General features: G+C 68.4%; 49 protein-coding genes and 4 tRNA genes (1 of these 53 running past the window's edge). 24 read left to right on the forward strand and 29 right to left on the reverse strand.

The genetic code is table 11. The annotated features are described in order from the left end of the window. The 6 genes from AC5P9C_RS18230 to AC5P9C_RS18255 all read right to left on the reverse strand — a co-directional run. Positions 1–147: GTP-binding protein (locus AC5P9C_RS18230; RefSeq protein WP_230078978.1), on the reverse strand; the 147-nt coding region annotated here is incomplete at its 3' end. 41 nt (positions 148–188) lie between these two features. Next, positions 189–264: transfer RNA gene (locus AC5P9C_RS18235), tRNA-Thr, on the reverse strand. Positions 265–313: 49 nt separating this feature from the next. Next, a tRNA-Gly gene (locus tag AC5P9C_RS18240) sits at positions 314–387 on the reverse strand. A 24-nt stretch (positions 388–411) separates the two neighbouring features. Beyond that, positions 412–497: transfer RNA gene (locus tag AC5P9C_RS18245), tRNA-Tyr, on the reverse strand. 137 nt (positions 498–634) lie between these two features. Then, positions 635–1651, reverse strand: coding sequence for an isoaspartyl peptidase/L-asparaginase family protein (locus AC5P9C_RS18250; protein ID WP_495205236.1), 1017 nt, complete (start codon positions 1649–1651; stop codon positions 635–637). Between the two features lie 105 nt (positions 1652–1756). Then, positions 1757–2776, reverse strand: a complete 1020-nt coding sequence (locus AC5P9C_RS18255) for a cyanophycinase (protein ID WP_343543325.1) — start codon at positions 2774–2776, stop codon at positions 1757–1759. Positions 2777–2946: 170 nt separating this feature from the next. Here AC5P9C_RS18255 and AC5P9C_RS18260 point away from each other — a divergent pair, with 170 nt between their 5' ends. The 6 genes from AC5P9C_RS18260 (at position 2947) to AC5P9C_RS18285 (ending at position 17362) form a co-directional block, all read left to right on the forward strand. Continuing rightward, the gene (locus AC5P9C_RS18260) at positions 2947–5685 is read left to right on the forward strand and encodes a TonB-dependent receptor plug domain-containing protein (RefSeq protein WP_414615225.1); all 2739 of its coding nucleotides are present in this window, start codon (positions 2947–2949) and stop codon (positions 5683–5685) included. A 163-nt stretch (positions 5686–5848) separates the two neighbouring features. Next, positions 5849–8620, forward strand: coding sequence for a response regulator (locus AC5P9C_RS18265; protein ID WP_414615226.1), 2772 nt, complete (start codon positions 5849–5851; stop codon positions 8618–8620). Continuing rightward, entirely contained in the window at positions 8617–9810 is a 1194-nt protein-coding gene (locus tag AC5P9C_RS18270) for an EAL domain-containing response regulator (RefSeq protein ID WP_049464669.1), read from the forward strand. The genes AC5P9C_RS18265 and AC5P9C_RS18270 overlap by 4 nt, the downstream gene beginning before the upstream one ends. Before the next feature lie 152 nt (positions 9811–9962). Continuing rightward, the gene (locus AC5P9C_RS18275; RefSeq protein ID WP_414615227.1) at positions 9963–13193 is read left to right on the forward strand and encodes a hybrid sensor histidine kinase/response regulator; all 3231 of its coding nucleotides are present in this window, start codon (positions 9963–9965) and stop codon (positions 13191–13193) included. Then, on the forward strand, positions 13190–13831 hold the full coding sequence (locus AC5P9C_RS18280) for a response regulator (protein ID WP_130768565.1): 642 nt from the start codon (positions 13190–13192) through the stop codon (positions 13829–13831). The genes AC5P9C_RS18275 and AC5P9C_RS18280 overlap by 4 nt, the downstream gene beginning before the upstream one ends. A 261-nt stretch (positions 13832–14092) precedes the next feature. Continuing rightward, positions 14093–17362, forward strand: coding sequence for an autotransporter family protein (locus AC5P9C_RS18285; protein WP_414615228.1), 3270 nt, complete (start codon positions 14093–14095; stop codon positions 17360–17362). Between the two features lie 502 nt (positions 17363–17864). Here AC5P9C_RS18285 and ychF read toward each other — a convergent pair. From ychF to AC5P9C_RS18325, 8 genes are all read right to left on the reverse strand, one after another. After that, complete coding sequence (gene ychF, locus AC5P9C_RS18290; RefSeq protein WP_049464661.1) at positions 17865–18956, reverse strand: redox-regulated ATPase YchF; 1092 nt, start codon at positions 18954–18956, stop codon at positions 17865–17867. A 387-nt stretch (positions 18957–19343) separates the two neighbouring features. Further along, entirely contained in the window at positions 19344–19922 is a 579-nt protein-coding gene (gene pth / locus AC5P9C_RS18295; RefSeq protein ID WP_049468722.1) for an aminoacyl-tRNA hydrolase, read from the reverse strand. A gap of 48 nt (positions 19923–19970) precedes the next feature. Beyond that, on the reverse strand, positions 19971–20588 hold the full coding sequence (locus AC5P9C_RS18300) for a 50S ribosomal protein L25/general stress protein Ctc (RefSeq protein WP_005408191.1): 618 nt from the start codon (positions 20586–20588) through the stop codon (positions 19971–19973). A gap of 109 nt (positions 20589–20697) precedes the next feature. Continuing rightward, on the reverse strand, positions 20698–21657 hold the full coding sequence (locus AC5P9C_RS18305) for a ribose-phosphate diphosphokinase (protein ID WP_005415400.1): 960 nt from the start codon (positions 21655–21657) through the stop codon (positions 20698–20700). Positions 21658–21797: 140 nt separating this feature from the next. Then, positions 21798–21874 (reverse strand) — tRNA-Gln (locus AC5P9C_RS18310). Positions 21875–21885: 11 nt separating this feature from the next. Further along, positions 21886–22755, reverse strand: a complete 870-nt coding sequence (ispE, locus tag AC5P9C_RS18315; protein WP_049468720.1) for a 4-(cytidine 5'-diphospho)-2-C-methyl-D-erythritol kinase — start codon at positions 22753–22755, stop codon at positions 21886–21888. Next, entirely contained in the window at positions 22752–23411 is a 660-nt protein-coding gene (lolB, locus tag AC5P9C_RS18320) for a lipoprotein insertase outer membrane protein LolB (protein WP_057493424.1), read from the reverse strand. The genes ispE and lolB overlap by 4 nt, the downstream gene beginning before the upstream one ends. Continuing rightward, the gene (locus tag AC5P9C_RS18325; RefSeq protein ID WP_180995919.1) at positions 23408–25093 is read right to left on the reverse strand and encodes a tetratricopeptide repeat protein; all 1686 of its coding nucleotides are present in this window, start codon (positions 25091–25093) and stop codon (positions 23408–23410) included. The genes lolB and AC5P9C_RS18325 overlap by 4 nt, the downstream gene beginning before the upstream one ends. A gap of 63 nt (positions 25094–25156) precedes the next feature. Here AC5P9C_RS18325 and hemA point away from each other — a divergent pair, with 63 nt between their 5' ends. The 4 genes from hemA to ppk2 are packed head-to-tail and all read left to right on the forward strand — an operon-like array spanning position 25157 to position 30041. Beyond that, on the forward strand, positions 25157–26440 hold the full coding sequence (hemA, locus tag AC5P9C_RS18330) for a glutamyl-tRNA reductase (protein WP_049468712.1): 1284 nt from the start codon (positions 25157–25159) through the stop codon (positions 26438–26440). Next, positions 26418–27500: a peptide chain release factor 1 gene (gene prfA / locus AC5P9C_RS18335; RefSeq protein WP_049468710.1), complete on the forward strand. Its 1083-nt coding sequence runs from the start codon at positions 26418–26420 to the stop codon at positions 27498–27500. The genes hemA and prfA overlap by 23 nt, the downstream gene beginning before the upstream one ends. Before the next feature lie 5 nt (positions 27501–27505). Next, a complete protein-coding gene (locus AC5P9C_RS18340; RefSeq protein WP_343540734.1) occupies positions 27506–29212 on the forward strand; it encodes an O-linked N-acetylglucosamine transferase, SPINDLY family protein in 1707 nt (568 codons plus the stop codon). Positions 29213–29258: 46 nt separating this feature from the next. Next, positions 29259–30041: a polyphosphate kinase 2 gene (gene ppk2 / locus AC5P9C_RS18345; protein WP_005408184.1), complete on the forward strand. Its 783-nt coding sequence runs from the start codon at positions 29259–29261 to the stop codon at positions 30039–30041. Positions 30042–30663: 622 nt separating this feature from the next. On the opposite strand, the gene AC5P9C_RS18350 is transcribed toward ppk2, so the two are convergent. Then, complete coding sequence (locus tag AC5P9C_RS18350; RefSeq protein ID WP_312580312.1) at positions 30664–31239, reverse strand: TlpA family protein disulfide reductase; 576 nt, start codon at positions 31237–31239, stop codon at positions 30664–30666. After that, complete coding sequence (locus tag AC5P9C_RS18355) at positions 31236–32510, reverse strand: YihY family inner membrane protein (protein ID WP_049465777.1); 1275 nt, start codon at positions 32508–32510, stop codon at positions 31236–31238. The genes AC5P9C_RS18350 and AC5P9C_RS18355 overlap by 4 nt, the downstream gene beginning before the upstream one ends. A gap of 77 nt (positions 32511–32587) precedes the next feature. Between AC5P9C_RS18355 and wrbA the strand changes: the two genes are divergently transcribed. The 3 genes from wrbA to AC5P9C_RS18370 all read left to right on the forward strand — a co-directional run bounded on the left by wrbA (position 32588) and on the right by AC5P9C_RS18370 (position 34078). Further along, complete coding sequence (wrbA, locus tag AC5P9C_RS18360; RefSeq protein ID WP_049465775.1) at positions 32588–33181, forward strand: NAD(P)H:quinone oxidoreductase; 594 nt, start codon at positions 32588–32590, stop codon at positions 33179–33181. Beyond that, a complete protein-coding gene (locus AC5P9C_RS18365) occupies positions 33178–33513 on the forward strand; it encodes a DUF2069 domain-containing protein (RefSeq protein WP_343540732.1) in 336 nt (111 codons plus the stop codon). The genes wrbA and AC5P9C_RS18365 overlap by 4 nt, the downstream gene beginning before the upstream one ends. 79 nt (positions 33514–33592) lie before the next feature. Next, a complete protein-coding gene (locus tag AC5P9C_RS18370; protein WP_010481766.1) occupies positions 33593–34078 on the forward strand; it encodes an asparaginase domain-containing protein in 486 nt (161 codons plus the stop codon). Between the two features lie 88 nt (positions 34079–34166). Here the strand turns inward: AC5P9C_RS18370 and AC5P9C_RS18375 are convergent, their stop codons facing one another. The 6 genes from AC5P9C_RS18375 to sufT form a co-directional block, all read right to left on the reverse strand. Continuing rightward, positions 34167–35909 (reverse strand): S8 family peptidase, encoded by a 1743-nt coding sequence (locus tag AC5P9C_RS18375; RefSeq protein ID WP_049465771.1) that lies wholly within the window; start codon positions 35907–35909, stop codon positions 34167–34169. A 376-nt stretch (positions 35910–36285) separates the two neighbouring features. Next, positions 36286–37308, reverse strand: coding sequence for a M23 family metallopeptidase (locus AC5P9C_RS18380; protein WP_343540729.1), 1023 nt, complete (start codon positions 37306–37308; stop codon positions 36286–36288). Between the two features lies 1 nt (position 37309). Continuing rightward, complete coding sequence (locus AC5P9C_RS18385) at positions 37310–37645, reverse strand: transcriptional regulator (protein ID WP_049465767.1); 336 nt, start codon at positions 37643–37645, stop codon at positions 37310–37312. Then, positions 37642–38298, reverse strand: a complete 657-nt coding sequence (locus tag AC5P9C_RS18390; protein ID WP_074725613.1) for a hypothetical protein — start codon at positions 38296–38298, stop codon at positions 37642–37644. The genes AC5P9C_RS18385 and AC5P9C_RS18390 overlap by 4 nt, the downstream gene beginning before the upstream one ends. A gap of 174 nt (positions 38299–38472) precedes the next feature. Further along, positions 38473–39567 carry a branched-chain amino acid aminotransferase gene (locus AC5P9C_RS18395; RefSeq protein WP_049465764.1) on the reverse strand — a complete coding sequence of 365 codons (1095 nt, stop codon included), beginning with the start codon at positions 39565–39567 and terminating at the stop codon, positions 38473–38475. Between the two features lie 59 nt (positions 39568–39626). Next, positions 39627–40178 carry a putative Fe-S cluster assembly protein SufT gene (gene sufT, locus AC5P9C_RS18400; RefSeq protein ID WP_005415385.1) on the reverse strand — a complete coding sequence of 184 codons (552 nt, stop codon included), beginning with the start codon at positions 40176–40178 and terminating at the stop codon, positions 39627–39629. A 122-nt stretch (positions 40179–40300) separates the two neighbouring features. On the opposite strand from sufT, the gene AC5P9C_RS18405 reads away from it, so the two are divergent. Continuing rightward, on the forward strand, positions 40301–40720 hold the full coding sequence (locus tag AC5P9C_RS18405) for a hypothetical protein (protein ID WP_074725612.1): 420 nt from the start codon (positions 40301–40303) through the stop codon (positions 40718–40720). 260 nt (positions 40721–40980) lie between these two features. Here the strand turns inward: AC5P9C_RS18405 and AC5P9C_RS18410 are convergent, their stop codons facing one another. Both AC5P9C_RS18410 and AC5P9C_RS18415 read right to left on the reverse strand, forming a co-directional pair. Further along, positions 40981–42441 carry an NAD(P)(+) transhydrogenase (Re/Si-specific) subunit beta gene (locus AC5P9C_RS18410; protein WP_343540726.1) on the reverse strand — a complete coding sequence of 487 codons (1461 nt, stop codon included), beginning with the start codon at positions 42439–42441 and terminating at the stop codon, positions 40981–40983. Further along, the gene (locus AC5P9C_RS18415; protein WP_049465758.1) at positions 42438–42758 is read right to left on the reverse strand and encodes an NAD(P) transhydrogenase subunit alpha part 2; all 321 of its coding nucleotides are present in this window, start codon (positions 42756–42758) and stop codon (positions 42438–42440) included. The genes AC5P9C_RS18410 and AC5P9C_RS18415 overlap by 4 nt, the downstream gene beginning before the upstream one ends. Before the next feature lie 97 nt (positions 42759–42855). Between AC5P9C_RS18415 and AC5P9C_RS18420 the strand changes: the two genes are divergently transcribed. Genes AC5P9C_RS18420 through AC5P9C_RS18430 form a run of 3 tightly spaced genes read left to right on the forward strand, consistent with a single transcriptional unit; the run spans position 42856 to position 44228 of the window. Further along, positions 42856–43440 (forward strand): RNA polymerase sigma factor, encoded by a 585-nt coding sequence (locus AC5P9C_RS18420; RefSeq protein ID WP_495205237.1) that lies wholly within the window; start codon positions 42856–42858, stop codon positions 43438–43440. After that, complete coding sequence (locus tag AC5P9C_RS18425; protein WP_049465754.1) at positions 43437–43763, forward strand: hypothetical protein; 327 nt, start codon at positions 43437–43439, stop codon at positions 43761–43763. Before AC5P9C_RS18420 ends, AC5P9C_RS18425 begins: the two co-directional genes overlap by 4 nt. A 3-nt stretch (positions 43764–43766) precedes the next feature. After that, the gene (locus AC5P9C_RS18430; RefSeq protein ID WP_057493434.1) at positions 43767–44228 is read left to right on the forward strand and encodes a DUF3106 domain-containing protein; all 462 of its coding nucleotides are present in this window, start codon (positions 43767–43769) and stop codon (positions 44226–44228) included. Positions 44229–44348: 120 nt separating this feature from the next. Here the strand turns inward: AC5P9C_RS18430 and AC5P9C_RS18435 are convergent, their stop codons facing one another. Together AC5P9C_RS18435 and pacR are read right to left on the reverse strand one after the other, a co-directional pair. After that, positions 44349–45428: an NAD(P) transhydrogenase subunit alpha gene (locus AC5P9C_RS18435; protein WP_057493435.1), complete on the reverse strand. Its 1080-nt coding sequence runs from the start codon at positions 45426–45428 to the stop codon at positions 44349–44351. A 52-nt stretch (positions 45429–45480) separates the two neighbouring features. Further along, positions 45481–47802 carry a PacR family protein gene (pacR, locus tag AC5P9C_RS18440; protein ID WP_049465748.1) on the reverse strand — a complete coding sequence of 774 codons (2322 nt, stop codon included), beginning with the start codon at positions 47800–47802 and terminating at the stop codon, positions 45481–45483. Between the two features lie 331 nt (positions 47803–48133). Between pacR and AC5P9C_RS18445 the strand changes: the two genes are divergently transcribed. Genes AC5P9C_RS18445 through AC5P9C_RS18460 form a run of 4 tightly spaced genes read left to right on the forward strand, consistent with a single transcriptional unit; the run spans position 48134 to position 51003 of the window. Next, entirely contained in the window at positions 48134–48715 is a 582-nt protein-coding gene (locus tag AC5P9C_RS18445; protein ID WP_053505770.1) for a nitroreductase family protein, read from the forward strand. Continuing rightward, positions 48712–49662 carry a 5'-3' exonuclease gene (locus AC5P9C_RS18450; RefSeq protein WP_053462228.1) on the forward strand — a complete coding sequence of 317 codons (951 nt, stop codon included), beginning with the start codon at positions 48712–48714 and terminating at the stop codon, positions 49660–49662. The genes AC5P9C_RS18445 and AC5P9C_RS18450 overlap by 4 nt, the downstream gene beginning before the upstream one ends. After that, the gene (locus AC5P9C_RS18455; RefSeq protein WP_049465743.1) at positions 49659–50213 is read left to right on the forward strand and encodes an NUDIX hydrolase; all 555 of its coding nucleotides are present in this window, start codon (positions 49659–49661) and stop codon (positions 50211–50213) included. Before AC5P9C_RS18450 ends, AC5P9C_RS18455 begins: the two co-directional genes overlap by 4 nt. Continuing rightward, positions 50206–51003 (forward strand): N-formylglutamate amidohydrolase, encoded by a 798-nt coding sequence (locus AC5P9C_RS18460; RefSeq protein WP_103282767.1) that lies wholly within the window; start codon positions 50206–50208, stop codon positions 51001–51003. Before AC5P9C_RS18455 ends, AC5P9C_RS18460 begins: the two co-directional genes overlap by 8 nt. Before the next feature lie 65 nt (positions 51004–51068). On the opposite strand, the gene AC5P9C_RS18465 is transcribed toward AC5P9C_RS18460, so the two are convergent. Next, positions 51069–52478 carry an MFS transporter gene (locus tag AC5P9C_RS18465; protein ID WP_414615284.1) on the reverse strand — a complete coding sequence of 470 codons (1410 nt, stop codon included), beginning with the start codon at positions 52476–52478 and terminating at the stop codon, positions 51069–51071. A gap of 105 nt (positions 52479–52583) precedes the next feature. Between AC5P9C_RS18465 and AC5P9C_RS18470 the strand changes: the two genes are divergently transcribed. Continuing rightward, complete coding sequence (locus AC5P9C_RS18470; protein WP_150827652.1) at positions 52584–53468, forward strand: LysR family transcriptional regulator; 885 nt, start codon at positions 52584–52586, stop codon at positions 53466–53468. 585 nt (positions 53469–54053) lie between these two features. Here the strand turns inward: AC5P9C_RS18470 and pip are convergent. Both pip and prmC read right to left on the reverse strand, forming a co-directional pair. Beyond that, a complete protein-coding gene (pip, locus tag AC5P9C_RS18475; RefSeq protein ID WP_053462225.1) occupies positions 54054–54995 on the reverse strand; it encodes a prolyl aminopeptidase in 942 nt (313 codons plus the stop codon). A gap of 48 nt (positions 54996–55043) precedes the next feature. After that, positions 55044–55901: a peptide chain release factor N(5)-glutamine methyltransferase gene (gene prmC / locus AC5P9C_RS18480; protein WP_057493438.1), complete on the reverse strand. Its 858-nt coding sequence runs from the start codon at positions 55899–55901 to the stop codon at positions 55044–55046. Between the two features lie 322 nt (positions 55902–56223). On the opposite strand from prmC, the gene ahpC reads away from it, so the two are divergent. Both ahpC and ahpF read left to right on the forward strand, forming a co-directional pair. Next, positions 56224–56787 carry an alkyl hydroperoxide reductase subunit C gene (gene ahpC, locus AC5P9C_RS18485; RefSeq protein WP_005408159.1) on the forward strand — a complete coding sequence of 188 codons (564 nt, stop codon included), beginning with the start codon at positions 56224–56226 and terminating at the stop codon, positions 56785–56787. Positions 56788–57010: 223 nt separating this feature from the next. Next, positions 57011–57056 carry the 5' end (the start) of an alkyl hydroperoxide reductase subunit F gene (ahpF, locus tag AC5P9C_RS18490; protein WP_049466519.1) on the forward strand. It continues 1547 nt past the right edge of the window, so the window shows 46 of its 1593 coding nt (coding positions 1–46); it begins with the start codon at positions 57011–57013; its stop codon lies off the right edge, out of view.

Here is a 57056-nt window from a genome sequence, read left to right on the forward strand (position 1 = left end):
CGAGGAGTAATCCTTGAACTCGCCACCGAAGCGCTCGGCACCGATCTTGGTCAGTGCGGCGGTCAGCGTGGTCTTGCCGTGGTCGACGTGACCGATGGTGCCGACGTTGACGTGCGGCTTGGTGCGCTCGAACTTACCCTTGGCCATGGCTGCTTATCTCGAATTCGTCTGAGAGGTGATGCTTAAGATGGTGCTCACGAAAGGAATCGAACCTTCGACCTCTTCCTTACCAAGGAAGTGCTCTACCGACTGAGCTACGTGAGCCGAGTTTTGCATTATGACATGAACTCGATACTATTCAAAGTTCATTCAATGGAGCGGGAGACGGGAATCGAACCCGCACCATCAGCTTGGAAGGCTGAGGTTCTACCATTGAACTACTCCCGCGCCGGGAATGTCACAACGTGAAACTGGTGGAGGGAGGTGGATTCGAACCACCGAAGGCGTAAGCCAGCAGATTTACAGTCTGCCCCCGTTGGCCGCTTGGGTATCCCTCCTTACCACCCCGTCCCGTTGCCGCCGAAGCGTTGCGGTGTGTGGTGGTGAGCCGCTTATTCTGCTGATGGGACGAGGGGCTGTCAACGCTTTTTTCCATCTTTTTCACACGTCGTCGCAAACCCATTGATACGCAAGGTTATTGCCCGGGAGCCGGCAGTGCCTCGCTGGCGAAAATTGCGACATGGGGAACGCCGTCGGCGCCGATCCAGCCCCGATACATGCCCTGGGTGTTGAACGGCGCGGCCATTTTTCCATCGGCGCCGAGCACGATCGCGCCGCCGTCGCCGCCCAACTGCGGAATCGCCTGGTTGATGACGCCCTTGCCGGCCTGCTCCGGCGTCTGCCCCTGGTAGCGCATGCGCGCGCAGATCTCGTGCGCGGCCGCGGTGCGGATGTAGTACTCGCCCCAGCCGGTGCCCGACACCGCACAGCGCGCGTCGGCCCAGGTACCGGCGCCGATGATCGGCGAGTCACCCACGCGACCGTAGCGCTTGTTGGTCATGCCGCCGGTGGACGTGCCGGCGGCCAGGTGCCCCTGCGCGTCCAGCGCGACCGCGCCCACGGTGCCGAAGTGCCTTGCGGTCTCCAGGTCGGCATGGGCCTGGCCGCTGGCCTCTTCCTTCAGTGCGCGCTGCAGCTGCTGCCAGCGCTTCTCCGTGCGGAAGTAGGAGGGATCCACCAGGGCAATGCCCTGCTCGGCCGCGAAGGTTTCGGCGCCCTGCCCGACCATCATCACGTGCCTGGACTTCTGCATCACGGTCTGTGCCAGCAGGATCGGGTTGCGCACCCGCTGCACGCCGGCCACCGCGCCTGCGGCCTGGGTGGCGCCGTCCATCACGGCGGCGTCCAGCTCGTTGTGGCCGTCATGGGTGAAGACCGCGCCCTTGCCGGCGTTGAAGGTCGGATCGTCCTCCAGCACGGTGATTGCCGCAGTGACCGCGGCCAGCGCCGGGCGACCGGCCGCCAGTTCGGCATGCCCCTTCAGCAGCGCAGCGCGCAACGCATCACGCGCAGCCTTCTCTTCGGCCGGCGACAGGTCCCTGCGCTCGACGCCGGCGCCGCCGTGGATGACCAGCAGCGGCGAGACCGCTGGGGCGGCCTGGGCCAGCAACGGCAGGGACAGCAGCGCACACAGGGCCAGACGCAGTTTCATCGGGTACATCTCCAGCAGGACGAGGGAATGGATTGCAGGGTAGCGCCGGCCGCTGGCCGGCACGGGGCGCATCGGGGAAGGTGTGTTGCCGGCCAGCGGCCGGCCCTACCGAAGCGTGAACTCAATCTCGCCGTCGCTGATGTCGGCCACGGCCTGGTAATCGGCATCGGCCTGGACGTCGTCCAGCCGCATGCGGCTGCCACTGGCGACCACCGTTACCGGCACGGCATGGAAGCGCAGGGGTTCGCCCTCGACCAGACGATCGGCACCGCGGCCGGGGCTGACCACCCAGACCCGGCCCTGGCCGTCGGCGCTGTAGACCTGTGCCTGGCCATCGGGCTCCACGCACAGGGCGGTGTCCTCGTCGACGCCGATGCCGACGATGCCGGGGTCGCCGCTCTCCAGCGCGGCACGGGCCACGAACACGATGAGGCGTCCGAGCCGGTCGCGTTTGTCGAAATGGGTGTCGGTGACCACGCGCTGCAGGTAGGGCATCTGCAGGAAGCCGCTGTCGAGGGTCACCGCGCGGCCCATCGGGTCGGCCAGGGCGCCGGCGGAGGTGATGCTGCCGCCGTCCATCGCGCCGTAGGCATAGCCCCCCAGGATGGCGAGCCCGGCGCTGGTACCGGCGATCGGCTTGCCGGCGCGCACATGCGCGTTGAGCGCGCGGTTGAGCGCGGTGCCCTTCCAGAAGCGGATGTAGCGCGACTGGTCGCCGCCGGCAATGAAGATCGCATCGGCTGCAGCCACCACCCGCAGCACCGCCGGATCGTCGGCGCCGCGACGGCTGTCGAAGACCAGGGTCTGCACGGCGGTGGTGCCGCCGATCTGGTGATAGAGACGGTCCTGCAGCTCGTCCTTGCCGGAGGCCCGCAGGATCAGCACGCGGCCATGGCCGGCCTGCTTCAGCCACCACTGGAAGGCCTCGGGCACCCATTCGCCACCGCCCATCAGCATCATCGCCGGTACGCGCGGACCGGGTCTCGGCGCCTCCAGGTCACCCACTTCGTAGTAGGCGAAGCCCGGTCCCTGCAGGTCCTGGGCAGGGCTCGCGGACGGCCAGGCCAGGACCAGCGACAGCAGCCAGAGGAAGGCACCGCGCCGGAGACTGCAGAGGGGTCGCATCTTGATCTCCCTGAACAAAATCGACTTGCAAGCGTTTTCACTCTTTGCCAGATAGACACCCGGTAGTCAAGGACATGAAAAAGGCGTTAAATGCGCGCGCCCATTCCAGAAATATGAATGGGGGACAGGGCCCCTCCTCTGCGGGCCGGCATCATTTTTGAGAATTCCTCATGCGTAGACAGGCGATGGCGTGGTCGATCCAGCTGGCGTTGATGGGCGTGGCTGCTTCCGCGGCGGCCCAGGCACCGGCTTCCTCTTCGGTTCAACAACTGGACGCGGTGCAGGTCACCGGCTCGCGCATTCCGCGCGCCCAGGTGGAAGGCCCGGCCCCGATCACGGTGATCAACGCCGAGCAGATCCGCTCCAGCGGTTTCACCAGCGTGCCGGACGTGCTGCGTGCAATGACCCAGAACGGCGGTGAGACGCAGAGCCCGCAGTCCTCCAGTGGCGCCGACTTCTCGCCGGGCGCGCAGCAGGTGGACCTGCGCGGCCTGGGCCCGAACCATACGCTGGTGCTGGTCAATGGCCGCCGCATCGCCGACTTCCCGATGCCGTTCAAGGGCCGCAGCAACTTCACCGATGTCTCCAACATCCCGCTGGGAATGATCGAGCGCATCGAAGTGCTGACCGGCAGCGCGTCGGCCATCTACGGTTCGGACGCGATCGCCGGCGTGGTCAACTTCATCCTGAAGAAAAAGGCCGACGGCACCACCATCGACATGCGCATGGGCACCACCACCGAAGGCGGCGGTGAGTCGTTCGACATGAGCCTGGCCAGCGGTTTCAGCCGTGGCAATTTCAACGCCGTCTACAGCGTCGAACTGCAGTCGCAGACCCCGCTGTGGGCCTATGAGCGTGACATCCAGGACTCGACCCAGGATGGCCCCACCGAGGGCTCGCGCATCGCGCGCCGTGCCTACCTGCGCACCGACTACAACGATGACTACCTGGACCCGGGCGCGGCCACCTGCGAAGCGCTGTCCGGCCAGAACCAGGGCAGCACCTATCGCGCCTATCGCCCGAGGTACGGCTACTACTGTGGCAGTGACAGCTCGATCGGCTATGGCACCATCCTCAGCAAGCGCCGCGGTGCCAACGGCTACGCGTCGCTGAGGTACGACTTCGACAATGGCCAGCAGTGGTTCGCCGACGTGCAGCTGGGCTACCACACGATGTCGCTGATGCGCGACGTCACCAAGTGGGGCCGCATGGACGCCAACGGCGACGAGTCGGGGTATTTCAACAACGAAGCGACCGGCGAGATCGAGTTCTGGCAGCGCCAGTTCTCGCCCGAGGAAATGGGTGGCCTGCGCAATGCCATGGTGCGCAGCACGCAGAAGACCTTCAGCGTGACCACCGGCTTCAAGGGCAACCTGGCCGGCAACTGGGATTACGAAGCGGCATTGAGCCATTCGCAGTACCAGTCGCGGATCAGCTGGGCACAGATCATTGCCGCCAAGGCCAATGACCTGTTCCTCGGCCCGCAGCTGGGCGTGGATGACGACGGTTTCCCGATCTACAACGCCGACCCGTCGCGCCTGTACCGGCCACTGACCCGCGCCGAGTACGACGCGATCGCCGCGCGTACCACCTACACCCCGAAGTCGCGCACGGAGACCGCCGCCTTCACCCTGACCAATTCGGCCCTGTTCGCCCTGCCCGGTGGCGACGCCGGGTTTGCCGCGACCGTGGAAGTGGGCCAGCAGGCCTACTCGCTGAATCCCGATCCGCTGGCGACCGAGTACTACTACTACAGCTGGAAGGATTCGGACGGCAACGGTTCGCGCAACCGCTGGGCGACCGCTGCGGAGCTGCGCATGCCGCTGCACGAGACCGTCAACCTGAGCGTGGCCGGCCGCTACGACCAGTACCGCTATTCCGGTCACACCATCGGCAAGGCCACCTGGAGCGGCGGCCTGGAATGGCGCCCGATCGACACGCTGCTGGTGCGCGGTTCGTATGGCACCGCGTTCCGTGCGCCTGACCTGCACTATGTATTCGCCGGCCCGGGCAACGACGAGACCAGCGCCGAAGACCTGTACAGCTGCCGCGCCGACGGTGCCAGCGACTGTGCCGACTACGAGCGCAACCTGATCCGCAGCCGCACCGGCAACCGCCAGCTCAACCCGGAAACCAGCACCTCGTGGAGCGCCGGCGTGGTCTGGTCGCCGGCAATCGGCCTGGACCTGTCGGTGGACTGGTTCGACATCGACATGCGCAACCAGGTGCAGGACATGGATGTGCGCACGATCCTGGCCAACGAAGCGAACTGCCGCCTGGGCAGCGCCGACGTCACCTCGCCGACCTGCGTGGACGCGCTGGCCCGCATCACCCGCAGCAACGACGGGCGCCTGTATGGCGTGCGCGTGGAGCCGATCAACGTCGCCCGCGAGTCCACCTCCGGCATCGACGTCGGCCTGCGCTACCGCTTGCAGACAGGGATCGGCGATTTCATCTTCAACGGCACCCACACCTGGGTGAAGAAGCATGACTTCCAGCGCTACCCGGGCGACCGCAGCGAAGACCAGTTCGCAGTCAACAGCGGCTTCGACATCCCACGCACCAAGACCGGCCTGAGCGTGACCTGGGAAAAGGATGCGTGGTCGGCGACGGTGTACGGTTCGCGCCTGGGCAAGCTGCCGACCTCGGACAGCTACGATCAGGTGTTCGACTGGGACAGCGGTGACAGCCCGTACGTGAAGGCAACCTACCGCTACAACGCATCGCTGCAGTACCGCGTCGACGACCATTCGCGCCTGTCGCTGTCGGTGGTCAATGTGTTCAACAAGATGCCGCCGAAGGACCGTACCTACACTGCATACCCGTACTACGACGTGTCCTGGTTCGACAGCGTGGGGCGCACGATCAACCTGCAGTACACCCACAAGTTCGGTGGCAGCGCTCTGTAAGCGCCCGGCCAGCGCAGACACAGAAGACCCCCGCTCCGGCGGGGGTTCTTTTTTTCCGCCACCTGAACGGCACCTGCGCGTGTGCTTCAGCCCTGCCCGGCCGCAGGGGATTTTAGGAAACGGCTGATTCCGCGCCTTCCGCGCCGCTCCCTAGCATCGTTGCATGTTCCGCTTTCCCCGCCCTTCGCTGCAGCAGACCGTGCCATCGGCCACCGCGTCGGTGCTGTTGCGCTGCCTGACCGTGTGCGTCTTCCTCTGCCTGGCTGCGGCGGCCGGCTTCTACCTGCTCACGGCGTTCACCGAGGACATCTCGACCCATCGCCGCGAGATGAATGCCGCCGCCTACAAGGCCCAGATCTATTTCGACCAGCGCGAAGCCCTGCTGCGGTACCTGGGCGATTCGGTGCTGGCCGGCCGCCCGGATGCGCCCACTGCGGACAGCGAAGGCATGCGCCAGGTGGCGCTGGATGGCCCCGGCGGCCAGCCGGGCCAGCGACTGTTGTTGTCGGCACGCGCCGAGCACACGCTGCAGGCGCTGCAGACGCACCTGCTGCTGGTCGATGCGCGAGGTGCACATTGGCTGGCCGGCGACGCGGTCGACGTCGACCTGGCGCGCCTGCCATCGCTGCGTGCACTGCAGGCGCGCAACGGCAGCCTGGAGGGCGCGGACCCGGTGTACTGGCTGCGCCCGGGTGAGCGTGGCGTTGCACTGGCAAAGCCGGTGCAGGCCGGTCCGCAGCCGGCGCAGTGGCTGGTACTGCTGCTTGATGACGATGCAGCGGCGGGGATGATCGATGGCCAGGGCATCGGCGGTTACGCGCTGCTGGACCGTGCTGGACAGCCCGCACTGTCCAGCCAGGCGCCGCGGCTGGACCGCGCGGGCTGGACGACCCTTCAACAGCGCCAGAACGACAGCTTCGGCACGTTGTGGAGCGGCGGACTGCCGCGTGGCGTAGCGCTGGTCAAGGGCGTCGGCAGCGATGGCTGGCGGCTGGTCTACCACCTGCCGCCGCCACTGCTGCTGGGTGACCTGGCCGCGCCTCTGCTGGTCTGCCTCCTGTTGCTGCTGCTGGCCGGCGTCGCGCTGCACCTGCTGCAGCATCGCGTGGACCGCCAGTTGATCCAGCCGGCCCTGCAGCAGCACCGCCGGTTGCTGGAGAACCTGGATTTCAGTTCGACGGTGATCGACATGGCACCGGTCGGCATCTGCGTCCTGCGCCGCGACGACCGCGCGCTGCTGCTGTCCAACCAGCTGCTGCGCGACTGGCTGGGCGAAGAAGGCGAGCACAGCGACTGGCAGGCTCCGTGGCGCGGGCACGCCGGCGAACGCGGGCGTGGGCTGGAGTTCACCACCCGCGACGGGCGCCAGCTGCAGGTGCTGCACGCGGCCTGCCGCTACCAGGGCGACGACGTGCTGCTGTGCGTCTTCCATGATATTTCCCGGCACCGCCAGGCCCAGGCCGCGTTGTCGTCGGCGCGCCAGGCCGCCGATGCGGCCAACCAGGCCAAGAGCGCGTTCCTAGCCACCATGAGCCATGAGATCCGCACCCCGCTGTACGGCGTGCTGGGCACGCTGGAACTGCTGGGGCATACCGAACTGGATGCCCGGCAGTCGCAGTACCTGCGCACCATCGAGAGCTCTTCATCGGTCCTGCTGCAGTTGATCAGCGACGTGCTGGATGTTTCCAAGATCGAATCAGGACAGCTCAGCCTGGAACCGGCGGCGTTCTCGCCGCGCGAACTGACCGAGAGCGTGCTGCGCAGCTTCGCCGCGTCGGCCACCTGCAAGGGCCTGCAGGTCCTGGTCTGCACCGATCCGCGCCTGCCGACGCGGGTGCTCGGTGATGCCGACCGCATCCGCCAGGTGCTGGCCAACCTGCTCAGCAACGCGATCAAGTTCACCGAGCATGGCCGGGTGGTACTGCGCGTGCGCCAGGTCCAGCGCGAAGGCGATTCGAGCGTGCTGGCCTGGCAGGTCACCGACACCGGCGTCGGCATCCCCGCTGAGGAGCAGGCACGCCTGTTCGAACCGTTCCGGCAGGTGCGCGGTGCGGCCAGCGCGCAGGGCACCGGGCTGGGCCTGTCCATCAGCGACCGCCTGGTGCGCCTGATGAGCGGCGAACTGCAGGTGGTGAGCGAGCCGGGCCTGGGCAGCAGCTTCAGCGTCCGCCTGCCGCTGCCGGTCCTGGCCGCCGCCGAAGACGGCCCCGCGCTGCTGCCGGAGCCGCCGATCCTGGTGCGCGGCCGCAACCGCGAGCTGGTCGACAGTGCCTGTGGATGGCTTCGTCGCTGGGGCGCCAACGCACAGCCCCTGCAGGGCGACCCGGCGTTGCTGGACCATGATGGCGCGATCCTGCTCGATGGCGAAGCCGGGATGCCGCTGGCGTGGACAGGACCGCGCGTGGTGGCGTCGATCGAGGGCGGTGACCAGCCGATCGTCGCGGCCGATGGCAGCCTGGTGGTGACCCTGCACGGCATGGCCGCGATCGGCAATGCGCTGGCCAACGTGCAGCGGCAACGTGCGGCGCAGCCGGAGCCCGCCCGCCTGGCGCCACCGATGCCGCTGGGCCTGCGCGTGCTGGCCGTCGAGGACAATCCGATCAACCGGGTGATCCTGGCCGAGCAGCTGCGCACCCTGGGCTGCGAGGTGGAGCTGGCCCAGGACGGCGTGGAAGCCCTGCAGCGGTGCCGCGATCAGTGCTTCGACCTCGTGGTGACCGACATCAACATGCCGCGCATGGACGGCCACGCACTGGCCCGCCAGCTGCGCGATGACGGCAGCCTGGTGCCGGTGATCGGCGCCACCGCCAATGCCACCGCCGAGGAACGCGAGCGCTGCCTGGCCAGTGGCATGCAGGGCTACCTGAGCAAACCCATCGACATCGCCCGCCTGCGCAAGGCACTCACCGCCCTGCGCCAAGGAGACCCCGCATGACCCAGCGTGTCCTGATCCTGGAAGACCAGGCCTTCCAGCGTGGCTTCCTGGCCAACCTGTTCGGCAGCCGCGCCGACGTCCAGGTCGATGCCTGCGAAGACGTCGAGGCGGCCATCGCGCTGTGTGCGTGCCAGCCCTACGACCTGGTGGTCAGTGACCTGCTGATGCCCGGGCAGGACGGCATCCAGTTCATCCAGGCCCTGGCGGCCCAGCCGCGTCCGCCGCGCCTTGCGGTGGTCAGTGCGGCGCCGCGGCGGATGATGACCTCGGCACGGCTCATGGCCGAATCGCTGGGGCTGGATGTGATCGGCCTGCTGCCCAAGCCGGTGGCGGCGGCCGACGTGGACGCCCTGTTCGAGGCCCTGGCGCAGGCGCGTCCGGCCGCCGGCGAGGTTCCCGCGCGCGCACCGGCAGCGCCCGAACCGGACGCATCCCAACTGCGCCAGGCCATGGCCGACGGCAGCCTGACGGCCTGGTTCCAGCCGAAGAAATCGCTGCAGTCCGGACGGGTGGTGGCGGCCGAAGCCCTGGTGCGCTGGCGCCATCCGCAGCTGGGCACGCTGGCCGCTGGCAGCTTCCTGCCGGCGATCTGCCGCCACGGGCTGGAGGGCGAGCTGCTGCGGATGATGCTCAAGGCCAGCATCAGCGCACAGGCACGCTGGCGCAAACAGGGCTTCCGGGTACCGGTATCGATCAACCTGCCGCCTCATCTGCTGGAACAGTCGGACCTGCCCGATGAACTGCTGGCGCTGACCCTGGCCCACGGCGGCAGCCCCGGTGAGTTGTGCTTCGAGCTGATGGAGAACAGCACCACGCGGCACGTCAGTGATTTCTATGCCGGGGCCTGCCGGCTGCGCATGAAAGGCTTCGGCCTGGCCCAGGATGATTTCGGGCAGGGCCTGAGCTCGGTCCACAATCTGGTCAATACCCCCTTCACCGAGGTCAAGATCGACCGCGCGCTGGTCAGCGGCTGCGCCCGTGATCCTGCCCTGCACCTGACCCTGTCGACGGTGATCGCACTGGCCAACCAACTGGGCCTGACCATCGTGGCCGAAGGCGTGGAAAGTGATGCGGACCTGGCCGCACTGCGTCAGCTCGGATGCAGCCAGGTGCAGGGCTTCCTGATCTCGCAGGCGCTGCCGTCGGACGAGTTCACCCGCCTGCTGGACGAGGAAGCGCCCTGTGGATGACCGCCTGCGGGCCGCGCTGCGCTGACGCCGGCTCCGCGGCGGCTTCACGAAACCATCAAGCGGCATTGATGATCCTGTCTGCGCTGCGGCGGGGGGACCTGTGCCGCTGCTGCTACCGGTGCCGCTGTGCGCCCCCTGCTCCGAGACCTGCCATGCCGGCCGAGGCCGCTCCCGTCCGCCGACTCGCCCGCCGCTCGCTGCGCGTCCATGCCGTGCTGATCGGCGTGGTGGCACTGGCGACCCTGCAGGCCGGACTGCTGCTGTCGGCCGGTTCGCAGCTGCTGAACGAAGAGCGCAGCAAGATCGAGTTCCACTTCCGCCGCCTGGACGGCACGCTGCGCGAGCAGGAGCGCTTCCTGCGCCAATGGCGGCTGCATGACGTCGGCATGCAGGGGCCACCGCTTGCCGATGCCAGCGGCGAACTGCAACACGGCCCGCTGTTCGCGCACTTTGCGATGGTCGGAAGCGAGGGCGCCAGCCCTTCGCCGCCGTCCGAACTGGGCAACCGTTTCCTGCGCTTCTATGGCACGTTCTGGTCGGCCTCGCGCTACCCACCGCCGCAATGCCTGCTGGTCAACGGCCAGGGCACGCGCGGGTTGCTGGCACCGGTGCAGGTCGGCCGTCATGACGCCGGCCAGAACAGCCCGCATCACCTGCGCCCGGCGATCGCCGACATCCACCGGGCGCTGGCCACGCGGCCCGCGCTGCGGCGTGGCGGCATCGCCTGGGTGAGCGTGCCGTGGCGCGACCGCCAGACCCGCCTGCTGGCCATCGCGCACGCCCCACAGGATGCGCGGCTGTGGGGGGAGGATGGCCGGGATTCACAGGCCGCGCTGGCGTGCCTGCTGGATCCGGCGCGTGTTGATGACTACCGCCAGGTGCTGGGTGTCCCGGTGTTCCAGCGGCTGTCGCTGTTCGATCCTGAGGGCCAGCGCCTGCTGGGCGATGCCGCAGACGCCAGCGACACCGGCACCGCCACGCGGGCCGGCCTGGACGGCCTGCAGTTCCGCATGCGCAGCGAGCGCGGCTGGCAGGCGGTCTACCACGTCAGCTGGCGCCAGGTATTCCAGCACCCGCAAGGGCCGTTGCTCGGCGCGACGGTGGCGGCCCTGCTGCTGGCGCTGGGTGGCACGCTGCTGCTGCGCGCGTACCGGCGTTCGGTCATCGAGCCGCTGCGCAGCCACCACGCGCGCCTGCTGGAAAGCGAGGCCTTCAGCCGCACCATCCTGGACAACGCACCGATCGGGCTGTGCCTGCTGCGGCGCGACGATGGCACGGTATTGCTGGACAACGCCCTCGCCCGCCGCTGGCTGGGCGAGGACCATCACGCAGGCGGCTGGCATGGCCCCTGGCGGCAAAGCGTGCTGGCCGCTGGCGGCACCACCCTCGGCGACGGACTGGCCTACACCACGCCTGAAGATCGCCACCTGCTGGTGACGGCGACACCGGCGCGCTATCGCGGCGAGCCGGCGGTGTTGTGCCTGTTCATCGATCTCAGCAGCCAGCACGAGGCCGAACAGGTACTGCAGCAGGCGCGTCGCGCTGCCGACCAGGCCAACCGCGCCAAGAGCCAGTTCCTGGCCACCATGAGCCACGAGATCCGCACGCCGCTGTACGGCGTGCTCGGTACGCTCGAACTGCTGGGGCTCACGCCGCTGGATGCGCGGCAGCAGGAGTACCTCGCCACGATCCAGCGTTCGTCCTCGACCCTGATGCAGTTGATCAGCGACATCCTCGATGTCAGCAAGGCCGAGGCCGGACAACTGAGCCTGGAGCCCAGCCCGTTCGATCCGGTCCGGCTGACCGAAGATGCACTCGACTCGTACGCCGCCGCGGCCGCCAGCAAGGGGCTGCAGTTCTACGCCTGCATCGATGCCGACGTGCCCTCCAGGGTATGCGGTGACGCCGCACGGATCCGCCAGGTGCTCAACAACCTGATCAGCAACGCGCTGAAGTTCACCGACAGCGGGCGCGTGGTGGTGCGCGTGTCGGCACGCTGGCAGGCACAGCGCTGCTGGCTGCAGTGGCAGGTGGCCGATACCGGCATCGGCATTGCCAGTGAACACCAGGCGCATCTGTTCGAGCCCTTCTTCCAGGCCAACCCGGGCACCGACGCGATGCGCGGCACCGGCCTGGGCCTGGCCATCTGTGCGCACCTTGTGGCGTTGATGGAAGGCCAGCTGCGCGTGGTCAGCGAGAGTGGCCTGGGCAGCAGTTTCAGCGTCGAACTGCCGCTGTCCCCGGCGCCGGCGGATCCGCAGCAATGCCCGGCACCGCAGTTGCCGGCGGGGTTGCAGGTGCAGGTGCGCGGCAATGTGCGCGAGCTGGTGCAGTCGCTGTGCGAGCGCCTGCAGCAGCGCGGCGCGCACGCCGGCGCGTACCGGGAAGACAGCGCCACGGGCCTGCCAGCGGCTGCGGTACTGCTTGACCTGGTCCTGGACGGCCCGCGGCCACACTGGGCCGGTGGCGCGCGCGTTGTCGCCTGCCGCGACGGCGGCGTGCGGCCCCGGCTGATCGATGGCTTCTGGCAGGTGGGACTGCATCGGTTCGATGCGATCGTGATGGCGTTGGCCGCCGCCGCAGGCCAGCCCCTGGCGGCCAGTGCCAACGGACGCCTGCCCCTGCCGCGGCGCTTCGGCCTGCAGGTGCTGGTGGCCGAGGACAATCCGATCAACCAGGCCATCCTGCGCGACCAGCTGGAGCAGCTGGGCTGCCGCGCCGTGGTCGCCAGCGATGGGAATGAAGCGCTGGGCTACTGGCAGCAGGGTGCGTTCGCGCTGGTGCTGACCGACCTGAACATGCCCGGCATGGATGGGTACGGCCTGGCCCGTGCCCTGCGCGCGCGCGGTGCCCGCGTACCGATCCACGGCGCCACCGCCAACGCCGACCCGGCCGAGCGACAACGCTGCCAGGAGTCAGGCATGCAGGGCGTACTGGTCAAGCCGATCACGCTGGAAGCCCTGCAGCGCCTGCTGACCCGGATCAGCCAGGGCGACGCAGGCGTCCAGGCGCTGCCGGAGAGCCCGGACTCCGCCGATGCGCGCGATGATGATGATGCGCCACTGCAGGTTCCGGACAGGATGCAGGCGCTGTTCGTGCAGACCATGCGGGGCGACCTGGACAGCCTGCGCCAGGCGATCGCCGCCGCCGACCCCGCACGCGTGGTGCAGGTACTGCATCGCATCCGCGGCGCACTGGTGATCGTCGGCGCGCCAGCCCTGGTGGACCGCGGCCTGCAGATCGAACATGCCCTGGCGGGCGGCGCTGACCTGGCGACCCAGGCGGCCCCGCTTGCCGGCTTCCAGCGGCGCCTCGAACAACTGCTGCACCCCCTGCTTGACCCCGCATCCCCCTCCCTTCCCGACGACCCGGCCCTGCCATGACCACACGGATCCTCATCGCCGACGACCACCCGATCGTGCTTGCCGGCATCCGCGACGTGCTGGCTGGGGAACTGGACCTGGAGGTCGTGGGCGAAGCGGCCGACCCGGCGACGCTGATCGAGCTGATGACCCGGACCCGGCCACAGGCGGTGATCACCGACTACAGCATGCCCGGGGGTGATCGCTTCGGGGACGGCATCAAGCTGATCTCGTTCCTGCGCCGCAGCTTTCCGGAGACACGCCTGCTGGTGCTGACGATGGTATCCAACCCGTCGCTGGTGGCGGCGATGTATGCCGCAGGCGCCGGCGGCGTGGTGCTCAAGAGCCATGGACTGGGCAGCCTGGTACAGGCCCTGCGCGTGGTGCTGGCCGACCGGGTCTACCGGCCCCCGGGCCTGCTGCCGGTAGACGCGGGTGAACCGGCCGATGCCGAGGCCGTGCGTGCGCGCCTGTCACCGCGCGAGCTGGAAGTGATCCGCCTGTTCACCGGCGGCATGAGCGTGGGCGAGATCGCACGACAGCTGCAACGCAGTGCCAAGACGGTCAGCACGCAGAAGATCAGCGCGATGCGCAAGCTCGGCGTGGACAGCGACCAGGCGCTGATCGAGTACTGCCTGCAGGCCTCGTTGTTCGCCTGAGACCGACTCCGGGCTGAATCGCGCGGGTGATGTACGCGGGCCACAGTGGCTTTAGGAAACGCCTGATTCCATAGGACGGCGCCGATTTCTAGGCTGGATGCATCCCGCCATGGTGCGCGTGCCAGCAGCACTGCGTCGCCGTGGGGGACGGAAGCCCGATGGCGCCTGCAGCCGCCATCGCATGTGGCTTCCGCAGCGACGCGGCCCTGCCGCGCCAGTTCGCGCAGCCGTGCTGCGCCCTGCCACAGGAAGTCCAACAGCATGTACGCCTCCCCTACACGGCGCCGCCGTGCGTCCGGGCGCGCGCGCCGCGCGCCTGCCCCGCTCCTTCCCACCCTGCTGGCGACCGCCCTGTGGGCGGCACTGCCGGTCCACGCCGCCGATCTGACCGGCCCACTGCAGGTCAGCGACGGCAACACCCTGCAACTCGGTGCGGACGATGTCCTCACCCATGCCGCCGGCAGCTTTGCGCTGACCGTCACCGGTGCGGGCAGCCAGGCGGTGATCGACGGCAGCCGTATCAACGTGACCGGCAGTGGCAGCGCCGTGTCCGCCAGCAATGGGGGACAGGTGCAGCTGCGCAACGCGACGCTGTCGATCGCGCCGGCCACCGGTACGGGCTTCTATGCGCTGTACGCCAATGGCGCTGGCAGTGTGATCGACGCACGCGACGTCGACATCGACGCCACCCGCAACGGCAGCGGATTCGGCAGCGTGCAGGCCTACAACGGTGGCGTGATCCACTATGCCGGGGGCCGTCTTTCAATGACCGGGACCGGTGGCACGCTGGCCGGTGCGTCCGGCAAGGGCAGCGAACTGCACCTGGCCGATCTGCAGATGAGCGCCGACGGCGGTGCCCGCCTGCGCGCCGACAGCGCCGGCCTGCTGACGATCCGCAACAGCCGCATCACCCTCGCCCCCGGTGGCATCCTTGCCGGCGTGGCGGCCGACGGCGTGGGCAGCCGCGCCGAGCTGTACGACACCTACCTGCAGGGCGGCTGGTTCGATATCGACAGCGGCGGCAGCCTGCTGCTGGAGAACGTGGAAGCCCATTCGGTGGGCGGCAGCATGCGACTGCTCGGCAGCACCCTCAGCAAGACCTATTCCAGCGCGGTGATCAACGGCGGCAGCTTCTTCACCGTCGGCGGCTATGGCGTGAACATCAACAGCTGGGGCGAACTGACCGCCCGCGACGCGACCTTCGATGTACGCGAAGGATATTCCGGCTTCTGGCTGGCCAGCGATGCGTCGCGCCTGCAGCTGACCGACAGCAGCGTCGACACCTGGACCGACAGCTACGGCCATGGCGTGGAGATCTACGGCGGCACCGCCACGGTGCAGGGCGGCCGGATCACCACGCACGGCGATGCGACCTATGGTGTTCGCGTGACCGGCTCCACCGGCAGCTCCGCCAGCCGCATCGAAGCCACCGGCAACGTGATCGATGTGCGCGGCGACGGCGGCGGCGGCGTGTTCATCGGGGGCTCCACCGCCACCGCGCTGCTCGACAGCGTCGCGATCCGCGGCGACGGCGAGAACGTGTTCGGCATCGTGCACATGAACACCGCACGGCTGACCCAGGCCGATCGCCTGGACATCCGCATGACCGGCAGCAACAGCGGCGGCTATCGTTCGTACCTGACCGCGTTCGGCCCTTACTGGAACCGCGCCACCTTCAACGACAGCCATATCGAGACCGCCAGCGGCGCCGCGTTCTGGCTGCAGGGCAGCAATCATGCGTTGACCGTCAAGGGCAGCGAGGTGACCGCCGGCGATGGCGACGGCCGGCTGCTGCGGATCAGCGACACGGTGTTCACCGACGGCAGCAGCGTGGCGACCAGCCGCATCGACTTCAACGCCGACGCCAGCACGCTGCGCGGCGACGTGGTGGTCGACAGCGCAACCGCCGACGTCCACCTGCTGCTGGGCAACGGCACGCTCTTCAGCGGTGCCCTGCGCAGCGATTCCGGCTACCAGGTCGCGCAGCTGTCGCTGGATGGCAGCAGCCAATGGAACGTGCGTGCCAGTTCCAGCGTCGGCGCCCTCGATCACGCCGGCACCATCGCCTTCGATGCGCCGACGGCCGGCGACTTCAAGACCGTCACTGTCAGCGGCGACTACGTGGGCAACGGTGGCCAGTGGATCTTCAACCGCGCACTGGGTGACGACACCTCGCTCGGCGACCAACTAGTGATCAACGGCAACAGCAGCGGCACTGCCAACGTGAGCGTGCGCAACGCCGGCGGCGCCGGAGCACTGACCCAGGAGGGCATCCGCCTGATCACCGTGGCTGGCCAGTCGGATGCACAGTTCAGCCTGCAGGGCCGCGCGGTTGCCGGTGCCTACGACTACTTCCTGTTCAAGGGCGGCGTGTCGACCCCGGATGACGGCAACTGGTACCTGCGTTCGGAATACGTGCCGCCGGTCGATCCGCCGGAGCCGCCGGTTGATCCGCCGCAGCCACCCGATCCCCCGGTCGATCCGCCGTCGCCGCCGGAACCGCCGATCGATCCGCCACTGCCGCCGGAACCGCCGGTCGATCCGCCGCTGCCACCGGAACCGCCGATCGATCCGCCGCGCCCGCAGGTGGAACGCCCGGAACCGGCGGCCTACCTGGCCAACCGCAACGCCGCGCTGGGCATGTTCCGGCACAGCCTGCACGACCGCGCCGGTGATCCCGCCGCCGAGGCCGGCGCAAGCAGCGATGCCGTGGCCTGGATGCACTTGCGCAGCGCGCAGCCGGACAGCCACGACCGCAACCGCCAGGTGCACGTCGATGGGCAGATCAGCAGTGTGCTGGTCGGCGTCGGACGCCGCTTCGAAGTGGGCGGTACCGGCGAACTGCAGGCAGGTGCGATGCTTGGCCACGGCCGCGCCCGCAATGACAGCCGCTCGCAGCTGACCGGCTACACCGCACGCGGCGTGGTCACCGGCACCAGCGTCGGTGCCTATGCCACCTGGCTGCAGGATGCGCAGATGCGCGGTGGCGCCTATGTGGATGGCTGGCTGCAGTACGGCCGCTTCCGCAACAGCGTGCAGGGCGATGGCTTGCAGAAGGAGCGCTATGACGCGCGCAACTGGAGCGCGTCGGCCGAGGCCGGCTACGTGCTGCCGCTGCGCCAGACCGCGCAGCGTGGCGTCTACCTGCAACCGCAGCTGCAGGTGGTGCACAGCCGCTACGACAGCGACCGGCTGATCGAAGCCAACGGCACGGTGGTCGAAGACCATGGCGGTGGCGACACCAGCACGCGCCTCGGCCTGCGTCTTTACAGCCGTGGGTTGAGCCCGGCGCAGGGCCAGGTGCACCCGTACGTGGCGGTGAACTGGTGGTCCGGCGGCAATGGCGCGGGCCTGGCGATGGACGGCGAGCGCCTGCAGCGGCCGTTGCCGCGCGACATCTACGAAGCCAAGGCCGGTGTACAGGTGGATCTGTCCGGTGGCTGGCGCGGCTGGGGTGAATTGAGCCGGCAGAGCGGTGGCATGGGCTTCCGCGATGTCGGTGCCCAGCTGGGCGTGTCGTACACCTGGTGATGCGGGACGTGCCCGGCAAGGGAGTGCCGGGCGCTTTTCCACACGCCGCGTGGAAAGCCATGCGGACTTGATGTGGACAAGTGACCGCGAACGTTGCGGCGCAAGCGTTTGAAAGGCTGGTGAATTTTTATCCATGCCCATCCGCGGTTTTCCACATGCGCCGTGGAGAGCGGTTGGGATTTGATGTGGACAAGTGGGTGGGAATGTTGCCACGCAAGCGTTTCGATGCGTGGCGAAATTTTGTCCACGCGGAATGATTGAGGTGCGTAGCGCCGGGTCCACGCTCGGCTCCGTCCATCGCAGCCGAGCATGGGCTCGGCGCTACATCGGCTTCGCCGGTTTTCCACACCCGGCGTGGAAAGCGATGGGAGTTTGCTGTGGACAAGTGCCGGCGAACATCACGCCGCAAGCGTTTCGCAGCATGGTGAATTTTTGTCCATCGCCAGAAACGCAGACACCCCGCACAAGGCGGGGCGTCCGGGGCCGATCCGATGCCGCTGGATCAGACGTTGAAGCGGAAGTGCAGGATGTCGCCTTCCTGCACGCGGTATTCCTTGCCTTCCAGGCGCAGGCGACCGGCTTCCTTGGCGCCGGCTTCGCCCTTGTACTTGATGAAGTCGTCATACGCGATGGTTTCGGCGCGGATGAAGCCCTTCTCGAAGTCGGTGTGGATGACGGCGGCAGCCTGCGGAGCGGTAGCGCCCTTGCGCACGGTCCACGCGCGGACTTCCTTCACGCCGGCAGTGAAATAGGTCTGCAGGCCGAGCAGGCTGTAGGCCGCGTTGATCACGCGGTTCAGGCCCGGCTCGCTCAGGCCCAGGTCGGCCAGGAAGGTATCGCGGTCTTCGTCGTCGAGCTGGGACAGCTCTTCTTCGATCGCGGCCGACACCGGCACCACCTGCGCGCCCTCGGCGGCGGCGTGCGCGCGCACGGCGTCCAGGTGCGGGTTGTTCTCGAAGCCGTCTTCCAGCACGTTGGCGATGTACATCACCGGCTTCAGGGTGAGCAGGAACAGGTCGCGCACCAGCGCCTTTTCCTCGTCGTCCAGTCCGGCCGAGCGACCGGCCTTGCCGTCGGACAGTGCCGCCTGCAGCTTGGCCAGCACCGGCTTGCGCGCCGCCGCATCCTTGTCGCCGCCCTTGGCCGCGCGCTCGGCACGGTTCAGCGCCTTCTCGACGCTGTCCAGGTCGGCCAACGCCAGCTCGGTGTCGATGGTTTCGATGTCCGAGATCGGGTCGACCTTGCCGGCCACGTGCACGATGTCACCGTGCTCGAAGCAGCGCACCACGTGGGTGATGGCATCGACTTCGCGGATGTGCGCCAGGAACTTGTTGCCGAGGCCTTCACCGCTGGCGGCACCGGCGACCAGGCCGGCGATGTCGACGAACTCGACCGCGGTCGGGATGACCTTCTGCGGGTTGATGATGCCCGCCAGCTCGTTCAGGCGCGGATCCGGCACCGGCACGATGCCGACGTTCGGCTCGATGGTGCAGAACGGGAAGTTCGCCGCGGCGATGCCCGCCTTGGTCAGCGCATTGAACAGGGTCGACTTGCCGACGTTGGGCAGGCCGACGATGCCGCATTTGATACCCATGGGTGACAGCTCTCTGGGGTGAAAGTGATTGGGGAAACAGCGACGTGGGCGCTGCTTTTCCAATCATTCTCCGTACCGACCAGCGGTCGGTACCTACCGGTCGGGTTGACTCCATACCGACCAGCGGTCGGTACCTACCGGTCGGGTTGACTCCGTACCGACCAGCGGTCGGTACCTACCGGTCGGGTTGACTCCATACCGACCAGCGGTCGGTACCTACCGGTCTGGTTGACTCCGTACCGACCAGCGGTCGGTACCTACCGGTCTGGTTGACTCCATACCGACCAGCGGTCGGTACCTACCGGTCTGGTTGACTCCATACCGACCAGCGGTCGGTACCTACCGGTCTGGTTGGCTCCGTACCGACCAGCGGTCGGTACCTACCGGTTATTTCGGGGTATGCAGCCGCTTCATCGCTTCGTTGAAATCGCCCTGCACCGCCAGCGGCAGCACGTCGATCGCATCGTCGATGGCGCGTGCGATCAGCACGTCATCCTCCTTGGACGGGCGGCCGAGCACCCAACCCACTACGCGGTCCTTGTGGCCGGGATGGCCGATGCCCACGCGCAGGCGATGGAACCTGCCGTGGCCCAGCAGGCGCATGGTGTCGCGCAGGCCGTTCTGGCCGCCGTGGCCACCGTCGAACTTCAGCCGCGCCGCACCGGGCGGCAGGTCCAGCTCGTCGTGGGCCAGCAGGGTTTCCTCCGGCTCGATCTTCCAGAACCGCTGCGCAGCGGTGACCGACTTGCCGCTGAGGTTCATGAAGGTGGCGGGCTTGAGCAGCCACACCGTCTGCCCGGCGATCTCGACCTTGGCGGTCTCACCGAACAGCTTGCTGTCCACATTCCATCGCGCACCGGCTTTTTCCGCCAGGGCCTCAACGAAATGAAACCCGGCATTGTGCCGGGTCCGGGCGTGTTCCGATCCGGGGTTGCCCAGACCGACGATCAGTCGCAGTCCTGCCATGGTTCCTTCCAGTACGGTGCCTGCCCGGAGGCAGGCACCGTAACGGTATTACTCGGCGGCAGCCGCTTCTTCGTCAGCCTCGTCGGCCTTGCCGGCCTTGGCGGTGACGATGGCGTCGTCGTGGTCCTTGCCCAGCGCCAGGGCCGGGATTTCCACGCCCTTCGGCAGCTTGATGTCGGACAGGTACACCACGTCACCGGCCTTCAGCTCGCCCAGGTCGACTTCGATCGACTCCGGCAGGTCCTTCGGCAGGCAGGTGATGGTCACTTCCTTCAGTTCGTGGGTGACCACGACGTCGGCAGCCTTGCCGGCCGGCGAGGTGTCTTCGTTGACGAAGTGCAGCGGGACCGAAGCGGTCAGGGCTTCGTTCTCGTTCACGCGCTGGAAGTCCAGGTGCATGATCAGCTGCTTGTACGGGTGGCGCTGCATGTCACGCAGCAGGACCTTCTGCACCTGGCCATCCAGGTTCAGGTCCAGGATCGAGGCATAGAACCACTCGTTCTGCTGGGCCAGCCAGATTTCGTTGTGATCCAGGCTGATGGCGACCGGCTCGGCGTTGCCGCCGTACACGATGGCCGGGATCACACCGGCGTGACGCAGGCGGCGGCTCGCACCCTTACGCTGCAGTTCACGCTTGGTGACCTTGATTTCATGGGTCTTCGACATTTTCGACTACTCAGGTTGTTGCCGCGCCCTGCGGCGTGGCGGTTGAAGATGCTTCCGCGACCAGAAGCATCCGGGTATGCCCCCGCCGTTGCCGGCAGGGGCGAAAAACTCAGTCGACGTACAGCGAGCTGACCGACTCGCCGAAGGCGATGCGGCGCATCGTTTCGGCCAGCATTTCCGCCACGCTCAGCTGGCGGATCTTGCTGCACACCCGCGCCGCGTCCTTCAGCGGGATGGTGTCGGTCACCACCAGCTCGTCGAGCTGGGAATTGGTGATGTTGTCCACCGCCGGGCCCGACAGCACCGCGTGGGTGCAGTAGGCGGCGACCTTGAGCGCACCGCGCGCCTTCAGGGCAGCGGCAGCGGCGCACAGGGTGCCGGCGGTATCGACGATGTCATCGACCATCACGCAGGTCTTGCCTTCGACGTCACCGATGATGTTCATCACGGTGGAGACGTTGGCACGCGGGCGGCGCTTGTCGATGATCGCCAGGTCGGCGTCATCCAGGCGCTTGGCCACCGCACGGGCGCGGACCACGCCGCCCACGTCCGGCGACACAACGATCAGGTTCTCGGTGCCGTAGGCGCGCCAGATGTCGGCCAGCAGCAGCGGGGACGCATACACGTTGTCCACCGGAATATCGAAGAAACCCTGGATCTGGTCGGCGTGCAGGTCGACGGTCAGCACGCGATCAGCGCCAGCGGTGCTGAACATCTTCGCCGCCAGCTTGGCGGTGATCGGCACGCGCGAGGAACGCATGCGGCGATCCTGCCGCGAGTAGCCGAAGTACGGCACCACGGCGGTCACGCTGGCCACCGATGCGCGCTTGAGCGCGTCGATCAGCACCAGCAGTTCCATCAGGTTTTCCGCGCTCGGCGCACAGGTCGGCTGGATCACGAACACGTCCTGCTTGCGGACGTTCTCCTCGATCTCCACCTGCACTTCACCATCGGAGAAGTGCGAGACCAGCGCCTTGCCCGGGCGAACCCCCAGTTCCTTGCAGATGTTCTGCGCCAGACGTTTGTTGGCGTTGCCGGAAAAGACCAGCAGGTTCGGGGACTCTTGCATCATGATTGTCTCGGGCGGGGACGAGTGGCGGGGATCCGGAGTCGGCAAGGACCCCGATGGACCCTTGCTGCTGACAACACCGCGGTTGTATCCACGTCCCGCGCGGGCGATGCGCTGGAAGGCGCGGACACAGCCGCTATTGGCAGGGGCGGTAGGATTCGAACCTACGAATGCCAGGATCAAAACCTGGTGCCTTGGGCCTCTTGGCGACGCCCCTGCATTGATAAATCAGTGTTGCTCGAGTGCATCCAGCAGTGGCGAACGCGCAACGCCCGCTGCCACCCTTGCCCGCAACTCCTTCGGCAACTTCGACCGTCCCTGCTCTGCGGCAGACTGCGATGCGAACTCGACGAAACAACCACTTCCCGAACCGGTCAGCCGCGCCGTGCCGATGCCGCTCAACGCAGCGAGCGCGGCCTCGACGGCAGGCTCACGGCGGCGCAGCACCGGTTCGAACGCGTTCCCGACCAGGGTCCCGGAAGCGAAGTCCTCTATTTTCGCCACTGGGCTGTCGCGCGTCAAATCCGGGTCTGCAAAGAGGACCGGCGTGGGAACATGAACGCCCGGTTCAACCACCACATACCAGGCCGGGGCCAGCGTGATCGGCTGCAGGCGCTCGCCCACCCCTTCGGCCCAGGCGTTGCGCCCGCGCACGAACACCGGCACGTCGGCGCCCAGGCGCAGGCCCAGCGCGGCCAGGGCATCTTCATCCAGGCCGGCACGCCAGAGCCGGTTCAGTACCACCAGCACGGTGGCCGCGTCGGACGAACCGCCGCCAAACCCACCACCGGCAGGAACGTGCTTTTCGACGATGATGTCAGCACCTTGCGCGACCTTCGTCGCTTCCTGGAGCAGGCGCGCGGCCCGCACCGCTAGGTCATCGGCTTCGGCCACGCCGGCCAGGCCCTCGCCCTGCCGATGCACCTGGCCGTCTTCACGCAGGCGCAGGCCGATGCGGTCCCCCCAGTCCAGCAGGCGGAACACGGTCTGCAGCTCGTGGTAGCCGTCGGCCCGGCGGCCGGTGATGTGCAGGAACAGGTTCAGCTTGGCCGGGGCCGGCCACCAGGACCAGCCCGCGTCGTCGGCAGCCCCGCTCATGGCGTGCCCTGCCCCCACTGGTCCACCAGCAGGCGCACCTTGGCGTCGCCATTGCTGGCCTCGATCCGGCGTGGCAGCGCCGGGCGTCCGCTCTCAGCCGGGTACCAGTCCAGGTACTGCACCTGCCAGCCCATCTGCTGCATGCGGCGCGGCCGGCCGTCAGCGTCGCGTTCGACCGCCTCCGGACCGGCGGCGTCGCCGGCCACCAGGCCACGGATCCACTCCGGCAGCTGGTTGACCGGGATGTCCCAGCCGGTCGCCTCCAGCAGCAGCTGCTGGGCGTCCTCGCCATCGCGCGGACCGCCGGACAGCCCTTCCAGGCGGCCGGCTTCGGAATGGGTGTCGCCGGTCAGCTTCCAGCTCTGCCGGGTCACCGGCGCGCTCAGTTCGACCACGTAGCGGCGGCCGTCCTGCTTCCAGTCAATGCGACCGCTGCCGCCGTCCTTGCCCTTGCTGACCGCAACCCGGCCCTGGAAGGCCCACTCCGGCTGCGCGTGCAGGGCCGCCACGCGGGCCGCTTCGGCCTGTGCCGCTTCGGCCGAAACCGTCTGGACCACGGCCGGTGGCGCGGTCTTCTGCGTACCCACGCTGGTACAGGCGGTCACCGCCAAGGTCGCAGCCGCCAGCAGCAGCGGCCGGATCAGGGAAACACTCATGGATTGAATTTCTCGCGGGCGCGCAGCAGCGCGCGGTTTTCAGGGTCGAGCCTGGCCGCTTCCTCGAAGAAATGGCGGGCCTCGTCATGCTTGCCCAGCACCCACAGCACTTCACCGACATGGGCGGCGATCTCCGGGTCCTTGGCCAGGGTCCAGGCCCGGCGCAGCTGCACCAATGCCTCTTCCTTGCGACCCAGGCGATACAGCACCCAGCCATAGCTGTCGACGATGGCGGCGTTGTCCGGCTCGGCCACGCGGGCGCGGTCGATCAGCTCCAGCGCCTCCTGCAGGCGGCCGGTACGGTCGGCCAGGGTGTAGCCCAGCGCGTTCAGCGCCGGCACGTTTTCCGGGTCGGTCACCAGGATCTTGCGCAGGTCGGCCTCGGCACGCGGGATGTCGTCGCGGCGCTCCCAGGTGAGCGCACGTGCGTACAGCAGGCCGTTGTCATCGGGGTAGGCGGCCAGGCCGCGGGCCAGCGCATCCAGTTCACCGGCGCTGTCGTCGCCACGCTGGCGCAGTTCGGCTTCCAGCAGATAGGCGTCACGGCGCACATCGTCGTCGACCACCGCGTCGGACTGGATCGCGTGCACTTCATCCAGGGCCTGCGGCAGGCGCCCGGCCAGGGCCTGGGCGTTGGCCGCACGCAGGCGCGCCTCGCTCAGCTCATCACCGCCGGGCACGCTGTGGTACCACTGCACCGCCTCGGGGTAGCGCTTCAGGTACTCGGCGATCTTGCCCAGCAGCAGGCGCTGCGCCGGGTCCGGCTTGGCCGCCTGCCGCGACAGTTCGTTGTACAGGTTGGACAGCGCCGCCTTGTCGCCCTGCTTGGCCAGCAGCGAGGCGCGCATGCCCCAGGTCTGCACGTCCTGCGGGCCGAACGCCAGCACACGCTCGGCCGCAGCCGGCTGGCCGAGGCTGTCATAGGCGATGGCCACCGCGTTGCGCAGCTCGGGGTCCTGGCGGGTCTTCGGTTCGACGTCGTGCAGCAGCGACAGGGCCTTGTCGGTCTCGCCGGCCTGCTGCAGCTGGCTGGCACGCAACAGCGCCACACGCGGTTCTTCGGGGAAGCGCTTGACCACTTCATCGATCATGCGCCGCGCCAGTTCGGGCTTGTCCATGCGCAGGGCGAGACGGCCGAACTCCTGCCAGGCCTCGATCTTCGCTGGAATCGCATTGGCATCGACCAGCTCGCCCAGCACCTGCGCCGGCACCGCCGGGTCGCGGCCACCGCCGATGAGTGCGGCCAGGGCGAACTTCCAGCCGCGCTCGTCGGGGTCGGCCAGCAGGGCCTGCAACGCGCTGCGGGCCGCCTTCACATCGCCCTGGCGCATGGCCAGCGCACCGGCGGCGCTGCGCAGGGTCAACGAATCCGGCGCACGCTGCTGCCACAGGGCCAGGCCCTTGGCGGCACTGGCGTCATCGTTGGCCAGCATCGAAATACGGGTGGCGCGCTCGGCCAGCCCGGCATCGCCGTCGGTCTGCTGGGCCGCCTGCAGGTACCAGCGCGCGGCCTCGGCCAGCTTGCCGGCCTGCAGCGCGAACTCGCCGGCCATCACCGGTTCCAGCGCCAGTTCCTCAGTGGCCGGGCCGCGTACAGGCGCCTTGGCCGGCGCCGCCGCCATGGCCTGGGCGCAGGCCAGGGACAGCAGCAGAACACTGGGGATGCGAATCAATGCGGGCATCGTCGGCATCGGGGCCTTAAAATGTCGTCCAATGGCCAGCAGCTTATCGCAAGCAACTGAACAATGACCCTGTGGGTGCTCGGACTGAATCACCAGACCGCACCGGTGGAGCTGCGCGAGCGCGCGGCCTTCGCCGGTGAGGCGTTGCCGCGTGCGCTGGGTTCGCTGCGCGACACCCCGCAGATTGCCGAGGCGGTCCTGCTGTCCACCTGCAACCGCACCGAGCTGTACGCCGTGGCCGAGTCGGCGCAGGCGCTGGACCAGTGGCTGCACAGCCAGGCCGGCGACCTGCAGGGCTATCTGTACCAGCACGCCGATGCCGAAGCCGTGCGCCACCTGTTCCGGGTCGCCACCGGCCTGGACTCGATGGTGCTGGGCGAGCCGCAGATCCTCGGCCAGGTGAAGGAGGCCTGGTCGACGGCGCGCGACCACGGACTGCTCGGCCAACGCCTGGACCGCCTGTTCCAGCAGACCTTCTCGGTGGCCAAGCGTGCGCGCACCGATACCCAGATCGGCACCAACCCGGTGTCGGTGGCCTCGGCGGCCGTGCGCCTGGCACAGAACGCGTTCGCCCGGCTGGACGACTCCACCGTCCTGCTGGTCGGTGCCGGCGAGACCATCGAACTGGCTGCACGGCACCTGAGTGAAGGCAAGGTACGGCGGCTGCTGATCGCCAACCGCACCCTGGCCCACGCGCAGGAACTGGCCAGCCGCCATGGCGGCGTGGCGTTGCCGCTGACCGAACTGGATCGCCACCTCGGCGAGGCCGACATCGTGTTCTCGGCCACCGCCGCGCGCGAACCGGTGATCCATCGCGAGATGGTGGCCAAGGCCCTGCGCGCGCGCCGGCACAAGCCGATGCTGCTGTTCGACCTGGCCGTGCCGCGCGACATCGAAGCCGAGGTCGGCACGCTCAACGACGCCTTCCTCTACACCGTCGATGACCTGGAACGCGCGGTGGAAGACAACCGTCGTGGCCGCCGCGAGGCCGCCGCCGAGGCCGAGGCGATCATCGACCTGCAGGTGTCGCGTTTCATCGAGACCCAGCAGGCCAGCGCCCACCAGGCACCGCTGCGGCAGCTGCGCGCGTTTGGCGAAGCCACCCGCGCCGAGCTGCTGGAGCGTGCGCGCCAGCAGCTGGCCAACGGCAAGCCCGCCGACGAAGTGCTGGAACTGCTGGCCCATGGCCTGACCAACCGCCTGCTGCATCCGCCGACCGCCGCCCTGCGCGCGGCCGCGCTGAGCGGCGATGCCGACCTGACCCGCGCCGCCGAGCGCCTGTTCCCGGCCACGCCGGGTTACCGCCACCCACCCGTGAGACCCGATGACGCCGACCCTGCGCCGTAAGCTGGAAGCGCTGGCCGAGCGCCGCGAAGAACTGGAACGCCTGCTCGCCGAACCCGACGTGGTCGCCGACAACACCCGTTTCCGCGACCTTTCGCGCGAATTCGCCCAACTTGAACCGGTCGCCACTGCACTGGCCGATGAAGCCCGTGCCAAGGCCGACCTGGCCGCCGCCGAAGGCATGCGCGCCGACCCCGACCTGCGCGAGCTGGCCGAGGAGGAAATCGCCGCCGCGCAGGCGCGCCTGCAGGCACTGGAGCAGGAGCTTGCGCTGCTGCTGGTGCCGCGTGACCCGCGCGACGACGGCAACCTGTTCCTGGAAGTGCGCGCCGGCACCGGCGGCGATGAGGCGGCGATCTTCGCCGGCGACCTGTTCCGCATGTACGCCCGCTATGCCGAACGCCAGGGCTGGAAGGTCGAGATCGAATCGGACAGCCCGGGTGAGCATGGGGGCTACAAGGAAGTGGTGGCGCGCGTGGTCGGCCGCGGTGCGTTCTCGCGCCTGAAGTTCGAATCGGGCACGCATCGCGTGCAGCGCGTGCCGGCCACCGAATCACAGGGCCGCATCCACACCTCGGCGGCGACTGTGGCGATCATTCCCGAGGCCGACGAGGTCGATGACATCGTCATCAACCCGGCCGACCTGAAGGTGGATACGTTCCGCTCGTCCGGCGCCGGTGGCCAGCACGTCAACAAGACCGAATCGGCGATCCGCATCACCCACGTGCCGACCGGCGTGGTGGTGGAGTGCCAGACCGAGCGCAGCCAGCACGCCAACCGCGACAAGGCGATGAAGCGCCTGAAGGCGCAGCTGCTCGATGCCGAGCGCCAGCGCCAGGACGCCGCGCAGGCCGAATCGCGGCGCCTGCAGGTCGGCAGCGGCGACCGCAGCCAGCGCATCCGCACCTACAACTTCCCGCAGGGCCGGATCACCGACCATCGCGTGGAAGGCCTGACCCTGTACGACCTGCCCAACATCCTCGCCGGCGACCTCGACCCGCTGCTGCAGCGGCTCAGCCACGAACACCAGGTCGATGCCCTGGCCCAGCTGTCGGCGGGCTGAGCACGATGTCGGCCTGGCAGCAGCGGCAGCACCTGCAGCAGGCGATCGCACGCCAGCCCGGTGACTTCGTCGCCTGGGTGATGCTGGCCGACGTGGAGCTGGAAGCCGGCGACATCGCCGCCGGCGAGCAGGCCGCACGACGTGCATTGCAGCTGCGCCCGAACCACCCCGAGGCACTGGCGCGCCTGGGCCGCGTGGCCTGGATGGCCGGCGCGCATGCCGACGCGGCGGCGCTGCTCGGCCAGGCCTCGGCATTGGCGCCGCAGCACCCGGGCATCGCGCTGTGGCTGGGGCATGCACTGGAAGATGCCGATGATGCCGAGGGCGCGGCAGCGGCCTATCGCCGCGCGCATGCGCTGATGCCCGACGAGCCCTACATCGCGGCCCAGCGCCTGGCCTGGCAGCGCCGCCTGTGTGACTGGCAGGACGTGGACGCGCTGTCCACGCAGGTACGCGCCGCGCTCGCTTCCGGGCAGGGTGCGGTGGAACCCTTCGCCTTCCTCAGCGAAGACGCCAGCGCCGCCGAGCAGCTGGCCTGTGCACGGGCGCGCGCCGCTGTCATCGCCGGCTCGGTGCGGCCCTTGCCAGCGGTGAAGATGCGCACGCGCGGCCCGTTGCGCGTCGGCTTCCTTTCCAATGGCTTCGGTGCCCATCCCACCGGGCTGCTGACCGTGGCCCTGCTCGAACACCTGCGTCATGACCCGGCACTGCAGCTGCACCTGTTCGCGCTGAACCGCGCCGATGGCAGCCGCATCCGCGACCGCCTGCAGGCCGCGACCCGCCTGCATGACGTGGCCGCGCTGCGGCATGCCGACATCGCGGCCCGCATCCGCGCACAGGGCATCGACCTGCTGTTCGACCTGCGCGGCTGGGGCGGCGGAGGCACGCCCGAAGTGCTGGCGATGCGCCCTGCCCCGCTGCAGCTGAACTGGCTGGCCTACCCCGGCACCTCGGGCGCGCGGTGGCTGGACGCCGTGGTCGCCGATGAATTCGTGCTGCCGGCATCGCTGGAACCGCACTTCAGCGAACGCGTCCTGCGCCTGCCGCGCGCCTTCCAGCCCTCGGACAACACCCGCACGCTGGAGCCGTCCCCGTCCCGCGCCGAGTGCGGCCTGCCCGCACAGGGCGTGGTGTTCTGCTGCTTCAACAACAGCTACAAGCTCAACCCGCGCAGCATGGGCCGCGCGTTCGCCGTGCTGCAGGCGGTGCCTGGCAGCGTGCTGTGGCTGCTGTCCGGCCCGGGCCAGGCCGACGCCCGCCTGCGCGCTGCCGCGCAGGCGGCGGGCGTGGATCCGGCGCGCCTGGTGTTCATGGCCAAGCTGCCGCACCCGCAGTACCTCGCCCGGTATCAACTGGCCGACCTGTTCCTCGACACGCATCCGTACAACGCGCACACCACCGCTTCCGATGCGCTGTGGGCCGGCTGCCCGGTGCTGACCTGCCCGGGCGATACCTTCGCCGCGCGCGTGGCCGGCAGCCTCAACCATCATCTGGGTCTTTCGCGGATGAATGTTGTCGACGATGCGGCGTTCATCGCCGCCGCCAGCGCATTGGGCAACGACCCATCGGCCCTGGCCGCGCTGCGCGCCGAGCTGGCGCAGGCGCGCGACCGCAGTGGCCTGTTCGACATGGCCGGGTTCGCCCGCGACCTGTCGGCGCTGCTGCAGCGACTGGCCAGCGAGCAGGGCTGGCAGGGCGTCGACATCGCCTGAGCCACCGCTGCGCTACGCTCGGGCTTCCTCCCCGCGTGGTGTGACGATGGCCAAGCTCAAGCGCAAGGACTACGACGAACTGCTGCTGCCGCTGCAGCTGGAACTGACCGCGATGGCGCGCTGGGTGCAGCACAGCGGGCAACGCCTGCTGGTGCTGTTCGAGGGACGGGATACGGCAGGCAAAGGCGGCGCGATCCAGGCCATCAGCCAGCATCTCAACCCGCGCCAATGCCGGGTGGTGGCGTTGCCCAAGCCTACCGACCGCGAAGCCACGCAGTGGTATTTCCAGCGCTATGCCTCGCATCTTCCCGCCGCCGGCGAGATCGTGCTGATGGACCGCAGCTGGTACAACCGCGCGGGCGTCGAGCGGGTGATGGGCTATTGCAGCGAAACCGAGTACCAGCAGTTCCTGCGCCAGGCACCGGTGTTCGAGCAGCTGCTGGTGGACGACGGCATCCTGCTGTTCAAGTACTGGCTGTGCGTGGACCAGGAGCAGCAGGAAAAGCGCTTCGCCGAGCGCCATCTCGATCCACTGAAGGGCTGGAAGCTGTCCCCGGTCGACCTGAAATCGCGCAGCAAGTACAGCGCCTATACCGAAGCCCGCGAGGCGATGCTGCGCGCGACGCATCGCGAGGCGGCGCCGTGGACGCTGGTGGATTTCAATGACCAGCGGCTGGGCCGGTTGACGCTGGTGCGCAACCTGCTGGACCGGTTGCCGGACACGCGGGTGGACGCGCCGTTGCCGGAGCTGCCGAAGCTGAAGGGCAAGCTGCATCGCGAGCACTACGATGTGCTGAAGCCGATCGAGGACTTCCCGGTCGAGGATTAGGGTGGGTCGGCAGGGCCTGCGGCCCTGCACCTGCGGTAGTGCCGGCCGCTGGCCGGCAGCAACAGCAACAGCCGAAGCAACAGCAACGGCGGGCTTCCTAGGGATGGCGGGGTGAGTCCGGTTGCGGGGGACGCTGCAAGTACGTCCCTGTAAGCTCGGTCGCAGCTTGCTCGTGTGCGCTGTCCTGCGCACACGGCAAGACCGGGGTTGGGCGTCCTGCCCAACCCGCCCGAGGCATGCCTCGCGCCCATGCGGCTCACGCCACCGCAACCGGACCCACCCCGCCTTCGACAGATTCTTGCGAGCTGTCGGAATGGCATGGGGTCGGATCCGTTTTCCGCAGGAAAACGGATCCGACCCCAGATTGATTTCGATATCTGACAGAAATTCATCCACGCACGGCGTGGATCTACCAGATCGCAGAAATCTGTCAGAGGTGGGGCGGTGTCGGAGTGCGGGGTGTCAGCCGCATGGATGCGGCTGCCAAGCTTACAGGGACGTACTTGCAGCGTCCCCGCACTCCGACACCGCCCCGCCATCCCACGGATAGCCCGCTGTTGCTGCCGGCCAGCGGCCGGCACTACCGCGGGTGCAGGGCCGCAGGCCCTGCCGCCCAACCCCATTACTTGGCAGCAGCGATCTGCTTTTCGATGTCGGCGGCGGTCACCGGGCCAAGGAACGTATGCGCCAGCTTGCCCTGCGGGTCCAGCAGATGCGTCAGCGGCAGGCCGCGCGGTGTGGCGAAGTCCGCCGGCGGCTCGAACGGATCCACGATGACGATCGGATAGGTCACCGGATGCTTGGCCAGGAACGACTGCATTTCCGGTGCCGCGATGTCCTCATAGGCCAGGCCGACCACTTCGATGTTGCTGCGCATCGCATGCAACGCCGACAGCTCGGGCATCTCCTTGCGGCACGGCGCGCACCAGGTGGCCCAGAAGTTCACCACCACCCACTTCCCGCGATGCGCGGCCAGGTCGTAGTCGCTGCCGTCCACCGCCTTCATCTTCAGTGTCGGGAACTCGGCCGTGGTGCGCTCGGCTGGCGTCTCCTCCGCAGGTGCCGGGGCACTCGGGGTGGGCGCCTGCGCCGGCGGCTGGCTGCTGGCCGGCGCCGGTTCCTGGGCCGGCTTGCAGGCCACCAGGGCCAGCATCAGGGCCACTGGAAGCAGCAGCGGCAACGGGGTCTTGCGGGTCATGGCATGTCTCCAGAATCGGTATAGATATCGCTGACCCGGCGCTTCAGGCGTTCGCGCAGGGGCAGCCGCAGATCGTCCAGCGCCGCCAACGCGGCACGGCCCAGGCTGTCGTCACGGTACGGCAGATGCTGCTCGGCCACCGGGATGCGCAGCTGGGTGCATTCGTACAGATCGGCCAGGCTGACCTGGTCCAGGTCGCGTGACAGCAGCCACTCGCCGCGCTCATCGCGGCGCAGCAGGTCGATCTCCTGCAGGTTGCAGATCAGGTCCTGCAGCAGCGAATCGGTCAGCATCGGCTCCAGCCGCAGGATCTCGTCATCGGCCAGGCCTTTGCCCTTGGCCCGTGCATGCTGGAAGCGGCCGAGCAGGCGCAGCAGTCCATAGAACTCATAGCCCTGCGGCAGGCGCAGTTCCACCGGCTGGTAGCGGAAGGCGGCCATCGACGAAGCCAGCGACGCCCCCAGCAGCACCGCCACCCAGCACAGGTAGATCCACAGCAGCAGGATCGGCACGAACGCCACCGTGCCATACAGCTTCTGGTAGGACTGGAAGCTGCCCAGATAGGCACCGATGCCCCACTTCACCAGTTCCAGGATGACCGCCGCCAAGATCGCGCCGGGCACGGCATGCCGCCATTTCACCGTGTGGTGCGGCACCACCCGGAACATCAGCGTGATGCAGACGAACTCGATCAGGATCGGCGCCAGCCGCAGCGCCAGTTCGGCCAGCCACCGGCCCTCCTGGGTACCGAACAACGGCATGGCGAACACCCGCGCCGATACGGCCAGAGACGCAGCGGCAAGCATCGCGCCCAGGGTCAGCACGGTCCAGTAGACCAGGAAGCGGGTCAGCTTGGGCCGGGTCGAGCCGACCCGCCAGATCTGGTTGAAGGTCTCTTCCACGCTGTTGAGCGTGATCAGCAGCGATACCACCAGCGCGATGAAGCCGGCCGCCGTCAGCTGCCCGGCACTGGCCGAGAACTGCCGCAGGTAGCCTTCGGCGGCACGTGCCGCGGAGGGCACGAAGTTGGAGAACACGTAGTCGCTGAGCTGGTCGCTCCAGCGGTCGAAGACGGGGAAGGCCGACAGCACACCGAACACCACGATCGCCAGCGGCACCAGCGCGAACACCGTGGTGTACGCCAGCGCCGCCGCTGCCTGGAACAGGCGGTCGTCGAGGAAGCGGTGCCACAGGAAGCGGCCGAAGCTGATGGCCCGTGCGCGATCCCGCGCGCGCTCCATCCACAGGTTGAGCGTATCCAAAGGTTCCATCGGCGAAAGGGTACCCGATGCGGAATGCTCGCAGGATAGCCATACTGGCGGCCACACGACGAGGAGAAGCGGGCACGATGGGCGAGATTCTGGTGCTGTACTACAGCCGGGGCGGTTCGGTGGCACGGCTGGCGCGCCAGATCGCGCGGGGCATCGGCGAAGTGCCGGGCATGACCGCGCGCCTGCGCACGGTGCCGCCGGTGGCTGCCGTGACCCAGACCGCGCAGCCACCGGTACCCGACGATGGCGCGCCCTACGTGAGCGTGCAGGACCTGGCCGAATGCCAGGGCCTGCTGCTGGGCAGCCCCACCCGCTTCGGCAACATGGCCGCGCCGGTCAAGCACTTCCTGGACGGGCTGGGCGCCGAATGGGTCAACGGCACCCTGTCCGGCAAACCGGCGGGCGTGTTCACCTCCACCGCGTCAATGCACGGCGGGCAGGAGTCGACCCTGCTGTCGATGCAGGTGCCACTGCTGCACCACGGCTGCGTGATCGTCGGCATCCCGTTCACCGAGCCGGCGCTGAGCCATACCACCAGCGGCGGTACGCCCTACGGCGCAAGCCATGTGGCCGGTGCGGCCGACGATCCGCAGCCGACCGACGACGAAGCGGTGCTGGCGCGCGCGCTGGGGCGCCGGGTGGCCGACATCGCGCAGCGGTTGGCCCGATGAGCCGGGCGCCGCGCACGGTGCTGCTGCTGGCCCTGATGGCGCTGGCCGCGCTGTTCGCCGGCTGGTTCATCAATGACAGGCACTGGCTGGCCACCCAGCTGGTGTTCACCGCCCCACCGCTGGCACTGGCCATCGCCGTGCGCCTGGGCTGGCGCAAGGCCGGCTTCTGGGCCTCGGTGCTGGCGCTGGGCTGGTTCAGCCACGGCGTGATGAGCGCCTGGAGCCACCCGGAAACACGCTGGCTGGCGCTGATCGAGATCGCGCTGGCGCTGCTGGTGATCTTCAGCGCCAGCCTGCCCGGCCTGCGCGCCCGCTTCGGCAGGCGGCGCTGACGCTGCGCGCGCAGGGCCTTATCATCTGCATTCCTGGCCCCGCGCCGCAGTCCCTGTCCTGGTTTCGCGCATGCACATGATGGAAGAGCTCCTGGTCGTCACCACCGGTGGCACGATCGACAAGATCTACTTCGACGACAAGTCGGACTACCAGATCGGCGATCCGCAGATCGGCATGATCCTGCGCGAGCTGGGCGTGACGTTCCGCTTCAACGTGATCCCGATCCTGCGCAAGGATTCGCTGCACATCAACGACGAGGACCGCGAGCTGATCCGTGCCACCATCGCCGCGCAGCCGACCCGGCATGTGCTGGTGACCCATGGCACCGATTCGATGGTGCAGACCGGCAAGGTGCTGGCGACGATCCCGGACAAGACCATCGTGATGACCGGCGCGCTGAGCCCGGCCCGCTTCCGCGGCTCGGATGCCGAGTTCAACATCGGCTGTGCGATCGGTGCGGTGCAGTCGCTGCCGAGTGGCGTGTACATCGCGATGAACGGGCGGATCTTCGACCCGCAGCACGTGCGCAAGAACGTGGCGGCCAACCGCTTCGAGTCGGTCTGAGGAACAGGGCGCCGACCAGGGTCGACATCCACCCAGGAAAAAACGCCCCGGCCGAAGCCAGGGCGTGCCCTTGGAGAGGGTCTTGGGCTCAGTACTGGGCGCTGAGGGTCACGCCCGAGAAGGTGCTGTACGCCTTCACCCGCACGTACCAGGTGCCGGCGGCGGGACTGTTGATGGTGCAGGTCTCGCTGTTGCCACTCAGGTACGGGCGGCAGGTGTAGGTGGTATCGGTCGGGGCACTGCCCTGGCGCACGTACAGGTCGGCATCACCGCTGCCGCCACTGATCGCCACGCGCAACTGGGTGCTGCCGGCCGGGACGGCGACGGTGTAGTTCAGCTCGGCACCGGTCGCGGCGCCCAGGCCGGTCACCGGCACATTGTTCTGCAGCACGTTGCCACCCGGGTTCGGGTTGCCACCGCCGTTGATCGCTGCGGTGACCGCCGCGTTGGCGTCGATGATGCCGGCGCCGCAGCCCCCCGAGCAGGCGCCCGGCAGCGGGCGTGCGGTGCTCTTGATGATGCTCTCGACCTGCGCCGGGCTCAGCGGGCTCGGCGCCACCGACTGCATCAGTGCAACCACACCGGCCACATGCGGGGCCGCCATCGAGGTGCCGTTGTAGGACGCGTAGCTGGCGCTGCCCGGCGTGGTGGTGCCGGTGTTGAGGGTGGACAGGATGCTCTGGCCCGGGCCGGAAATGTCGATGCCGGCACCATAGTTGGAGAAGCTGGCCCGCGCACCGGCCGAGGTCGTGGCCGCCACTGCGATCACATTGGCGCAGTTGGCCGGCACCGACGAGGACACGTTGGTGTTGCTGTTGCCAGCGGCGACCACCACGGTGGTGCCGCGGCTGACTGCGCCGTTGATCGCGTTCTGGTAGGTGGCCGAGCAGGTGCCGCCGCCGCCCAGCGACATGTTGATGACTTCCGCCGGATTGGCATTGGCCGGCACGCCACTGACGGTACCGCCGGAGGCCCACACGATGGCATCGGCGATGTCGGAGGTATAGCCGCCGCACTTGCCGAGCACGCGCACCGGGACGACCTTGGCGTTGAACGCCGTGCCGGCCACGCCGGTGCTGTTGTTGGTCACCGCCGCCACGGTGCCGGCGACGTGGGTGCCGTGCCAGCTGGAGTTGGACGCCGGGATGCCCGAGCCGCACTCGTTGGCGCCATACCAGTCGCCTTCGTCGTTCGGGTTGCTGTCGCGGCCGCCGCCATCGCGCGCCATCGCGGCATCGCTGATGAAGTCATAGCCGGGCAGGATGTTGGCGTTGAGATCGGGATGGTTGGTGATGCCGGTGTCGATCACGGCCACCACGACGCCGGTGCCGGTGGCCTTGTCCCAGGCCGGCTGCACGTTGATCGACGCATTGGAGGTACCGAAGCCCCACTGTTCACTGAAGCGGGTGTCGTTCGGGGTCAGCGTCGCACGCATGATCTGGTCGACTTCGACGTATTCCACGTTCGGGTCGGCAGCGAGCTTGCGCATCAGCAGCTCGGATTCGGCCTGGTCGAGCGGGCGATCGGTCCTGACCAGGGTCGGGCCCACGGCCAGCTTGCGGACTTCCTGCAGGCCCAGCGCGCGCCCCTGGCTGCTGGCCAGGCCGGCGGCGGCACTCTTCAGCGAAGACGCCAGTGCAGTGGTGTTGGCCACCGGCGCACTGCCGTCGCGGTACTTCACGATGAAGCGCTGGTGCGTCGGCGCGGACTGCAGGCCGCTGAGCTGGACGTCACCGGCCAGCGCAGGCGTGGCCAGCAGCAGCGATGACAGAACGGACGCACCAAGGACCACCCACACTCGACGCACACGCGGTTGCGTTACCTGGGACATCGTATTTCCCTTTCTAGTGGTGTGAATGCCGGAATCGGCAGAAGCACCGGCCCGAACCCTGGGCTGGCTTGCGTTGGCGAGGTTCGAAGTCCGGCGGGCCAGCGGATCCCCCTATCGATCCGCCGTGCACATGACGCTAATGACCAAAAGCGGACACCACAAGATTTTCAGCGTCTTTTCAGCAAGATGAAATGTCTGATATGAGACTTTTCGGGTCGAGGGTTTGTGAAGGTGAAGGACTTTCTCACGCCCTGCACGCACCTGACTGGGCGTTTTCCTGTCCGCCGATGACTTTGCCGACATCGGCGTGCACTTCCACGCCGATGGCCGCGCAGCATCGGCGCGGCCATCGTGCTGCCCCGTTCGAGTGCAGGGACTATTCGATGTGTGCAGCGCCGCCAGGCCGGATGTGCTGCCCCTTGACCGGTTCGCCGCGCGCGACCGGCTGGCCGTCGGCCACATAGCCGGAGAACTGGGCCGGCAGCGCCGCGCTGACCCCGAACGCAGGCCCGGCCTGCAGCTGGTAGTGCAGGTGCGGTTCGGAGGAATTGCCGCTGTTGCCACAGTCACCGAGGTGCGTGCCGCTGCGGACGACCTGCCCCTGTGCAACGCGCACGCTGCCCTGGCGCAGGTGCGCCAGCACCGAGTACTCGTCATTGCCGTGATCGAGGATGACGCGGTTGCCGGTGAGCTGGGCAGCGTTCATCTGGCCTGGCACGTTGTCGGCGACGCCCTCGACCACCTCCACCACCGTGCCGTCGGCGGGCGCGAGGATTGGCCGGCCAAAGCAGAAATAGTCCTCGTTGCGCTGACCCTCTCCACCATGGGAACGGCCATCGCGGACCACCAGCAGGTCCATCGCGAAGCGCTGGCCGGCGTGGGCCGCATGGTAGTTCTGTTCGACACTGCGGCCGCCCCAGAACACGAAGAATTCATCTTTGAACGGCAGTTGCAGCCGTGTGCGGGTCTGGTAGTCAAGGAACCCGCTCGCCGCGGCCTGCGGCGGCGTGGTCTGTAGCGGGCGGATGTAGAAGCCGCCGATCCGCCCGTCAGCGTCGATGGCCCACAGCACCTGGATGATGGCCTGGCTCTTGGCGAAGCGCGCCTGCCGCAGATAGGTGTCGTATCCCTCAGCCTTCTCGACCTTCTCGCTGACCAGCTCGGTTTCTGCGCCCCAGCCTGCCAGCACCTGCTCGCGCAGCGCCACCAGGTTCTGCGGGGACTGCAGCCCCGCCCGCATCTGTGGTGTCATCCGTTCCCACAGGGCGTCGATGTGGCCCTCATAGAACTGCGTGGTCAGCGTGGCTCCCTGCTGGCGCGGATCTGTGGCCGCGGCGGCACCGGTGAGGGCAGAGAAGGAAACAACCAGAACTGCAAACAGGCGCGGGAGCAATGTCATGTCAGGCGTCCTTTCGATCCGGATCGGGAATGCCGGCGACGATCGCCGCCAGCTGAGTGCGGTACTCGGCCAGGGCGGTGCGCCCCAGTGGCGTCAACTGCAGGGTCGTCAGCGGGCGCTTGCCACGGAACGATTTCTCGATGGCGACCAGGCCGGCTGCCTCCAGCTTGCTCAGGTGACTGGACAGGTTGCCCTTGCTCAACCCGCTGAGATGTTCGACAAAGCCGAACTCGGCAGACTCGGCGCCGGCCAGGATCGACAGGATCAGCAGGCGCGCAGGTTCGTGGATCAGGCGGTCGAGCTGGAGCAGCGCGCGCGAATCAGGCAAGCGGGTCATTCGACGAGCGTCCGTCCGGCCATGAACGCGCGCATTTCCGCCTGCAGGCGGTGGAACCGCTGGTGGTCACGCCAGCCGACCACGATCAGCGCAATGGACGCCAGTGGGAACACCGCAGTGCTCAGCCCGAAATCGTAGGTCTGCCCGGTGAAGGCCAGCGCGGCCTGGCACAGCAGGAACACACCCACGATGAACTCCAGCGGTGTACGCAGCCAGCGCCACACTACCCAGGGCAGCAGCGCCACCACGGCCAGGTAGCCGATGGCGCGCAGATCCCAGGGCAATTCACCCATCGGCGCCAGCCTGGGCAGCACGCTGCCGATCACCAGCACGCTCACCAAGGCGGTGAAGGCGATGAAGAAGCGCTGGAAGTTGCGCTCGGCCGGCGTCACCTGCTCCTCGACCTGGCCCAGCCGCTGGTAGTAGCGGCGCGCCAGCCATTGCTTGCCAACGATCCACAGCACCGGGACGGCGATCAGCGCGACGCGCAGTGCCAGGGTGGTCGGCAACAGCGCGCCCGCAAGGAAGGAGGCCAGACAGGCGACACCACCCGCGATCGCCGACAGGCCACCGGCACTGCGCGAGTAACGCGAGTATTCACGGGTCAACGCCTGCAGGCGCGAGGAAGGATCAATGACGGACGGCTGCTGCATGACACGCTCCATCGTGGCCACTTGAATATAGTTTGCACTGCAAACCTATTTGCGTCAAGCAGTCCTCTGCAGCGATCTGGAGGCCCCACAACGCAGAAAGCCCGTCACAGGGACGGGCTTTCCAGGAACAACGCCGCCAAGCGTAGGCTCGGCTCTCCAGTTGAGCGTGGGCGATCAGCCCAGCTTGACCAGCCAGTTGTGGCGGTCCGGCAGGCGGCCGTACTGGATGTCGGTCAGCTCCTTGCGCAGCGACATGGTCACTTCGCCGGCCGGGGCGTTGATGTCGCCCACCGCGAAGCCTTCGCCCTTCAGCTGGCCGATCGGGGTAACCACCGCCGCCGTACCGCAGGCAAACACTTCACTGATCGCACCGGAGGCCACGCCGTCCTTCCACTCGTCGATGCTGACCTTGCGCTCTTCGACCTTCATGCCGCGGTCGCGGGCCAGCTGCAGGATGCTCTCGCGGGTGATGCCCTCGAGGATGCTGCCGGACAGTTCCGGGGTGACCAGCGTGCCGTCCTTGTAGACCAGGAACACGTTCATGCCGCCCAGTTCTTCCAGGTACTTGCCTTCGACCGGGTCGAGGAACAGCACCTGTGAGCAGCCCTGCGCCTGCGCCTTCTGCTGCGGCAGCAGCGAGGCCGCGTAGTTGCCACCGCACTTGGCGGCGCCGGTGCCGCCCTTGGCCGCACGCGCGTATTCGGTGGACAACCAGATCGACACCGGGGCCACGCCCTTGGCGAAGTACGGGCCGGCCGGGCTGGCGATGACGTAGTAGCCGGCCTTGTGCGCGCCGCGCACGCCGAGGAAGGCTTCGTCGCCGATCATGAACGGGCGGAAGTACAGGCTCGACTCATCGGCGGACGGCACCCAGTCGCTGTCGACGGCGATCAGCTGCTTCAGCGATTCGACGAAGATCTCCACCGGCAGTTCCGGCAGCGCCAGGCGCTGCGCCGAACGCTGCAGGCGACGGCCGTTGGCATCGGGGCGGAAGGTCCAGATCGAACCGTCGGCATGGCGGTAAGCCTTGATGCCTTCGAAGATCTCCTGGCCGTAGTGCAGCACGGCCGCGGCCGGGTCCAGCTGCAGCGGGCCGTAGGCGCGCACGTTGGCGTTGTGCCAGCCGGCATCCTTGTCCCAGCGCACTTCCACCATGTGATCGGTGAAGTGCAGGCCGAAGCCCGGCTTCTCCAGGATCTTGGCGCGCTCTTCAGCGCTGCGCGGGTGGTCCGAACGGGTGACGGCGAAGCTGGGGATGGACTGGGACACCGGAGGATTCCTGTTCTGGTTGCGGGTAGTGCCGGGCCCGCGTCACTGCGGGCCCTGGGTCAAAGCATGCCGGTCTCGAGCCGGGCCGCCTCGGACATCATGTGCTGGTTCCACGGCGGGTCGAACACCAGGTCGACGTCGGCCTCGGCCACCGTCGGGATCATCTCGAGCTTGCTGCGCACGTCGTCGACCAGGATCTCGCCCATGCCGCAGCCCGGCGCGGTCAGGGTCATCTTCACGTCGATCTCGCGCTTGCCCTCGTCCAGGTGCTTGATCTCGACTTCATAGACCAGGCCCAGTTCGACGATGTTGACCGGGATTTCCGGGTCGAAACAGGTGCGCAGCTGCTGCCACACCAGCTGTTCCACCTGTTCATCGGTGGCGTCGGCCGGCAGCTCCAGCGGTGCCGGTGCTTCCTTGCCGATGGCGTCGCCGTCCTTGCCGGCGATGCGGAACAGGTTGCCCTCGACGAACACCGAATAACTGCCGCCCAGCGCCTGGGTGATGTACCCATAGCTGCCGGCGGGCAGGGTCACGGTGTCGCCCTGCGGGACCATCACGGCCTCGCAATCGCGTTCGAAGTGGACAGGTTCGCTGCTACGGGAATACATGGGGACCGATATGGGGCCGTGGCCATGGCCACGCAAGACGGCATTCTAGCCCAGCCGCCCCGGCACCGCCGGTGCACTGCGGCAAACCACAGTATCCTGTGGGTGATCTTCAGGGAGCTTCGATGTCCTCCAATGCCGCGCGTGCCAGGACCGTGACCTGGCTCTGGCCCCTCATGCTGTTGCTGGGCCTGCTTGTTGCTCCCCTCGCCTGGATGGTGCTGGCGCTGATCACCGGCCGCCAGGTCGGCTGGATGGCGGTGCTGGCCGCCCTGGAACTGGTGTTCATGCTGCGCCTGGGCACGCTGGGCCCGGGCCGGCTGCGCGTCGCCCTGGTCGTGCTGGGCACCCTGCTGGTGGCCGCGGTGGCCAACTGGGCCATCGCCAGCGCCTGGATGGGCGGTTCGATCGGCCTGGACCTGTGGGACGCCACGATGCGGATGGGGCCGCACCTGGCCTGGACCCTGATCACCCTCGCCAACGGCACGATCGAATGGCTGTGGCTGGCCGTGGCCGTTGCCGTAGGCGCCTGCCTGGCGCGCTGATCGCGTAGATCCACGCCACGCGCGGATGGGCGGGTAGTGCCGGCCGCTGGCCGGCAAAAGCGTGCGGACCCAGGTCCGCACCTACCAGGTGCGGCCGCCACGCGTGGATCCGGTAGTGCCGGCCGCTGGCCGGCAAAAGCGTGCGGACCCAGGTCCGCACCTGCCAGGCGCGGCCGCCACGCGTGGATCCGGTAGTGCCGGCCGCTGGCCGGCAAAGGGGCCAGAGCCCTTTCCTGCGGAAAGGGAACCGACCCCGGTCCTCAATGCCCGCCGTCGAGCGCCTTCAGTTCGCTCACCAGCGAGGCGGCCGCTTCGGCACCATCGCCATACAGCATGCGGGTGTTGTCGGCATAGAACAGCGCATTCTCGATGCCGGCGAAGCCGGTGCCCTTGCCGCGCTTGATCACCACCACGTTGCGCGCGTTGACCACGTCCAGCACCGGCATGCCGTAGATCGGGCTGGCCGGGTCAGTGCGCGCCACCGGATTGACCACGTCGTTGGCACCGATCACCAGCACCACGTCGGTGTTGGCGAATTCCGGGTTGATGTCGTCCATGTCGGCGACCAGGTCGTAGGGCACGCCCGCTTCGGCCAGCAGCACGTTCATGTGCCCGGGCATGCGTCCGGCGACCGGGTGGATGGCGAACTTCACCTTCACCCCGCGCTGGCCCAGCCGCTGCGCCAGTTCCCAGATCTTGTGCTGGGCCTGCGCCACGGCCATGCCGTAACCGGGCACGATCACCACGCGCTCGGCGAAGGCCATCATCGCAGCCACGTCGGCCGCTTCGATCGGCTTCTGCGAACCGGTGATCGCCTGTGCTTCGCCACCGGCGCCGCCGCCGAAGTTGGAGAACAGCACATTGCGGATCGGCCGGTTCATCGCCTTGGCCATCAACCGCGTCAGCAGGATGCCCGCCGCGCCGACCATCATGCCGGCGATGATCAGTGCCTCGTTGCCGAGCACATAACCTTCGAACGACACCGCCAGGCCGGTGAACGCGTTGTACAGCGAGATCACCACCGGCATGTCGGCGCCACCGATCGGCAACGTCATCAGCACGCCCAGTGCCAGCGCCAGCACGAAGAAAGCGACGATCGCCCAGGTGCTGAGCGTACTGGCCGCGATGATCGCCAGCACCACCACCGCCAGGGCCACCAGCAGGTTCATCACCTGCTGGCCCGGCCAGGTCACGCGCTTGTCCAGGCGTCCATCCAGCTTGGCCCAGGCGATCACCGAACCGGACAACGACACCGCACCGATCGCCGCGCCGACCACCGCCAGCAGCAGCATCGTGCCCGACGGCTGGCGCGCGGCCAGGTCGGCCAGCGCCTGCGCGCTCCAGTGGCTGGTATCGCGGTGGGCCAGGAAGGCATAGCGCAGCAGTTCCACCGCACCGATCGCCGCCGCCGAGCCACCACCCATGCCGTTGTACAGCGCCACCATCTGCGGCATGTCGGTGATGGCAACCTTGCCGGCCGACCACCAGGCCAGGCCCGCGCCCAGCAGCAGTGCCACCAGGATCAACGGCACGTTGTGCAGTTCGGGCAGGAAGAAGGTGGCCGCGGTGGCCAGCAGCATGCCCAGCCCGGCCCAGCGGATGCCGCTGCGCGCGGTCAGCGGCGAGGCCATGCGCTGCAGGCCGAGCAGGAACAGCGTGGCGGCGACCAGGTAGCTGGCCTTGACCAGCCAATCGAGCAGTTCGACGGTGCTGATGTTCAAGCCTGCGGCTCCTTCGGTTCGTCCTTGCCGCCCTTCGGCGCGCTTGGCCTGAACATTTCCAGCATGCGCGCGGTGACCACGTAGCCACCGGCGGCGTTGCCGGCGCCGAGCACCACGGCCAGGAAGCCCAGCGCCTTTTCCAGCGGCGTCTGCGCATGCCCCAGCACCACCATCGCACCGATCAGCACGATGCCGTGGATGAAGTTGGAGCCCGACATCAGCGGGGTGTGCAGGATCACCGGCACCCGCGAAATGATCACGTGGCCGGCGATGGCCGCCAGCATGAAGATGTACAGCGCCACGAACCCGTCACTCACCGGCAACGCTCCTGCTCTGTCTTCGTCGCCCCATCATAACCACGGGCTGAACCCCTGCGCATCCGGCGTCAACCGTGGCGGCGCTCACGCGTTGTCGATGGTGACCCCGAGCAAGGAGCCGTACCCTGTGCTGGTGAGCAGCCCTGTCCCCCCGAGCGCCGAGACCGACGCCCTGCCGGCCTCGCTGGAAGCGTTCCTGGCCAATGTCGGCCCGCGTGCGTTCCGATTCGCCGAGGCCGGCCTGCGCCAGCGCGAAGACGCGATGGACGCCGTGCAGGATGCGCTGCTGCGCATGCTGGACTACGCCGACAAGCCGGCTGCCGAATGGGCGCCGCTGTTCTGGAGCATCCTGCGCCGCCGCGTGATCGACATGCAGCGCCGGCGCCGCTTCCGCCTGCCGTTCTGGCGCGACCCCCCGGACGCCGACGGCGGCGGGATCGACTGGGCCGACCCCGGCCCGGACCCGGCGCAGGCGCACGAACAGCGCCAGCAGTACCAGCAGCTGGTGGAGGCGTTGCGCACCCTGCCCGCCCGCCAGCGCGAAGCCTTCACCCTGCGCGTGCTGCAGGACCTGGACGGCGCCACCACCGCCCGCGCCATGGGCTGCAGCGAAGGCGCGGTAAAGACCCATCTGGCACGCGCCCGGCAGGCGCTGCAGGACTATCTGGAGACCCGACCGTGAACCGCTCCCTGCCATCCGATGACACCCTGCGCCGCCTGCACGCGCAGTCGCTGCAGGCGCTGTCGCCGGCCACGCTGGCGCGGCTGCGCCAGGCGCGCCACGGCGCCACGGCCATCCACCGCGGGCGCGGGCGCTGGTGGCTGGCCAGCGCCTGTTCGCTGGTGGTGGCGCTGGCTGTCGGCGTGCAGTTCAGCGGCCTGGGCCTGCATTCCGGGCCCGCGACCGTAGCGCCGACGGCGGCGGTGGAAGACAACAGCGCGCTGTACGACGAGAATCCCGATCTGTACCTGTGGCTGGGCGATACCGACCTGGCGATGGAGTGAATCATGTCCCGACTGCCTACCCTGCCGCTGCTGTTGACCCTGTCGCTGCTGCCGGCCGTCCCGGCGCTGGCGCAGAGCGCAGCGCCCGCGCCTGCTGCACGCCCTGCGCCGGGCGCCACGCTGCCTGCGTGGGAGCAGCTGAGCGAATCCCAGCGTGAGTCCCTGCTGGCGCCGCTGCGCGACCGCTGGAACAGTGCCGATGCCGGCCAGCGCCAGCGCATGCTCTCGCATGGCCAGCGCTGGCAATCGATGAGCCCGGAGGAACGCGACAAGGCCCGCCGCGGCCTGCGCCGCTTCGAGCACATGAGCCCGGAACAGCGCGAGCAGGCACGCGCCCTGTTCGGGCAGATGCGCGACATGCCGCCGGCACAGCGCGACGCGCTGCGCGAGCGCTGGTCGCAGATGACGCCGGAGCAGCGCCGGGACTGGGTGCGCGACAACCCGCCGCCAGCGAAGCCGCGGTAAGGCCCCGGGGACGGGGTCAGAGCCCTTTGCTGATGCAACGGGATCCGACCCCGGGATGACCCGCCGCACGTTCGGGGTCAGATCCCTTTGCCAGAGGCAAAGGGATCCGACCCTTGTCATTCACGCCTGCCAGCGGGTCTTCGCCAGCAGCTCGTCGTCCCAGTCGAACCCGAGCTGGCCTTCGCGCACGAACAGCGCAACGAAGTTGAGCAGGTTGCGCGCATACATCTCGCTGGCCTGGGTCGCACCGCGACTGGCCAGGCCCAGCGGGCCATCGATGGTCACGCCCTGATGCTCGATGCACTGCCCCGGCCGGGTCAGTGCACAGTTGCCGCCGCTCTCGGCGGCCAGATCGACAATCACGCTGCCGGTGGCCATGCCTTCCACCATCGCGGCAGTCACGATCGTCGGCGCCGGGCGACCCGGTACGGCAGCCGTGCAGATCACCACGTCCACGCCACGCAGGTGGTCGGACAGCCGACGCTGCTGCTCGGCGCGCTCGTCATCGGTCAGCGCCCGCGCGTACCCGCCCTCGCCCGCCGCACTCACCCCGAGATCGAGGAAGCGCGCGCCCAGGGACTGGATCTGCTCACGGGTTTCGGGGCGCACGTCGAACCCTTCCACCTGCGCACCGAGACGGCGTGCGGTGGCGATGGCCTGCAGGCCCGCCACGCCGGCGCCGATGACCAGCACCTTGGCCGGGCGCACGGTGCCGGCGGCAGTGGTCAACATCGGGAAGAAGCGCGGCGCGCGCTCGGCGGCGATCAGCGCCGCCTTGTAGCCGGCCATGCCAGCCTGCGAGCTGAGTACATCCATTGCCTGCGCGCGGGTGGTGCGCGGCAGCTGCTGCAGCGGGAACAGGTACAGGCGGTCGCTGTCCGCCAGCGCCGCCAGCGCCGGATCACTGGCCGGGGTCAACAGGCCGACCACGCTGGCCCCGGGCTTGAGCTGCTCCAGCACTGCCGCCGCAGGTGCCTGCACGCACAGCAGGATATCGATCTCGGGCCAGCGCCCCGCATCGAAGACGCGTGCGCCGGCATCGTCATAGGCCGCATCGGTGAAGCCGGCGGCCAGGCCGGCGCCAGCCTCGTACCAGACCGTTATGCCCAGCGCGCCGAGTTTGCGCGCGGTTTCCGGCGTCAACGCCACGCGCCGTTCGCCCGGCGCGGTCTCCTTGATCCCCAGCAACGCCACGGCCATGCAGGTCCCCGCTGATCGGTGAGTTTTCCCGATCCTAGCAGGCGGCCCGCGCTCAGTGCAGCGTGGCGCTGCCCGGGTCGAGGCGGTCGATCACCCCCTGCATGGCGCTGTCGAAGGCACCATCATCCACATGGGCGCGCAGGCGGCCCAGCCGCACCATCACCGCCAGTTCTTCCGGCGAGGCCACGCAGAAGCGCACGCCGCGACGGTTGACGAACAGCAGGCGCGAAGAGATCGGGCTGACCCAGGACAGCTTGCCGGCCTGCACCTTGCCGTCCTTGTCGACGAAATCGAGCCAGTTGCCGATTTCCATGCGGCGGAAGCGGTCGGCATCGGCATTGTCGAAATCATCGGCGTCGATCTGGCCACCCAGTTCCACCGCTGGCGATTCAGCGACCGGCGGCGCCGGCAGCGCCACCTGCGGCAGCTCGGGCAGCGCGCGCTGCAGTTCCGGCCGCGACTCGGCGATGCCCTGCAGCGTGTCATGCAGGGCGTCAATCGCCCCGGTGGCCGCATCGCCGTGCACACCGACGCTGGCAAACACCTTGGCCAACACCGGCTGCCAGGCCTGCAGCCACGGCTTGCCGACGATCTGGCGGCGCGCCTCGGCCACTTCCTCCAGCAAGCCGTCGCCCAGGCTCAATGCCTCGGCCACCGAGGCGCCTTCTTCGCCCTCGCGCAGCAGCGCCAGGGTCAGGTGGTGCTGCCACGGCTGGCGCAGGAATTCGGCAATGGCCGGCGGCAGGCTGGCATCGCCGATACGGCGGTCCAGCTCGGCGCCGGCGCGGGTGCGGGCCATTTCCAGTTTTTCCTGGCCGCGCTGCGTTTCGGCGGCACGGCGCTCGGCGATTTCCACGCGGCGGCGATGCTGCACCAGGAACTCGCGGAATTCCTCTTCCAGGGTCAGGAAGATCGCCAGGTTCTCGTTGAACTCGGCCACCAGGCGCTCGATGATCTCTTCGACCTTGGCCATCAGCATGCGCTCGGCCTGGCTTTCACCGGTGTTGCCCTCGCAGGCCTCGGCCAGCGAGTTGAGCAGCTTGCGCGCCGGATGGGTCTTCTGCACGAACATGCGGCGGTCGAGCATGGCCACCTTGACGAAAGGCACCACCAGGCGGCCGATCAGTTCGCGTGAGCGGCCCTCCAGTTCACGCTCGTCCAGCATCACGTCGAACAGCATGCCGACCAGGTCGATGGCGTCCTCGTCCTGCGGGTCCAGGCGGGTCTGGCCCGGATCGACGCCAAGCTGGGTGGCGCTGGACAGCACTTCGCTTTTCAGCCGCTGCGCCAGCGATTCGCCGTCCTCGCCGATGGCCGCGCGCAGGGTCGCGCTCGGCGTGGCCTGCAGCAGCGACAGCACCGACATCATTTCGCGCTGGCTGAGCGGTCGCTGCTGGCCGACCGCCACCTGTGCCGCAGACGTGGCGTCCTCACGCACGTGGCGGGTCTGCTGCAGCAGTTCGTGCAACGCTTCCAGCAGCATGCCCTGCTGGCCGGCATAGGCCTCGCCGGTGGCGCCGTCATCGCCGCCCAGGTGCTGCTGCATATGCCCGCGGCGCTCGGACCAGCGGGCGGCGAAGCGCTGCGCCCAGGCCGGTGCCGCCTGCTCGTCATCGCTGAAGCCCGGATCGAAGCCCGCGCCGTGGCGCTGCTCGACCAGGTCATCCAGCATCCCGGCCATGCGCGGATCCGGCGCCGGCGGCGGTGGGCGCTGCGGAGTGCCCATCTGCGACATCACGCCAGCCGCAGCCAGCTGCTCGTCCAGCTTCTCGTAGATGCGGCCGACCGGTGCGCGCAGGTCGCGCTCACACAGTTTGATCAGCACCAGATGCACTTCCGGGGCCAGTTCACAGCCGGCAAAGGCTTCGTGGATGGCCACGCCCAGATGCTCGGGGCTGATCGGATTATGGTCCGCGTCCAGTTCGACGCCGCCGATCAAGCGGCCCAGGCGGCGGTCCAGCCGTGCCAGCACCGGCTTGAAGTCACGCAGCAGTACGGTGGCGAAATTGCGCACCGCCAACCGTGATTCCAGCACATGCTCGGCCAGCAGGCTCAAGCCGTCCTCGGCCGGCCCGGACAGGGTCGCCTCGGCCGACAGCGGCTCACCGGCGGCCAATGCCGCCCAGGCCTGCTGCAGGTGGCCGGCGAAGGCGCCGGCGATGTCCTCGCGACGCCGGCGCAGCTCGCGCATCGCATCCAGGAACAGCAACTGCGACGAGCCGGCATTGCCGGCACGGTCGAACAGGGCATCGTCGAAACGCGCCAGTGCGGCCCCGAAGGCCTGGCACAGCGCGGGCAGGACCATGTCCCGGGCAAGCTGGAGCTGGGCCGGGTCACGGCCCGGCGATCCCATCGGTGTGGGCACGCTCATCATTCGGGAAGGCTCCCCACCTTCTCTGGTACGACAGACACCATGGACATCGCGACGACCGGCACACCCCATGTACCGGTACGTCGATGGTAGGCCGGCCAGCCCGTCACGGACAGTGAAACAGTCCTCACTTCAAACCTCATGACCGGCGGCCCGGCAAGAGGGGTATCGTAAGCCGTGCAAGGCCTGCGAGGCGAGGGGAAGCGATCGTTCATTCCCCGTCAGTGGCATGACGTTCATCACAGTTTGGTATTCAGAGGCCGGACGCGACACAGACGGCGTCATTGACCACCCCGACTATAATCAAACCCCCGTGATGACCGGTTCAGACTCCATGCCCGACCCCGCTGCCCTGCTCGCCCTGGATGCCCGCCGCTCAGTGCCTTCGCGGCAACTGGGCGAGCCCGGCCCGGACCCGGCCACGCTGCAGCGGATGCTGGCATCGGCCGTACGCGTGCCCGACCACGGCAAGCGCGTACCGTTCCGCTTCCTGAAGATCGCCGGCGATGCACGTCACACTCTGGGCGACTTCCTGGCCGAACGCAGCCGCCAGCGCGACCCGCATGCCGGCGAGGCCGTGTTCGAGAAGGACCGCCAGCGTTTCAGCCACGCCCCGCTGGTGATCGTGGTGGTGGCCAGCCCGCGCCCGGACCCGAAGGTGCCCGAGCAGGAGCAGCTGATGACCGCCGGCTGCGTCTGCTTCGCCCTGCTGCAGGCCGCGCAGGCGCTGGGCTTCGGCGCACAGTGGCTGACGGCCTGGATGGCCTTCGATCCGGTCGTGCAGGCCCACCTGGGCCTGGTCGAGGGCGAACGCATCGCCGGCTTCATCCACATCGGCACCGCCAGGGCCGACGTGCCCGAGCGCGAGCGCCCCGACCCGGCAACCCTGCTGCGGGACTGGACGCCGCCGGCATGACCCTGCCGGCACCGCCGCCGTCGCTGTACCTGGTCGATGCCAGCATCTACGTGTTCCGCGCCTGGCACTCGCTGCCGGACCAGTTCCAGGACGCGCAGGGCTGGCCGACCAATGCCGTGCACGGCTTCGCCCGCTTCCTGCTGGACCTGCTGGAACGCGAGCGCCCGCAGCACATCGCCATCGCCTTCGACGAAGCGCTCGACAGCGGTTTCCGCCACCGCCTGTATCCGGCCTACAAGGCCAACCGTGATCCGGCACCGGAGGCGCTCAAGCGCCAGTTCGTGCACTGCAAGGCGCTGTGCGCGGCGTTGGGCCTGGCGGTCCTGGCCCATCACGACTACGAGGCCGACGACCTGATCGGCAGTGCCCTGCACGTCCACCGCAGCAGCCATCGCGGGGTGATCATCTCCGCCGACAAGGACCTGTCGCAGCTGCTGGCCGACCACGACGAGCAGTGGGACTACGCCCGCAACCAGCGCTGGGACGTGGCCGGGGTGAAGGCCCGGCACGGCGTGCACGCGCACCAGATCGCCGACTACCTGGCGCTGTGCGGTGATGCCGTGGACAACATTCCCGGGGTCAGTGGTGTCGGCAGCAAGTCCGCCGCCGTGCTGCTGGCTCACTTCGGCAGCATGGATGCGCTGTTCGAACGCCTGGACGAGGTGCCGTTCCTGCGCCTGCGTGGCGCTGCACAGATGGCCGTGCGCCTGCGCGAGCAGCGCGAGCACGCCCAGCTCTGGCGCCAGCTGACCACCATCGCGCTGGACGCGCCGCTGGAGGGCAGCCAACCCGGCCTGCTGCGCCAGCCGGCCGACCCGGAACTGCTCGATGGCCTGTGCCAGACCCTGCGCTTCGGCCCGATGACCCGCCGCCGGCTGTTCGGTGCCGCCGGCGTGGCCGACCCCGTTCCCACTCCTTCCTTTTCCAATTCCAGCGAGCCCGCATGAGCCAGCGCAACACCGAAGCCCCGCGTGTCGTCTATGAAGGCAAGTACCAGCGCATGGTGGTGCGTGGCACCTGGGAATACAGCGAACGCACCCATGCCGGCGGCCTGGCCGCGATCATCATCGCGGTGACCCCGGAGGACAAGGTGCTGTTCGTCGAACAGTTCCGCGTGCCGCTGCAGGCCCCCACCATCGAGATGCCGGCCGGCCTGGTCGGCGACATCCACGCCGGCGAGTCGATCGAAGTCTCGGCCGTGCGCGAGCTGGAAGAAGAAACCGGCTGGACCGCCGACCATGCCGAAGTGCTGATGATCGGCCCCACCTCCTCCGGCGCCAGCAGCGAGAAGATCGCCTTCGTGCGCGCCACCGGCCTGCGCCGCATCGGCGACGGTGGCGGTGATGACAGCGAAGACATCACCGTGCACGAGATTCCACGCAGCCAGGCCGCCGCCTGGCTGGTACAGAAGATGGGCGAAGGCTACGAGCTGGATGCCAAGCTCTGGGCCGGGCTGTGGATGATCGAGCACCACCTGGACGGGCGCCCGCGTGGCTGATGCCGACCTGCACCCCGTGCCGGCATTGCTCGGGGCCGGCGATCCTGCGGTCTACACCGTGCACCGGCCGCAGGGCGCTTCGCCGTACCTGCTGCTGGCCGACCACGCCGGGCAGCAGGTGCCGCGCGCGCTGGCCGGACTGGGCCTGGCGCAGGCCGAGCTGGATCGCCACATCGGCTGGGACATCGGCATCGCCGGCACTACCCGCGCACTGGCCGAACGGCTGGATGCGTGGGCGATCGAACAGACCTATTCACGGCTGCTGATCGACTGCAACCGCCCGCTGGCCTCGCCCACGCTGATCCCGGAGGTGAGCGACCACACCGTGGTCCCGGGCAATGCCGGACTGTCGGCGGCGCAGCGGCAGCAGCGCATCGATGCGATCCACGCGCCCTACCACGCGCGCATCGACGCAGAACTGGATGTACGCCGCGATGCCGGCCGCCCCACCCTGCTGGTGATGATGCACAGCTTCACCCCGGCGATGAACGGCACGCAGCGGCCGTGGCATGCCGGCGTGCTGTACCACCGGGACACGCGCTTCGCGCATGCCCTGCTGCAGGCGCTGCGTGACGAAGGCGATCTGGTGGTGGGTGACAACGAACCGTATTCGGTCAGCAGTACCAGCGACTACGCGGTACCGGTGCATGGCGAAGGCCGTGGCCTGGTGCACGTGGAACTGGAGATCCGCCAGGACCTGATCGCCGGCGTCGCCGGGCAGCAGGCCTGGGCCGAGCGGTTGGCGCGGATCTTCAGTGCGCTGCAACCGGAGCTGCTGGCGCTGGGTTGAACGCGCGTGTATCCATGCCGAACCGGTAGTGCCGGCCGCTGGCCGGCAACCTCCGGATCGTTGGATCAGAGCGTTTGCCGGCCAGCGGCCGGCACCACCGCCACCGGCGCCGGGCGCAGGCCCAGTGCGATCGCCACACCCAGCAGGGCGAACAACGCGGCGCCGTATTCGGCGCGCACCAGCCCGGCCAGTGCACTCGGCGAACCGGCGGCGCCGGCATCGGCGTTGGCCACCATCACCAGCACCGCCAGGCCCAGCGCACCGCCGATCTGCTGCGCGGTGGCTGCCATGCCGGAGGCCACGCCCTGCTGTGCAGCCGGCACGCCCTGCCCGGCCACGATCCACATCGCGGTCCACGTCATGCCCTGGCCGATGCTCATCACCACCACACCCGGCAGCAGCGGCCAGAAGTTCGCTGCATGCGGCAGCGACGCTGCAACCCAGGCAATGCCGATGGCGCCGGCCAGCTGCCCGGCCACCAGCACCCTGCGCGCGCTCCAGCGCTGCAATGTCCACTCCGCCAGCTGGATGCCGACCGTGCACACTGCGGTGGCGGGCAGGAACGCGAGGCCGGCCTGCAATGGGCTCCAGCCGTAGCCGTCCTGGAAATACAGCGCCATGAAGTAGTACTGCACGCCGTAGCTGCTCATGAAGGCGAAGGTCAGGCCCAGCGCGGCGCGCAGCCCGGGCAGGCGCAGCAATGCGAACTGCATCAGCGGATCGCGGCTGCGTTGTTCGATCTGCACGAACGCCACCAGCAGCAGCGCCGACAGCAGCAGGCAGCCCAGCGTGGCCGGTGCGGTCCAGCCCCATTCCGGGCCCTGCACCAGGGTGGTCACCAGCAGGCTGCCGCCGAAGGTGACGGTGATGCACCCGGCCAGGTCGAACGAACGGCCGTGTGCACGCGGGCCGTCGGCCGGCAGCCAGGCACCGGCCGCGACCGCGCAGGCGGTGGCCAGCGGCACGATCACGGCCAGCACCGCCGGCCAGCCGAACGCCTGGGTCAGCACGCCACCGAGCAGCGTGCCCAGCGCCAGGCCCACCGCGCTGGCCATGCTCCAGATCGCCAGCGCACGGTTGCGCACCGGACCTTCCGCGTACAGCGTGTTGATCAGCGCCAGCGTGGCCGGGAACAGCAGTGCCGCACCGATGCCCTGCGCCGCGCGCGCGATGATCAGCAGGGTGGCATTCGGCGCCAGCGCGCCGAGCAGCGATGCCAGTGCGAACAGCAGCATGCCCAGCCGGTAGAAGCGGCGGCGGCCGATCAGGTCGGCGGCGCGGCCACCCAGCAGCAGGCTGCCGCCGAACGCGACGGTGTAGGCACTGACCACCCACTGCAGCTGCTGCGCGTTGATCTGCAGCGCGCGGCCCATGTCGTGCAGGGCGACGAAGATGATGGTGGCATCCAGGGCGATGATCAGCTGGGCAGTGGCCAGCAGGGTCAGCGCCCAGCGCGGGTACTTGAGGGGAGGCATCGGCGGTCTGGTGCGGTGGGGGAGCGCAGTCTCATTGATGCAGGGCAATCAATAAACCCCCAACCCACCATATCTGTCATGATTTTCGGCATGAATGGAACCTCGATGGACCTCAATGCGGTGCGCATGCTGGTGCAGGTGGCCGAAGCGCGCAGTTTCACCGTGGCCGCCGGTCAGCTGGGCCTGAGCCAGTCCGGGCTTTCGCGCGCGATCGGCCGGCTGGAGGCCACGCTGGGAGTGAAGCTGCTGCAGCGGAACACCCGCAACGTGGCGCTGACCCCGGATGGCCGCCAGTTCGTCGATCAGGTGGCGCCGCTGTTGTGTGGCCTGGAGGATGCCGAACGCCAGTTGGCCGATCGTCCGTGCACGCCCTCGGGCACCCTGAAGATCAGCGCACCCTCGATGTTCGGGCGCAAGGTGCTGGTGCCGCTGCTGGCGCCGCTGCTGCAACGGCATCCACAACTGCAGGTGGAGGCGGTGCTCAGCGACCGCCTGGTCGATCTGGTCGAGGAAGGTTTCGACGCCGCGCTGCGCACCGGCGCCATCGCCGACCAGCGCATCGTCGCGCGCCCGCTGCGTCCGCTGCGATGGGTGACGGTGGCCAGCCCGGACTACCTCGACCGCTGTGGCGCGCCCGACGATGTGGCCGCCCTGCGGGATCATGCCTGCCTGGCGGTACGCAACCTGCGCAGTGGCCGGCTGGTGGACTGGCAGTTCCTGCAGGACGGGCAACTGCGTGAGTTCACGCCACCGACGCGGATGGTGTTCGACAGCGGCGATCCGCTGGTGGAAGCGGCCATCGCCGGTATCGGCATCGTGCAGGTGATGGATTTCGCCGTGGCCGACGCGCTGGCTGACGGCCGCCTGCAACGCGTGCTGCAGCCGTTCGAGGGCCGCAACCGCGCGCTGTCGCTGATCTACCCACCGTCGCGCCAGCACTCGCCGAAGCTGCAGGTGCTGGCCGACGCGTTGCTGGCCGGGGATTGGTAAATCCACGCCATGCAGCACCCATGGCTATCGGGTAGCGCCGGCCGCTGGCCGGCGGGCCACCTCGGGCGGCGGCGAAACGGACCGCTTAGGCGGTGCCGGCCATCGGCCGGCACTACCGATCAGGCGAAGCCATCGGTCGCGCGCACCAGCGCGTCCACGTTCTCGGGCTCGAACGCCGAATGGCGCGACGCCTTGGCTGTCGGGTAGCGCCGGCCGCTGGCCGGCGGGCCACCTCGGGCGGCGGCGAAACGGACCGCTAAGGCGTTGCCGGCCAGCGGCCGGCACTACCGATCAGGCGAAGCCATCGGTCGCGCGCACCAGCGCGTCCACGTTCTCGGCCTCGAACGCCGAATAGCCGGCGAGCCACCTCGGGCGGCGGCGAAACGGACCGCTAAGGCGGTGCCGGCCAGCGGCCGGCACTACCGATCAGGCGAAGCTATCGGTCGCGCGCACCGGCGCGTCCACGTTCTCGGCCTCGAACGCCGAATGGCCCGACGCCTTGGCTATCGGGTAGCGCCGGCCGCTGGCCGGCGAGCGGCGGAACGGACAGGTAAGGCGTTGCCGGCCAGCGGCCGGCACTACCGATCAGGCGAAGCTATCGGTCGCGCGCACCAGCGCGTCCACGTTCTCGGCCTCGAACGCCGAATGGCCCGACGCCGGGGTGATTTCCAGCTTTGCCTTCGGCCATACCTTGGTCAGGTCCCAGGCGTTGGCCAGCGGGCAGACCACGTCGTAGCGGCCGTGCACGATCACGCCCGGGATGTCAGCGATGCGGTGCGCGTCGCGCAGCAACTGGTCTTCCACCTCGAAGAAGCCGCCGTTGACGAAGTAGTGGTTCTCGATGCGGGCAAACGCCAGCGCAAAATGCGGGTCTTCGTGGCTGTTGATGAAGTCGTCATCGACGTGCAGGAAGCTGGTCGCACCTTCCCACACTGCCCACGCCTTGGCCGCTTCCAGGCGGGTGGCTTCGTCTTCGCTGGTCAGGCGGCGGTGGAAGGCCGAGATCAGGTCATGGCGTTCCACCGACGGGATCGGCTTGAGGTAATGCTCCCACGCATCCGGGAACAGGCGGTTGGCACCTTCCTGGTAGAACCACTCCAGCTCCCAGCGACGCAGCATGAAGATGCCGCGCAGGACCAGTTCGGTCACGCGCTGCGGATGGGTTTCGGCATAGGCCAGGGCCAGTGTCGAACCCCAGCTGCCGCCGAACACCTGCCAGCGATCGACCTTCAGGTGCTCGCGCAGCTTCTCGATGTCGGCAACGAGGTCCCAGGTGGTGTTGTCCACCAGATCCGCGTGCGGGGTGGAGCGACCGGCGCCGCGCTGGTCGAACAGGATGATGCGGTACTTCGACGGGTCGTGGAACTGGCGCATCTTGTCGCTGCAGCCGCCACCCGGGCCACCATGCAGCATCACCACCGGCTTGCCGTCCGGGTTGCCGCACTGCTCGAAGTACAGCGTGTGGCGGTCGTCGACCTTCAGGGTGCCGACGTCGTAGGGGGTGATGGCGGGGTACAGCGTACGCATGCTTGCAGCTCCAGGGTGATGCCCTGCCGGGGCAGGAGAACCTCCATTCTAGGCCGGTCGCCGGCCCAGGGTGATGCGATCGCGCTGCTCAAGGTCCTGCGCAGTCTGCACCTCCGCGAAACCGGCGGCGTCGAACAACGCGCGGATCGCCGCGCCCTGGTCCCATCCGTGCTCGATCAGCAACCAGCCACCGGGCCGCAGGTGGGCCTGACCACCGTCGACGATGCGGCGGATGTCATCCAGGCCATCCACGCCGGAAGCCAGCGCGGTAGCCGGTTCAAAACGCAGGTCGCCCTGTTCCAGATGAGGATCGTCGCTGGCGATATACGGCGGATTGCTGGCTATCAGGTCGAAGCGTGCCCCCTGCAGCGGCGCATACCAGTCGTGCCCGCCTTCGGCGAAGCGGACGTTGCGCAGTTCATGGCGTGCCGCGTTGCGCGCAGCCACCGCCAGCGCGCACGGGCTGGCGTCGGTGGCCAGCACCTGCGCCTGTGGCCGTTCGCTGGCCAGCGCCAGTGCAATCGCACCGCTGCCGGTGCCGAGGTCAGCCAGTTGCAGCGACTGGTCTGACGGCAGGCGCTCCAGTGCCAGCTCGACCAGCAGCTCGGTTTCCGGGCGCGGAATCAGCGTGGCCGGGTCGACTTCCAGGTCCAGCGTCCAGAAACCGCGGCGGCCGGTCAGGTAGGCGACCGGCTCGCCGGCCATGCGGCGGGCCAACAGCGTTTCGAAGGCGGCCTGGTCGGCGGCAGCCAGCGGATCTGTGGCATGCGCGAACAGCCAACTGCGTGGGCGTTCCAGCACGTGCAGCAGCAGCAGTTCGGCTTCGTGGCGGGCGTCGATGCCGCCAAGGCGGGCGCTGGCGTCGGCCACGACCTGGCGCAGGGAGGGTTCGGGTTGGAAGGACATTGCGCAATTGTAGAGCCGGGCCCGTGCTCGGCTGCTTCTGGAGCAGCCGGGCACGGGCTCGGCTCTAGAAAACCGGAATCCGTTCAGGTCCCCGTCCACGGGATAAGGACGGGCTATCGGCCACCTTCGCCTGCTGCGGAAGATTTTCCTTGTCACACAGTCAGTTGCAGGATGGCCACAGCAGGATTCAGTGCCTGCTCATGGCCTTACGATAGACTGTGTCTATTAAATAGATGCAATCAATGCATTGTTCTTATCGCCAGCGAATGGGTAACCTAGCCCCTGTCGATTCACCCGCTCCCCTTCACCAAGAGGAAAAATGATGTCTCTCATCAACACCCAGATCCAGCCGTTCGAAGCCAACGCGTACCACAACGGCGAGTTCATCAAGGTTTCCGACGCCAGCCTGAAGGGCCAGTGGTCCGTCCTGATCTTCATGCCGGCCGCCTTCACCTTCAACTGCCCGACCGAGATCGAGGACGCAGCTGACCATTACGCCGAGTTCAAGAAGGCCGGCGCCGAGGTCTACATCGTCACCACCGATACCCACTTCTCGCACAAGGTGTGGCACGAGACCTCGCCGGCCGTCGGCAAGGCCCAGTTCCCGCTGGTCGGCGACCCGACCCACCAGCTGACCAACGCCTTCGGCGTGCACATTCCGGAAGAAGGCCTGGCCCTGCGCGGCACCTTCATCATCAACCCGGAAGGCGTGATCAAGACCCTGGAGATCCACTCCAACGAGATCGCCCGTGACGTCTCCGAGACCCTGCGCAAGCTGAAGGCTGCCCAGTTCACCGCCGCCAACCCGAACCAGGTGTGCCCGGCCAAGTGGAAGGAAGGCGAGAAGACCCTGACCCCGTCGCTGGACCTGGTCGGCAAGATCTAACGCCGTACCGGCCTGCCATGGCCCCACGCCACGGCGCGCCCTTCATCCCCATGCCGGTGCTCTGCCGGCGTGGGGGTGAACCCAAGACAGCCAACGCTCGCCCGCCTTGGCCAGCCAGCCCCTTCCACGGTCGCTGTCTTGGGTTCACCCCTACCCCCAGCTGGTCCGCTACCTTGTACAGCGGTGCCACGCCCCCTGTTTGCCTGAAGCCAGGAGAAGACCGATGTTGGACGCCAACCTGCAGTCGCAGCTGAAGACCTATCTGGAGC

The organism is Stenotrophomonas sp. YJH_SMC_10, assembly GCF_059371555.1.

Coding starts and splice junctions, on each gene's coding strand:
- AC5P9C_RS18250 (WP_495205236.1), bottom strand. CDS start 1,651: ATGAAACTGCGTCTGGCCCTGTGTGCGCTGCTGTCCCTGCCGTTGCTG.
- AC5P9C_RS18255 (WP_343543325.1), bottom strand. CDS start 2,776: ATGCGACCCCTCTGCAGTCTCCGGCGCGGTGCCTTCCTCTGGCTGCTG.
- AC5P9C_RS18260 (WP_414615225.1), top strand. CDS start 2,947: ATGCGTAGACAGGCGATGGCGTGGTCGATCCAGCTGGCGTTGATGGGC.
- AC5P9C_RS18265 (WP_414615226.1), top strand. CDS start 5,849: ATGTTCCGCTTTCCCCGCCCTTCGCTGCAGCAGACCGTGCCATCGGCC.
- AC5P9C_RS18270 (WP_049464669.1), top strand. CDS start 8,617: ATGACCCAGCGTGTCCTGATCCTGGAAGACCAGGCCTTCCAGCGTGGC.
- AC5P9C_RS18275 (WP_414615227.1), top strand. CDS start 9,963: ATGCCGGCCGAGGCCGCTCCCGTCCGCCGACTCGCCCGCCGCTCGCTG.
- AC5P9C_RS18280 (WP_130768565.1), top strand. CDS start 13,190: ATGACCACACGGATCCTCATCGCCGACGACCACCCGATCGTGCTTGCC.
- AC5P9C_RS18285 (WP_414615228.1), top strand. CDS start 14,093: ATGTACGCCTCCCCTACACGGCGCCGCCGTGCGTCCGGGCGCGCGCGC.
- ychF (WP_049464661.1), bottom strand. CDS start 18,956: ATGGGTATCAAATGCGGCATCGTCGGCCTGCCCAACGTCGGCAAGTCG.
- pth (WP_049468722.1), bottom strand. CDS start 19,922: ATGGCAGGACTGCGACTGATCGTCGGTCTGGGCAACCCCGGATCGGAA.
- AC5P9C_RS18300 (WP_005408191.1), bottom strand. CDS start 20,588: ATGTCGAAGACCCATGAAATCAAGGTCACCAAGCGTGAACTGCAGCGT.
- AC5P9C_RS18305 (WP_005415400.1), bottom strand. CDS start 21,657: ATGCAAGAGTCCCCGAACCTGCTGGTCTTTTCCGGCAACGCCAACAAA.
- ispE (WP_049468720.1), bottom strand. CDS start 22,755: ATGAGCGGGGCTGCCGACGACGCGGGCTGGTCCTGGTGGCCGGCCCCG.
- lolB (WP_057493424.1), bottom strand. CDS start 23,411: ATGAGTGTTTCCCTGATCCGGCCGCTGCTGCTGGCGGCTGCGACCTTG.
- AC5P9C_RS18325 (WP_180995919.1), bottom strand. CDS start 25,093: ATGCCCGCATTGATTCGCATCCCCAGTGTTCTGCTGCTGTCCCTGGCC.
- hemA (WP_049468712.1), top strand. CDS start 25,157: ATGACCCTGTGGGTGCTCGGACTGAATCACCAGACCGCACCGGTGGAG.
- prfA (WP_049468710.1), top strand. CDS start 26,418: ATGACGCCGACCCTGCGCCGTAAGCTGGAAGCGCTGGCCGAGCGCCGC.
- AC5P9C_RS18340 (WP_343540734.1), top strand. CDS start 27,506: ATGTCGGCCTGGCAGCAGCGGCAGCACCTGCAGCAGGCGATCGCACGC.
- ppk2 (WP_005408184.1), top strand. CDS start 29,259: ATGGCCAAGCTCAAGCGCAAGGACTACGACGAACTGCTGCTGCCGCTG.
- AC5P9C_RS18350 (WP_312580312.1), bottom strand. CDS start 31,239: ATGACCCGCAAGACCCCGTTGCCGCTGCTGCTTCCAGTGGCCCTGATG.
- AC5P9C_RS18355 (WP_049465777.1), bottom strand. CDS start 32,510: ATGGAACCTTTGGATACGCTCAACCTGTGGATGGAGCGCGCGCGGGAT.
- wrbA (WP_049465775.1), top strand. CDS start 32,588: ATGGGCGAGATTCTGGTGCTGTACTACAGCCGGGGCGGTTCGGTGGCA.
- AC5P9C_RS18365 (WP_343540732.1), top strand. CDS start 33,178: ATGAGCCGGGCGCCGCGCACGGTGCTGCTGCTGGCCCTGATGGCGCTG.
- AC5P9C_RS18370 (WP_010481766.1), top strand. CDS start 33,593: ATGGAAGAGCTCCTGGTCGTCACCACCGGTGGCACGATCGACAAGATC.
- AC5P9C_RS18375 (WP_049465771.1), bottom strand. CDS start 35,909: ATGTCCCAGGTAACGCAACCGCGTGTGCGTCGAGTGTGGGTGGTCCTT.
- AC5P9C_RS18380 (WP_343540729.1), bottom strand. CDS start 37,308: ATGACATTGCTCCCGCGCCTGTTTGCAGTTCTGGTTGTTTCCTTCTCT.
- AC5P9C_RS18385 (WP_049465767.1), bottom strand. CDS start 37,645: ATGACCCGCTTGCCTGATTCGCGCGCGCTGCTCCAGCTCGACCGCCTG.
- AC5P9C_RS18390 (WP_074725613.1), bottom strand. CDS start 38,298: ATGCAGCAGCCGTCCGTCATTGATCCTTCCTCGCGCCTGCAGGCGTTG.
- sufT (WP_005415385.1), bottom strand. CDS start 40,178: ATGTATTCCCGTAGCAGCGAACCTGTCCACTTCGAACGCGATTGCGAG.
- AC5P9C_RS18405 (WP_074725612.1), top strand. CDS start 40,301: ATGTCCTCCAATGCCGCGCGTGCCAGGACCGTGACCTGGCTCTGGCCC.
- AC5P9C_RS18420 (WP_495205237.1), top strand. CDS start 42,856: ATGGTGACCCCGAGCAAGGAGCCGTACCCTGTGCTGGTGAGCAGCCCT.
- AC5P9C_RS18430 (WP_057493434.1), top strand. CDS start 43,767: ATGTCCCGACTGCCTACCCTGCCGCTGCTGTTGACCCTGTCGCTGCTG.
- AC5P9C_RS18435 (WP_057493435.1), bottom strand. CDS start 45,428: ATGGCCGTGGCGTTGCTGGGGATCAAGGAGACCGCGCCGGGCGAACGG.
- pacR (WP_049465748.1), bottom strand. CDS start 47,802: ATGATGAGCGTGCCCACACCGATGGGATCGCCGGGCCGTGACCCGGCC.
- AC5P9C_RS18445 (WP_053505770.1), top strand. CDS start 48,134: ATGCCCGACCCCGCTGCCCTGCTCGCCCTGGATGCCCGCCGCTCAGTG.
- AC5P9C_RS18450 (WP_053462228.1), top strand. CDS start 48,712: ATGACCCTGCCGGCACCGCCGCCGTCGCTGTACCTGGTCGATGCCAGC.
- AC5P9C_RS18455 (WP_049465743.1), top strand. CDS start 49,659: ATGAGCCAGCGCAACACCGAAGCCCCGCGTGTCGTCTATGAAGGCAAG.
- AC5P9C_RS18465 (WP_414615284.1), bottom strand. CDS start 52,478: ATGCCTCCCCTCAAGTACCCGCGCTGGGCGCTGACCCTGCTGGCCACT.
- AC5P9C_RS18470 (WP_150827652.1), top strand. CDS start 52,584: ATGGACCTCAATGCGGTGCGCATGCTGGTGCAGGTGGCCGAAGCGCGC.
- pip (WP_053462225.1), bottom strand. CDS start 54,995: ATGCGTACGCTGTACCCCGCCATCACCCCCTACGACGTCGGCACCCTG.
- prmC (WP_057493438.1), bottom strand. CDS start 55,901: ATGTCCTTCCAACCCGAACCCTCCCTGCGCCAGGTCGTGGCCGACGCC.
- ahpC (WP_005408159.1), top strand. CDS start 56,224: ATGTCTCTCATCAACACCCAGATCCAGCCGTTCGAAGCCAACGCGTAC.